Annotated in this window: 55 protein-coding genes (2 of these 55 running past the window's edge); 20 read left to right on the top strand and 35 right to left on the bottom strand. The window is 33.4% G+C overall.

The window, feature by feature from the left end; all coding sequences use genetic code 11:
• Positions 1-81, bottom strand: the 5' end (the start) of a protein-coding gene (truA, locus tag ACFX5E_RS00760) for a tRNA pseudouridine(38-40) synthase TruA (protein ID WP_379853253.1). The gene continues 690 nt to the left of window position 1, outside the view; 81 of the gene's 771 nt are visible here — the first part of the coding sequence; its start codon is at positions 79-81; the stop codon falls past the left edge of the window.
• Between the two features lie 235 nt (positions 82-316).
• Between truA and ACFX5E_RS00755 the strand changes: the two genes are divergently transcribed.
• On the top strand, positions 317-814 hold the full coding sequence (locus ACFX5E_RS00755; protein ID WP_379853252.1) for a metallophosphoesterase family protein: 498 nt from the start codon (positions 317-319) through the stop codon (positions 812-814).
• 6 nt (positions 815-820) lie between these two features.
• Here ACFX5E_RS00755 and ACFX5E_RS00750 read toward each other — a convergent pair whose 3' ends face one another.
• From ACFX5E_RS00750 to ACFX5E_RS00740, 3 genes are all read right to left on the bottom strand, one after another.
• The gene (locus ACFX5E_RS00750; RefSeq protein WP_379853251.1) at positions 821-2,515 is read right to left on the bottom strand and encodes a tetratricopeptide repeat-containing sensor histidine kinase; all 1,695 of its coding nucleotides are present in this window, start codon (positions 2,513-2,515) and stop codon (positions 821-823) included.
• Between the two features lie 60 nt (positions 2,516-2,575).
• Complete coding sequence (locus tag ACFX5E_RS00745) at positions 2,576-3,238, bottom strand: response regulator (protein WP_379853250.1); 663 nt, start codon at positions 3,236-3,238, stop codon at positions 2,576-2,578.
• Between the two features lie 146 nt (positions 3,239-3,384).
• Positions 3,385-3,798, bottom strand: a complete 414-nt coding sequence (locus tag ACFX5E_RS00740; RefSeq protein WP_379853249.1) for a DUF4293 domain-containing protein — start codon at positions 3,796-3,798, stop codon at positions 3,385-3,387.
• A 183-nt stretch (positions 3,799-3,981) separates the two neighbouring features.
• Here ACFX5E_RS00740 and rho point away from each other — a divergent pair, with 183 nt between their 5' ends.
• Positions 3,982-5,787 (top strand): transcription termination factor Rho, encoded by a 1,806-nt coding sequence (rho, locus tag ACFX5E_RS00735; RefSeq protein ID WP_379853248.1) that lies wholly within the window; start codon positions 3,982-3,984, stop codon positions 5,785-5,787.
• 125 nt (positions 5,788-5,912) lie between these two features.
• Here rho and ACFX5E_RS00730 read toward each other — a convergent pair whose 3' ends face one another.
• The 3 genes from ACFX5E_RS00730 to ACFX5E_RS00720 all read right to left on the bottom strand — a co-directional run bounded on the left by ACFX5E_RS00730 (position 5,913) and on the right by ACFX5E_RS00720 (position 10,939).
• Complete coding sequence (locus ACFX5E_RS00730) at positions 5,913-7,187, bottom strand: RsmB/NOP family class I SAM-dependent RNA methyltransferase (RefSeq protein ID WP_379853247.1); 1,275 nt, start codon at positions 7,185-7,187, stop codon at positions 5,913-5,915.
• A gap of 141 nt (positions 7,188-7,328) precedes the next feature.
• Positions 7,329-9,290 carry a KUP/HAK/KT family potassium transporter gene (locus tag ACFX5E_RS00725; RefSeq protein ID WP_379853246.1) on the bottom strand — a complete coding sequence of 654 codons (1,962 nt, stop codon included), beginning with the start codon at positions 9,288-9,290 and terminating at the stop codon, positions 7,329-7,331.
• Between the two features lie 125 nt (positions 9,291-9,415).
• On the bottom strand, positions 9,416-10,939 hold the full coding sequence (locus ACFX5E_RS00720; protein ID WP_379853245.1) for a hypothetical protein: 1,524 nt from the start codon (positions 10,937-10,939) through the stop codon (positions 9,416-9,418).
• Between the two features lie 115 nt (positions 10,940-11,054).
• Between ACFX5E_RS00720 and ACFX5E_RS00715 the strand changes: the two genes are divergently transcribed.
• Positions 11,055-12,119: a sialidase family protein gene (locus ACFX5E_RS00715; protein WP_379853244.1), complete on the top strand. Its 1,065-nt coding sequence runs from the start codon at positions 11,055-11,057 to the stop codon at positions 12,117-12,119.
• Between the two features lie 66 nt (positions 12,120-12,185).
• Here ACFX5E_RS00715 and ACFX5E_RS00710 read toward each other — a convergent pair whose 3' ends face one another.
• Genes ACFX5E_RS00710 through ACFX5E_RS00695 form a run of 4 tightly spaced genes read right to left on the bottom strand, consistent with a single transcriptional unit; the run spans position 12,186 to position 14,975 of the window.
• Positions 12,186-12,647, bottom strand: coding sequence for a sensor of ECF-type sigma factor (locus tag ACFX5E_RS00710; protein WP_379853243.1), 462 nt, complete (start codon positions 12,645-12,647; stop codon positions 12,186-12,188).
• 30 nt (positions 12,648-12,677) lie between these two features.
• Positions 12,678-13,091 carry a hypothetical protein gene (locus ACFX5E_RS00705; protein ID WP_379853242.1) on the bottom strand — a complete coding sequence of 138 codons (414 nt, stop codon included), beginning with the start codon at positions 13,089-13,091 and terminating at the stop codon, positions 12,678-12,680.
• Between the two features lie 30 nt (positions 13,092-13,121).
• Positions 13,122-13,664, bottom strand: a complete 543-nt coding sequence (locus tag ACFX5E_RS00700; protein ID WP_379853241.1) for an RNA polymerase sigma factor — start codon at positions 13,662-13,664, stop codon at positions 13,122-13,124.
• A gap of 60 nt (positions 13,665-13,724) precedes the next feature.
• Complete coding sequence (locus tag ACFX5E_RS00695; RefSeq protein ID WP_379853240.1) at positions 13,725-14,975, bottom strand: SRPBCC family protein; 1,251 nt, start codon at positions 14,973-14,975, stop codon at positions 13,725-13,727.
• A gap of 314 nt (positions 14,976-15,289) precedes the next feature.
• On the opposite strand from ACFX5E_RS00695, the gene ACFX5E_RS00690 reads away from it, so the two are divergent.
• Together ACFX5E_RS00690 and ACFX5E_RS00685 are read left to right on the top strand one after the other, a co-directional pair.
• Entirely contained in the window at positions 15,290-17,326 is a 2,037-nt protein-coding gene (locus tag ACFX5E_RS00690; RefSeq protein ID WP_379853239.1) for a dipeptidyl-peptidase 3 family protein, read from the top strand.
• A 339-nt stretch (positions 17,327-17,665) separates the two neighbouring features.
• Positions 17,666-18,055 (top strand): pyrophosphohydrolase domain-containing protein, encoded by a 390-nt coding sequence (locus ACFX5E_RS00685; RefSeq protein ID WP_379853238.1) that lies wholly within the window; start codon positions 17,666-17,668, stop codon positions 18,053-18,055.
• A 136-nt stretch (positions 18,056-18,191) separates the two neighbouring features.
• Here ACFX5E_RS00685 and ACFX5E_RS00680 read toward each other — a convergent pair whose 3' ends face one another.
• Positions 18,192-19,259: a branched-chain amino acid aminotransferase gene (locus ACFX5E_RS00680; protein ID WP_379853237.1), complete on the bottom strand. Its 1,068-nt coding sequence runs from the start codon at positions 19,257-19,259 to the stop codon at positions 18,192-18,194.
• A gap of 302 nt (positions 19,260-19,561) precedes the next feature.
• On the opposite strand from ACFX5E_RS00680, the gene mnmC2 reads away from it, so the two are divergent.
• Both mnmC2 and ACFX5E_RS00670 read left to right on the top strand, forming a co-directional pair.
• Entirely contained in the window at positions 19,562-20,224 is a 663-nt protein-coding gene (gene mnmC2, locus ACFX5E_RS00675) for a tRNA (5-methylaminomethyl-2-thiouridine)(34)-methyltransferase MnmC2 (protein ID WP_379853236.1), read from the top strand.
• A 98-nt stretch (positions 20,225-20,322) separates the two neighbouring features.
• Entirely contained in the window at positions 20,323-20,520 is a 198-nt protein-coding gene (locus ACFX5E_RS00670; RefSeq protein ID WP_073208151.1) for a hypothetical protein, read from the top strand.
• Between the two features lie 32 nt (positions 20,521-20,552).
• Here the strand turns inward: ACFX5E_RS00670 and ACFX5E_RS00665 are convergent, their stop codons facing one another.
• Entirely contained in the window at positions 20,553-21,494 is a 942-nt protein-coding gene (locus tag ACFX5E_RS00665) for a LysR substrate-binding domain-containing protein (RefSeq protein ID WP_379853235.1), read from the bottom strand.
• Between the two features lie 96 nt (positions 21,495-21,590).
• Here ACFX5E_RS00665 and ACFX5E_RS00660 point away from each other — a divergent pair, with 96 nt between their 5' ends.
• The 4 genes from ACFX5E_RS00660 (at position 21,591) to can (ending at position 24,944) form a co-directional block, all read left to right on the top strand.
• Positions 21,591-22,070: a Dps family protein gene (locus ACFX5E_RS00660; RefSeq protein ID WP_379853234.1), complete on the top strand. Its 480-nt coding sequence runs from the start codon at positions 21,591-21,593 to the stop codon at positions 22,068-22,070.
• A 124-nt stretch (positions 22,071-22,194) separates the two neighbouring features.
• Positions 22,195-22,476 (top strand): hypothetical protein, encoded by a 282-nt coding sequence (locus tag ACFX5E_RS00655; RefSeq protein ID WP_379853233.1) that lies wholly within the window; start codon positions 22,195-22,197, stop codon positions 22,474-22,476.
• A gap of 87 nt (positions 22,477-22,563) precedes the next feature.
• Positions 22,564-24,219, top strand: coding sequence for a SulP family inorganic anion transporter (locus ACFX5E_RS00650; protein WP_379853232.1), 1,656 nt, complete (start codon positions 22,564-22,566; stop codon positions 24,217-24,219).
• Positions 24,220-24,308: 89 nt separating this feature from the next.
• Complete coding sequence (gene can, locus ACFX5E_RS00645) at positions 24,309-24,944, top strand: carbonate dehydratase (protein ID WP_379853231.1); 636 nt, start codon at positions 24,309-24,311, stop codon at positions 24,942-24,944.
• 211 nt (positions 24,945-25,155) lie between these two features.
• Here can and ACFX5E_RS00640 read toward each other — a convergent pair whose 3' ends face one another.
• Both ACFX5E_RS00640 and ACFX5E_RS00635 read right to left on the bottom strand, forming a co-directional pair.
• Positions 25,156-26,358 carry an LETM1-related biofilm-associated protein gene (locus tag ACFX5E_RS00640; RefSeq protein WP_379853230.1) on the bottom strand — a complete coding sequence of 401 codons (1,203 nt, stop codon included), beginning with the start codon at positions 26,356-26,358 and terminating at the stop codon, positions 25,156-25,158.
• Between the two features lie 115 nt (positions 26,359-26,473).
• On the bottom strand, positions 26,474-27,001 hold the full coding sequence (locus ACFX5E_RS00635; RefSeq protein WP_379853229.1) for a superoxide dismutase family protein: 528 nt from the start codon (positions 26,999-27,001) through the stop codon (positions 26,474-26,476).
• 257 nt (positions 27,002-27,258) lie between these two features.
• On the opposite strand from ACFX5E_RS00635, the gene ACFX5E_RS00630 reads away from it, so the two are divergent.
• Positions 27,259-28,173 (top strand): YihY/virulence factor BrkB family protein, encoded by a 915-nt coding sequence (locus ACFX5E_RS00630; RefSeq protein WP_379853228.1) that lies wholly within the window; start codon positions 27,259-27,261, stop codon positions 28,171-28,173.
• Positions 28,174-28,298: 125 nt separating this feature from the next.
• Here ACFX5E_RS00630 and ACFX5E_RS00625 read toward each other — a convergent pair whose 3' ends face one another.
• Positions 28,299-30,029, bottom strand: coding sequence for a M14 family metallopeptidase (locus ACFX5E_RS00625; protein ID WP_379853227.1), 1,731 nt, complete (start codon positions 30,027-30,029; stop codon positions 28,299-28,301).
• A 134-nt stretch (positions 30,030-30,163) separates the two neighbouring features.
• Here ACFX5E_RS00625 and ACFX5E_RS00620 point away from each other — a divergent pair, with 134 nt between their 5' ends.
• Positions 30,164-31,510 carry a DEAD/DEAH box helicase gene (locus ACFX5E_RS00620; RefSeq protein WP_379853417.1) on the top strand — a complete coding sequence of 449 codons (1,347 nt, stop codon included), beginning with the start codon at positions 30,164-30,166 and terminating at the stop codon, positions 31,508-31,510.
• Between the two features lie 190 nt (positions 31,511-31,700).
• Here ACFX5E_RS00620 and ACFX5E_RS00615 read toward each other — a convergent pair whose 3' ends face one another.
• The 4 genes from ACFX5E_RS00615 to ACFX5E_RS00600 form a co-directional block, all read right to left on the bottom strand.
• Complete coding sequence (locus ACFX5E_RS00615; RefSeq protein ID WP_379853226.1) at positions 31,701-32,279, bottom strand: PhnA domain-containing protein; 579 nt, start codon at positions 32,277-32,279, stop codon at positions 31,701-31,703.
• A gap of 147 nt (positions 32,280-32,426) precedes the next feature.
• Positions 32,427-32,882, bottom strand: coding sequence for a pantetheine-phosphate adenylyltransferase (coaD, locus tag ACFX5E_RS00610; protein WP_379853225.1), 456 nt, complete (start codon positions 32,880-32,882; stop codon positions 32,427-32,429).
• 25 nt (positions 32,883-32,907) lie between these two features.
• Positions 32,908-33,600 (bottom strand): DUF421 domain-containing protein, encoded by a 693-nt coding sequence (locus ACFX5E_RS00605; protein WP_379853224.1) that lies wholly within the window; start codon positions 33,598-33,600, stop codon positions 32,908-32,910.
• A 9-nt stretch (positions 33,601-33,609) separates the two neighbouring features.
• Entirely contained in the window at positions 33,610-34,584 is a 975-nt protein-coding gene (locus ACFX5E_RS00600) for a D-alanine--D-alanine ligase (protein WP_379853223.1), read from the bottom strand.
• 368 nt (positions 34,585-34,952) lie between these two features.
• Here ACFX5E_RS00600 and ACFX5E_RS00595 point away from each other — a divergent pair, with 368 nt between their 5' ends.
• From ACFX5E_RS00595 to ACFX5E_RS00585, 3 genes are all read left to right on the top strand, one after another.
• Complete coding sequence (locus tag ACFX5E_RS00595; RefSeq protein ID WP_379853222.1) at positions 34,953-35,576, top strand: PASTA domain-containing protein; 624 nt, start codon at positions 34,953-34,955, stop codon at positions 35,574-35,576.
• Complete coding sequence (locus ACFX5E_RS00590; protein ID WP_379853221.1) at positions 35,566-36,609, top strand: RluA family pseudouridine synthase; 1,044 nt, start codon at positions 35,566-35,568, stop codon at positions 36,607-36,609. Before ACFX5E_RS00595 ends, ACFX5E_RS00590 begins: the two co-directional genes overlap by 11 nt.
• Before the next feature lie 263 nt (positions 36,610-36,872).
• Positions 36,873-37,427, top strand: a complete 555-nt coding sequence (locus ACFX5E_RS00585; RefSeq protein ID WP_379853220.1) for a C40 family peptidase — start codon at positions 36,873-36,875, stop codon at positions 37,425-37,427.
• Positions 37,428-37,614: 187 nt separating this feature from the next.
• Here the strand turns inward: ACFX5E_RS00585 and ACFX5E_RS00580 are convergent, their stop codons facing one another.
• From ACFX5E_RS00580 to ACFX5E_RS00560, 5 genes are all read right to left on the bottom strand, one after another.
• Positions 37,615-38,409 carry a transglutaminase domain-containing protein gene (locus ACFX5E_RS00580; protein ID WP_379853219.1) on the bottom strand — a complete coding sequence of 265 codons (795 nt, stop codon included), beginning with the start codon at positions 38,407-38,409 and terminating at the stop codon, positions 37,615-37,617.
• Positions 38,410-38,635: 226 nt separating this feature from the next.
• Positions 38,636-40,054, bottom strand: coding sequence for an adenosine deaminase (locus ACFX5E_RS00575; RefSeq protein ID WP_379853218.1), 1,419 nt, complete (start codon positions 40,052-40,054; stop codon positions 38,636-38,638).
• 310 nt (positions 40,055-40,364) lie between these two features.
• The gene (locus tag ACFX5E_RS00570; protein ID WP_379853217.1) at positions 40,365-41,603 is read right to left on the bottom strand and encodes an NAD(P)/FAD-dependent oxidoreductase; all 1,239 of its coding nucleotides are present in this window, start codon (positions 41,601-41,603) and stop codon (positions 40,365-40,367) included.
• Between the two features lie 105 nt (positions 41,604-41,708).
• Positions 41,709-42,986, bottom strand: coding sequence for an MFS transporter (locus tag ACFX5E_RS00565; protein ID WP_379853216.1), 1,278 nt, complete (start codon positions 42,984-42,986; stop codon positions 41,709-41,711).
• Positions 42,986-43,516, bottom strand: coding sequence for a GNAT family N-acetyltransferase (locus tag ACFX5E_RS00560; RefSeq protein WP_379853215.1), 531 nt, complete (start codon positions 43,514-43,516; stop codon positions 42,986-42,988). The genes ACFX5E_RS00565 and ACFX5E_RS00560 overlap by 1 nt, the downstream gene beginning before the upstream one ends.
• Before the next feature lie 172 nt (positions 43,517-43,688).
• Between ACFX5E_RS00560 and yaaA the strand changes: the two genes are divergently transcribed.
• On the top strand, positions 43,689-44,447 hold the full coding sequence (gene yaaA / locus ACFX5E_RS00555; protein WP_379853214.1) for a peroxide stress protein YaaA: 759 nt from the start codon (positions 43,689-43,691) through the stop codon (positions 44,445-44,447).
• A 116-nt stretch (positions 44,448-44,563) separates the two neighbouring features.
• Here the strand turns inward: yaaA and ACFX5E_RS00550 are convergent, their stop codons facing one another.
• From ACFX5E_RS00550 to ACFX5E_RS00535, 4 genes are read right to left on the bottom strand one after another with little or no spacing between them, the layout of a single operon-like run.
• Positions 44,564-46,144 carry an MDR family MFS transporter gene (locus ACFX5E_RS00550; RefSeq protein ID WP_379853213.1) on the bottom strand — a complete coding sequence of 527 codons (1,581 nt, stop codon included), beginning with the start codon at positions 46,142-46,144 and terminating at the stop codon, positions 44,564-44,566.
• Position 46,145: 1 nt separating this feature from the next.
• A complete protein-coding gene (locus tag ACFX5E_RS00545; protein ID WP_379853212.1) occupies positions 46,146-47,225 on the bottom strand; it encodes an HlyD family secretion protein in 1,080 nt (359 codons plus the stop codon).
• A 9-nt stretch (positions 47,226-47,234) separates the two neighbouring features.
• A complete protein-coding gene (locus ACFX5E_RS00540; RefSeq protein ID WP_379853211.1) occupies positions 47,235-48,560 on the bottom strand; it encodes a TolC family protein in 1,326 nt (441 codons plus the stop codon).
• Positions 48,550-49,176, bottom strand: a complete 627-nt coding sequence (locus ACFX5E_RS00535) for a TetR/AcrR family transcriptional regulator (protein ID WP_379853210.1) — start codon at positions 49,174-49,176, stop codon at positions 48,550-48,552. Before ACFX5E_RS00535 ends, ACFX5E_RS00540 begins: the two co-directional genes overlap by 11 nt.
• 316 nt (positions 49,177-49,492) lie before the next feature.
• Here ACFX5E_RS00535 and ACFX5E_RS00530 point away from each other — a divergent pair, with 316 nt between their 5' ends.
• From ACFX5E_RS00530 to ACFX5E_RS00520, 3 genes are all read left to right on the top strand, one after another.
• Positions 49,493-50,071 (top strand): TetR/AcrR family transcriptional regulator, encoded by a 579-nt coding sequence (locus tag ACFX5E_RS00530; protein ID WP_379853209.1) that lies wholly within the window; start codon positions 49,493-49,495, stop codon positions 50,069-50,071.
• Between the two features lie 54 nt (positions 50,072-50,125).
• Positions 50,126-50,758: a nitroreductase family protein gene (locus ACFX5E_RS00525; protein ID WP_379853208.1), complete on the top strand. Its 633-nt coding sequence runs from the start codon at positions 50,126-50,128 to the stop codon at positions 50,756-50,758.
• A gap of 198 nt (positions 50,759-50,956) precedes the next feature.
• On the top strand, positions 50,957-51,499 hold the full coding sequence (locus tag ACFX5E_RS00520; protein WP_379853207.1) for a DUF4494 domain-containing protein: 543 nt from the start codon (positions 50,957-50,959) through the stop codon (positions 51,497-51,499).
• Between the two features lie 83 nt (positions 51,500-51,582).
• On the opposite strand, the gene ACFX5E_RS00515 is transcribed toward ACFX5E_RS00520, so the two are convergent.
• The 6 genes from ACFX5E_RS00515 to purL form a co-directional block, all read right to left on the bottom strand.
• Positions 51,583-52,098: a GNAT family N-acetyltransferase gene (locus ACFX5E_RS00515; RefSeq protein ID WP_379853206.1), complete on the bottom strand. Its 516-nt coding sequence runs from the start codon at positions 52,096-52,098 to the stop codon at positions 51,583-51,585.
• Positions 52,099-53,126: 1,028 nt separating this feature from the next.
• Positions 53,127-54,308 carry an NAD(P)-dependent alcohol dehydrogenase gene (locus tag ACFX5E_RS00510; RefSeq protein WP_379853205.1) on the bottom strand — a complete coding sequence of 394 codons (1,182 nt, stop codon included), beginning with the start codon at positions 54,306-54,308 and terminating at the stop codon, positions 53,127-53,129.
• Between the two features lie 495 nt (positions 54,309-54,803).
• Positions 54,804-55,067, bottom strand: a complete 264-nt coding sequence (locus ACFX5E_RS00505) for a transposase (protein ID WP_379853204.1) — start codon at positions 55,065-55,067, stop codon at positions 54,804-54,806.
• Positions 55,068-55,379: 312 nt separating this feature from the next.
• Positions 55,380-56,054, bottom strand: coding sequence for a hypothetical protein (locus ACFX5E_RS00500; RefSeq protein WP_379853203.1), 675 nt, complete (start codon positions 56,052-56,054; stop codon positions 55,380-55,382).
• Between the two features lie 55 nt (positions 56,055-56,109).
• Positions 56,110-56,955, bottom strand: a complete 846-nt coding sequence (locus ACFX5E_RS00495) for a hypothetical protein (RefSeq protein ID WP_379853202.1) — start codon at positions 56,953-56,955, stop codon at positions 56,110-56,112.
• Between the two features lie 235 nt (positions 56,956-57,190).
• A protein-coding gene (gene purL, locus ACFX5E_RS00490) for a phosphoribosylformylglycinamidine synthase (RefSeq protein WP_379853201.1) crosses the window boundary here: on the bottom strand, positions 57,191-57,671 show its final stretch. Its footprint extends 3,173 nt past the window's final position; 481 of the gene's 3,654 nt are visible here — the last part of the coding sequence; its start codon lies off the right edge, out of view — the gene reads right to left on this strand; the stop codon is at positions 57,191-57,193.

Raw genomic sequence — 57,671 nt, 5'->3', positions numbered from 1 at the left:
CTGCACTGACGAAGCATTAGGTTGGTATTGCCAGCCATGATAATGGGTTCCGTTGTACGCTAATTTTATAAAATACCTCAAGTCAGTTTTTTTGAAGATACAAAGATACTTATAAATTTTTTTGCCACGAAGTCGCTAAGGCGCAAAGTTTGTTAAGTTTCAATTTGATTTTTTATTTGGAATTCGAATGTTTAATTTTACCACAAATTCCTAGCCCTGATAGTCCCGAAGTTTCGGGAGAAATCCTTTTCTGTTTTTCCTTTAAAACAGAAAAGATTGCAACGAATAGCAGGAAATGGCTCCAAATAAAACTAGTTTGAAAAAAATTCTCCTGCTTTCCGATACGCACAGTCACATTGACGATACGATTTTAAAATATGTTGCCCAGGCTGACGAAGTTTGGCATGCGGGGGATATTGGCGATTTGGCTGTGACTGATGTGATAAAAAATCTAAAACCGTTGCGATGCGTTTATGGTAATATTGATGATGCCAAAGCGCGATTGGAATTTCCGTTGCACAACCGTTTTATGTGCGAAGGAGTAGACGTATGGATTACGCATATTGGCGGTTATCCGGGGAAATACAATCCGAATATTAAAGCGGAGATGGCTGCAAATCCTCCAAAGTTATTTATTTGTGGACATTCGCATATCCTTAAAGTCATCTTCGATAAAAAACACAATCTCTTGCACATGAATCCCGGAGCGGCTGGAAAAAGCGGTTTTCATCAAGTGCGTACCATGTTGCGTTTTGTTATTGATGGCGATAAAATAAAAGACTTGGAGATTATTGAAATCGAAAAAAAGGCGTAATTCCTTTTAATGGACAACGGGAACCAAAATAGAAACTAATGTGCCGGAATCCAGTTTTGAATTAATGGTGAAAGTTCCTTGTAAATTATTTATCCTAGCTTGAATTTGGTTAAGACCAAAACCCTCAAGTAATTCAAACTTGTCAGTGTCAAAACCTTTTCCATTATCAATGATTTCAATTTGGAGTGATTTATTAGTTTCTTGAACAATCACAGTTCCTTTACTGGCTTGACTGTGTTTCGTTATATTATTCAGGAGTTCCGTAATGATAAAGTAAATTTTCATTTCGAAATCTTCATTATAGCGTGTTTTTATAGTTAATGCGCTTGAATATTTGAAATCAATAGCGGAGTTTGAATTTTTTTCACATAAATCTTCCAGTGCATAAAATAAACCAAATCGCGCTAAAAGTGTCGGCATAAGCTCATGGGATAAATCACGTACTTTATCGTGTGCTTCCTTTAATAGAGACTTCGTCTTTACTATTTCCTGGGGTGGTGATTGGTTCTGTGAAGTAAAAACAGTCAAATGTAATCCTGCAGAAGACAGTAAAGCGCTAATGTTATCATGTAAAAAAGAGGCGATTTTTTTTCGCTCTGTTTCTTGACCGTTAATAGAGGCATTTATAATATTTTCCTGAATTTTACTTTGAATATCTTTGAGTTTGTTGTTTTGTTTCAGTCTTGTGTTTTGAAAGAAAAAGTAAAAAAGAATGATTACCAACAGTAAAGACGCTATTATAATAACACTTATTTGTTTGTTTTTATATTGTCTTTCAATCAATATTTGCTGGTTTGTCTGGTATTTGTTTTCGATAGTATCAATCTCTCTTTTATATTGATCTAATTCGAGATTTATACCGGCCACATTCGCTTTTTTGAGCTTTTCTTCATTATTGAGTTCAGCAGTAATTGCATTGTAATTAGCAAGGTTTTCATATGCTTTTTGGTACTGACCATTTTTTAATAGAAACTTTGAATATTCCAGATGCGAAAAAGATAAATCTGATTTTTCCTGTCCTTTTCTGCCTATTCTAATGGCATTCTCAAAAAAAAGATTCGCTTTTCCAGTATCCATTTTATGCCCATAATACATTCCGTTAAGCATGTTTAAAGCGACTATAGTACTTTCGTCGCCATACTTTTTATGATGCTTGTTAATGAATTGCAAATAGGCGTATCCTTCGTCAAAACGGCCAATATCAAAATAGGCCCATGCGATATTGAGATTTGTAAAAACAATTTGACTGATATCCTTTATTTTTGTACTGTATTCAAGTGATTTTTTATAGCAGAAAATCCCTTTTTCATACTGTTTTTTATCAAAGCAATAGATGTTCCCTAAATTATTATAGAGCCAATTTCGTAATTGATAATTATTGGTTTTATTCGCATATACTAAGCCCTTGTTGTAGTAAAAAAAAGCTTTGTCAAATTCGGACATTTCATCAAAATTCGCTCCGATAGTGTTGTAAATGGTGGCAATTAGATTGTCATCTTTAATTGCAATAGCATAACGCAAAGCAATTCTGGATGTAACCAAAGATTTTTCAAATTTATCCTCTTTCATGTATTTACATGCCGCTTTTGCTAATACTGTAATTTCTTTTTTAGAAGGTATTTTTTCTTTAGCTATAATACCGCTACTGCAAAGATTCAGTAGTATCAAAAACAATAAAATGATTCGGTGTTGTTGTGGCATAAAAAAGTGTAAGGTCTATTTGAAAAAGGGAGTGGTTATGAAAATAGAATTAAAAACAGCTTATGATTTGATTAAATTATTATTAATAGCATACTTAACCAAACTGATGATGTTTTTTAATCTTAGTTTTTTCATGATGTTTTTTCGATGAGTTTCCACCGTATTTACACTGATATATAATTGCTCGCTGATTTCTTTGCCGCTATATTCCAATGAAATTAAAGTGATGATTTCTAATTCCCGTCCTGTCAATAGAGAATTTATAGTTGGGTTTATCCTATTTAATTTCGGATTGTCTTTTGTGACATTGTTAAATATTTTCTCTCTTAAGGTTTCGCTAAAATATTCTTCACCTCTATAGACAGCCTGGATTGCTTCGACGATATTTTCGCCGGCACATTGTTTTGTCAAATAACCACTGGCACCCAATTTCATTATTTCTTTTATTAACTTTAAATCATCATAACTGGAGAGAATTATAACTTTGCAAGGAAACCCTTTGTCTGCAAATTCTTTAATAACCGCTATGCCGTCTTTCTGGGGCATATTTATATCCAAAATTAGGATGTCGGTTTTGTTTTGAGTGACTTCGTCAAAGAGATTATTGCCATTTAACGAAAATCCAACCACTTCAAAATCAGGGACGGTTTGTAACAGTGAACTGATACCGTCAATAAGTATCTGATGATCATCGGCTAGATGGATTCTAATTTTTGGCGTCATATTTTTTTTTCTGATATCAAATTTATAAAAAAATAATTAACATTTAATAAGATTTTTATTATTTTAAAGAGAAAAACTTAAGACACAAAAAAACCCGAACTATTACATTCGGGTTTCCTTCGCACTAATAAACTAAGTTTATAGGTTTACCTCAATCGATCCACAGATTTTACAAGATCTTCATCCTTCTTGATGGCTTTATTAGCTAAAACTAATAATACGATAGCCAAGATAGGTAGAAACATCCCAATACCTTTCTCCGAAACCACTTGTGTTTCTCCAGATAGATTTAGTGAACGATAAACAAACAATCCTAATAAAATCAAATTTAATATGATGTTCAATCTGCCAATAACAAATTGATTTTGTCTTTTTTTATAGGAAACAACACTTAACATAGAAAGCGTAGTGCTTAATCCAAATATAATAACATAAAATTGGTTTTGCATAAAATAATAATCACTGCCATCCTTCATTGTCCATAAAGGAATAAAAAACGGTAAGATTCCGGTAACTACAAAAGCAAGAAATAAATATATGGTCTGAATTCTTTGTATCATGGTTTGAATTTGTTTTACAAAAATATATTTTTTCTTTTTAATAAATACTATTGTATGATTAAATTTTATTCGTATTATTGCATAACAATACCGTAAGCACTTCATACTGCGGTTCATTCAAAATAAAAAAGTTTACTACCTATCTTTAAGATTTTCCAAATTAATTAAACTCATAGAACATTCATGTTTGATATTTCTGCATTAAAAGAAATGAAGCTATCTGAGCTTCAAGAAATAGCTAAATCAGCTAAAACCATAAAGTTTAACGGTGTAAAAAAAGAGACCTTAATTAGTCAAATTTTAGAACATCAAACTGCTAGCGTTGATTCACCATTAGATAAAAATAAGGAAAGCAAGGTTGTCTCAATTGTTAATAAAAAACAAGAAGATACGGTTGAGGATGATAAGCCTAAAAGAGCACGAATCATTCCAGTGAAAAAAGTAGCGATTCAAAAAGCTTCAACAACTTCTACTATACAAATGGAGGAAAATCCAAACGAATTCACTTCTCCAGCTGAAGTAATTATTCCGGAAGCAACCACTGCTCCAGCGGATAGTCCTGAAACTAAAGAAGCTGTTGAAACTGAAAATAAAGCACCTAAAATTGTTAAATTCAGTAAATCAGCTTACGAAAAGAAAATTGCTTTAAAAAAGGATAAAGAAGAAGTAAAGAAAACTCCTAAAGAGAATGAAGTAGTTGCAGATTCAGATACTGATGAAAACGGTGAAGTTCCAGCAGCACCAATAAAAAAGATAAATCCAAATCAATTACATAAGCAAAATCCAAACCCTAATCAAAACGTAAATGGGAACGGGAATCAAAATCCAAACTTTAAAAATAAGAAAAGTAATTTTGCAGCTTCTGATTTTGAATTTGACGGGATCATAGAAAGTGAAGGCGTATTGGAAATGATGCCTGATGGTTACGGTTTCTTGCGTTCTTCTGATTACAATTATTTGGCTTCGCCAGATGATATTTATTTGTCAACATCACAAATTAGATTATTCGGACTTAAAACCGGAGATACCGTAAAAGGGGTGGTTCGTCCACCAAAAGAAGGAGAGAAATTTTTTCCGCTTGTGAGAGTGTTAAAAATAAACGGACACGACCCGCAAGTAGTTCGTGACAGAGTTTCATTCGAACATTTAACTCCCGTTTTTCCATCTGAAAAATTCAAATTGGCTGAAAAGCAAAGTACTATTTCAACCCGAATTATCGATTTATTTTCACCAATTGGAAAAGGTCAGCGTGGTATGATTGTGGCGCAACCTAAAACAGGTAAAACCATGTTGCTTAAAGATATTGCAAATGCAATTGCTGCCAATCACCCGGAAGTTTATTTGATAGTTTTATTGATCGATGAACGTCCGGAAGAGGTTACCGACATGCAACGGAGTGTACGTGGGGAAGTTATTGCTTCCACTTTTGACAGAGAACCGCAAGAACATGTTAAAATCGCTAATATTGTTCTGGAAAAAGCAAAACGTTTGGTAGAATGCGGTCACGATGTAGTGATTCTGTTGGATTCTATTACCCGTTTAGCAAGAGCTTATAATACCGTACAACCAGCGTCAGGAAAAGTATTAAGTGGAGGTGTAGATGCTAATGCATTGCAAAAGCCAAAACGTTTCTTTGGAGCCGCGCGTAACGTTGAAAATGGAGGTTCGTTGAGTATTATTGCAACAGCATTGACCGAGACAGGATCCAAAATGGATGAAGTTATTTTTGAAGAATTTAAAGGTACAGGAAATATGGAATTGCAATTGGACAGAAAAATTGCTAACAAACGTATCTTCCCGGCTATCGATTTAACGTCTTCAAGTACTAGACGAGATGATTTATTATTGGATCAAAAAACATTGCAACGCATGTGGATTATGCGAAAATACCTTTCGGATATGAATCCGGTGGAAGCAATGGATTTCATTAATGATCGTTTCAAGAAAACAAAAAATAATGAAGAGTTTTTAATCTCGATGAATGATTAATAAAAAAAGTTTAAAGTTTTTTTAGTTTAAGGTTTGAAAAAGATTAAGCTGAAAAAATAATGATATAAAAAAAGTCCTCGATTTTTCGAGGACTTTTTTGTGAATGGTATTAATGGTTTGAAACCTTAAGATTCTTCAACTTTCTCAGCTTTTGCAACTTTCTCAGCTTTTGCAGGTTTTTCGACTGCTTCTTTTCGTTCTAACAATGCCATATAGAATCCATCAAAACCAGATTCTGAAGCCAATATTTTTTGGTCTTTAACAAAGTTGAATTGTTGACCGATATCGGTAGTTAAGAAACGAGCAATTTGCTCTTGATTTTCTGATGGTAATATAGAACAAGTGGCATACACTAATTTTCCTCCCGGTTTTACAATTTTAGAATAGCTCTCTAAAACTTCCGATTGTACTTTGCGGATGTTATCAATAAATTCCGGTTTCAATTTCCATTTTGCATCTGGATTTCTTTTCAGAACTCCTAAACCACTGCAAGGTGCGTCAATTAAAACACGGTCTGCTTTTTCGTGTAATTTTTTGATGATTTTTGTCGAATCAATAATGCGGTATTCAATATTGAAAGCACCGTCTCTTTTGGCTCTGATTTTTAATTGCTTCAGTTTGCTTTCATACAAATCCATAGCGATTAATTGCCCTTTATTTTCCATCAAAGAAGCAATATGCAATGTTTTTCCTCCTGCACCTGCACACGTATCAACAACACGCATTCCTGGTTTTACATCAAGGAAAGCGGCTACTAATTGTGAATTGGCATCTTGTACTTCAAAAAAACCTTGTTTGAAAGCATCGGTCAAGAAAACATTGGCTCTTTCTTTTAACACTAAAGCATCCGGTTGATTTTTCAACGTTTCAGTTTCAATGTTTAAATCCATTAAAATAGCACGTAGCGCTTCTCTGGTTGTCTTAAGGGTGTTAACTCTTAGGATAACCTTTGCAGGTTGGTTTTGAGCCGTTATTTCAGTTGCCCAAACTTTTTCGCCTAGTTCTTTAACTCCTAATTCATCCATCCAGTCTGGAATAGATTCTTTTAGAGCTCTCACTTTTGACAATTCATCAAAACGTCCTTTTATTTTTCTTTCAGGAGTTCCTTCCAGCTGACGCCAATCAGGAATCGGGTAGCCTCTTAAAACTGCCCATACCGAAAACATTCTCCATAGATTGTCTCTGTCAAAAGGTTCTTTTACTTCGGCTATTTCTGCGTATAATCTTTTCCAACGTACGATTTCGTAGATGGTTTCGGCAACAAATTTTCTGTCAGAGCTTCCCCAACGTTTGTCTTTTTTTAAGGATCTTGCTACCACTTTATCAGCATATTCGCCTTCATTAAATATGGCGTTCAAAGCATCGATGGTAGTATAAACTAAATTTCTGTGTAATCTCATTTTAAATAATTGAGGTGCAAAGGTACTATTAATTGATTGAATGTTATATTTTTAATAATGAATGTTGTTTTTAAATTTTTTTACACAAAAAAACACTGCTTTCAAAACAGTGTTTTTTATAAATTTCAGGTAAAAAAATGCTTATTTAATTCTTGTTAAACCTATATTTTGAGGTGCATGAAGTACCATTGGGAATTTCTCTACTTTTACAGAGCTACTATCTAGGCCAAATGCTCTTTCTTCGGATAAACTTAGTTTTTTAATGAAGAAATAAGAGTTCATGATTATTTTCTCATGCCATCTCAAGTCACTGTCATTAGAAAGAAACTTTTCAGATAATACAAATTTGAAATCACCTATGATGTTATTTTTGTTTAAAGATTCGTATCTACTGGTAATATCTACTTCTCCTTTTTTTACCATATCCCTGATCACTTCTCTAAACATCAGGTTAATTTTGGTAGGTTCTCTAAAACCAAGATTAAAGTCTACTCGATACAAATCATCTTTGACAATTTCTGTTACTCTGTATTCTGTTTTATAAGGTTCAGTTAAGATGTTTACATGTACAAACCAATAAATATCAGCTCTTTTGGGTCTTTTCTGTAAAATAGAATACATCACTTTTTCTTCTATTTCATCAACTCTGCCTGCATTAGTCATATAAACCAGATGCGTTGCGTATTTAGGAATGGATAAATCATTACTTAACTCAACTAGTACTTTTTTGTAATCTTCAATTTTGACAATTTTAGTGTAACTTTTGTTAATTTTCTTAGCTAAATACCAAATGGTCATTATAGATATTAATAGTATTGCTATAAGAAGTGTGACATAACCACCTTCTGCAAACTTTGTGATATTGGCTATAAGGAAACTAAATTCGATAATTAAATAAATAGTAATTAAGGGTATGATAAAATACAATTTTACTCTTTTCATTATCAAATAATAATTAAGTAAAATAGTGGTCATGATCATACATAAAATAATGGCCAGACCATACGCATGTTCCATATTGCTGGATTCTTCAAAATGTAATACGATACCAACACATCCCAAAAACAACAGCCAATTTATAGAAGGAATGTAAAGTTGTCCTTTTAATTCAGTCGGATATTTAATTTTTACTTTTGGCCAAAAGTTCAAACGCATAGCTTCATTTATCAAAGTAAATGAGCCACTAATTAAGGCTTGAGAGGCAATTACAGCGGCAAGTGTTGCTATGACAATCCCTATTGGTTGGAACCAATCTGGCATAATAAGATAGAAAGGATTTCCATTTTTCCCCCCTAAAGTTTGTAACGATTGTCCTTCATGCTGAATTAAATAAGCTGCTTGACCAAAATAATTAAGAACTAATGCTGTTTTTACAAAAATCCAACTGATCCTAATATTTTTTCGGCCGCAATGACCCATGTCAGAGTATAAGGCTTCTGCACCCGTTGTACATAGAAATACGAAACCTAACACGAAAAACCCTTCAGGATGAATAGTTAATAAATGATAAGCATAATATGGATTTATTGCTTTGAAAACTTCCGTATGCTGTGAAATCTGAATTACACCAAGTACAGCAAGCATTCCAAACCAAATCATCATCATTGGAGCAAAAAACTTACCAACTAATTTGGTTCCAAATTGCTGAATTGTGAAGAGTACAAATAAAATTCCTATAACGATTGGAATCGTATTTATTTGTGGATAAAAGGTTCTGATTCCTTCTACAGCTGAGGACACGGAAATTGGAGGTGTTATTATTCCGTCAGCCAGTAAGGCACTTCCGCCAATGATGGCGGGGACAATCAGCCATTGAATTTTTGTTTTTTTGACTAAGGCATATAAAGCAAAAATACCACCTTCTCCATGATTATCAGCACTTAAAGTAATGAGTACATATTTGATGGTGGTTTGTAAAGTAAGAGTCCAAAATACAGCTGATACGCCTCCTAATACAACATCTGCATTTATTATGTGAGTGCCCAATATGGCTTTCATAACATATAAGGGTGAGGTTCCAATGTCACCGTAAATTATTCCTAAAGAAATTAATAACCCGCCTAATGTCAATTTACTGTGCAAGTCTTTATGCGATGCGCTCATGTATATTTTTTAAAAAACTTGTCAAATTTACTCTTTTAAAATAAATTAGAGCGGTTTATTTAAAAAAAAGCACAAAAAAAACACGGTCTTTTGTACCGTGTTTTTTATAATCTAATTATATTTCTTTATGATCTTCTATTAATATTTCTGTTTTCAGAATTTCCTCTTTGTGATTCCGTTCTTTGTGGAGCAGCTTCTCTAGAAGTATTAATTCTGTTTTCATAATTTCCTCTTTGTGATTCAGCTCTTTGCGGAGCAGCCTGTTCAGAAGAATTTGTTCTGTTTTGAGAATATTCTCTTTGTGGAGCTTGTCTTTGCGGAGCAGCTTCTCCAGAAGAATTACCTCTGTTTTGAGAATATTCTCTTTGTGGAGCTTGTCTTTGCGGAGCAGCTTCTCCAGAAGAATTACCTCTGTTTTGAGAATAGTCTCTTTGTGGTGCTTGTCTTTGCGGAGCAGCTTGTCCAGAAGAATTACCTCTGTTTTGCGAGTAGTCTCTTTGTGGAGCTTGTCTTTGCGGAGCAGCTTGTCCAGAAGCATTACCTCTGTTTTGAGAATAGTCTCTTTGTGATGCTTGTCTTTGCTGAGCAGCTTGTCCAGAGGCATTACCTCTGTTTTGAGAATAGTCTCTTTGAGGTGCTTGTCTTTGCGGAGCAGCTTGTCCAGAAGCATTACCTCTGTTTTGAGAATAGTCTCTTTGTGGTGCTTGTCTTTGCGAAGCAGCTTGTCCAGACGGATTGGATCTGTTTTGAGAATTGCCTCTTTGCGAACCGGCTTCTCTAGAAGGGTTTGTTCTGTTTTGAGAATAATCTCTTTGCTGTCCTTGTCTTTGCGGAGCAGCTTCTCTAGAAGGGCTTGTTCTGTTTCTGGAATTTACAGTTTCATTTCTGGAGCCTACATTTCTGTTACCTCTTCTTTGATCTAATTCATAACGATTTGTTACTTGAGCATTTCTTCTTGAAAAGGCATAATTTGGATGTTGTCTTTCGTAGCCATTAGAACGTCGGGAACTATATAAATTAACTGCTGTATTACTTCTTCTTGAACTAACATAATTATAATTATTATTTATATTCAAACAAATATTAATGTTGTTTCTATATCTGTATACCGGAAATGGATTCCACGCATAATAATAGCTAGGATAATAATTCCAATTCCAAGTAGAGTAATAAGGGCGATAGTTAAAAGACCAAAAAGAAGCATAAAAGAATGGCGTGGTATAATAAACAGGCTCATAAATGTAATTTGGCCCGTACAAGAATTCATCCCCTATGACTTGGACATGAACATTGTTGTATCGGTCTTTTTCAACATCAATAGTTGCAACGTCTTGGTACAAATCTTGATCAATAACGGATTGTATAATAATAACGTGAGTTCTATTTTCAACCGATTCAATAACCCGTAAATAGTCAACTTCATCATCATTGTTCAAATCTAAATTTGAAATTTGAAGTTTAGGATCATTCAATCGTCTTTCAAAATCTGAAAGATCTCGAGAGTCGCCAAAAATTGATGCAATAGCTCTTAGATCTAAGTTATCGCTAATTTCTGAATTCATTGCGTTTACTGAAGTTCTGCCTTGCGCTTGTATTTGTGTTGCGAAAACAGTAGTCAATAGACTCAATAGTAGTAGTTTCGTTTTCATAATTAATGGGATTAAATTTATTGTTTTTGCCTATTCAATTACTGTGCCAATAAATTTGAAGACACTATTGTATTACCATTATATATCGTAGATTAGCCTAAATAATTGTAATAAAATGAAGAATTTTTTTTTAACAGTGTTGTTTTTTGGCTGTTTATGCTCTTGTAAAACAGCTGATTATAGTGGTAAAAAGTCACTGGGAATGAATTATCAATCCGTTCAAATTGATACCCTTTTTCAAGATAAAATTAGCATTCGGGCCATAGTTATTGATGGAAATAAAGTTTGGTATGCCGCTGATAACTCAAAATTTGGTTTTTTTGATTTGGAAAAAAATAAAAAGACTGAAAGTACTACTGGTGATGATAAATCGAAAGCAGAGTTTAGAAGTATTGCTCAAACAGCAAAAAATATTTTTATTTTAAATGTTTCCAATCCTGCTTTGCTTTATAAAATTCCGAAAGACGGTTCCGAAAAAAAATTAGTGTATCAAGAAAATCACGAGAAAGTGTTTTATGACTGTTTGCAATTTTGGAATGATGCCGAAGGAATAGCTATTGGTGATCCGATAACCAATTGTTTTAATATAATAACAACACGCGACGGGGGCAATTCATGGAATAAAATCCCGTATGATAGACTGCCAAAACTTGCCGAGGGTGAAGCTGCATTTGCAGCCAGTAACACTAACATTGTGATTAAAGGAAATAAAACTTGGATTGTTTCAGGAGGCAAAAAAGCGCGAGTTTTTTATTCATCGGATAAAGGAAATTCGTGGGAGGTTTTTGAGACGCCAATAATTCAGGGCAAAACAATGACTGGGATTTTCACGGCCGATTTTTATGATTCCAAAAAAGGATTTATTGCTGGAGGTAATTATGAATTGCTGAACCAAAATTTCGGGAATAAAGCTTCGACAATAGATGGAGGGAAAACTTGGGAATTGCGCGCCGAAAATCAGGGTTATGGATATGCTTCCTGTGTGCAGTATGTTCCCAATAGTAATGGGAAAGCATTAGTTACTGTTGGTGCGTCAGGTTTGTATTATTCCTCAGACAGTGGAAATACCTGGAAGCAATTAGCTACAGATTCCAGTCTTTACACAATACGATTTATAGATAATCATACTGCAATTGCTGCAGGAAAAAATAAAATTATCCGCATTAATTTTAAGAATTAAAAAAAAACCTAATCAAGAGGAAATCTTTTGTTTAGGTTTTTTGTTCATTTTAAATAAAGAAGTGAATTACTCTTTTCTATGACCTTTATCTCTGTATTGCTGCAAAAGTTTTCTATTGAAATCGTCTTCTGATTTTCGAAGTTTAATGATTTTTGCAGCTGGAATAATCCCTTTCAATGTCGCTATGAAATTTTTTCGCAAAACGAATATTTCTTCTTCCGTGGTTTCCATCTGATTTAAGAATGCAATGGCTTCTTTTTCGGACATTTTATCTAAAGTTCCATCATTCATTCTGCTCCTGAATGATTTCATTTTTTGATGCCTTAATTCAAATTGTTTATCATCAAAAGTATTGTAGACTGGCCAAAATTTTTCTGCTTCATTGGAAGTTAATTTTAATTCGGTTGTCAAAAAAGCGACTTTCATAGCTTTGATTTGTTCTTTTTTTTCTCTCATTTTTTCGCCTTGGCCATAAAAGCTGAAGGAGATTAATAATAGTAGGATTGGAAATAATTTTTTAAGTTTCATTGTTATATTTTTCAAGTTTATTTTTAATTTTTATTCAAAAAGTAGCTGTTCTACATCAGAGTTTGTGGTCAGTATATCTTCAATGACTTTATCTTCAGGCGAATAAACAGGTTGCATTTTAGTAATATCCTCAGTTTCTAATTCACTAATTAAATCATATTGATTGAGGTTAGATTGATAGGCCAGATAATTTTCCAAGGTGGTTTCGTCTAATTCTTTTGAGTTTGTTGAAACAGTGGTGTAAATTGGAATCATTAATGCGAGTATTAAAAGGGCTGCAATCATCAGAATTACCGTTTTTCTTCTGTGAAAAATCGAAATCACTTTTGGCTCGTTTTCGGGCAATTGTTCTAAAACTTTAGCCGAAAGATGATCAAAATAATGGTCTGGAGTTTTAAATCCTGACTCAATTCTATATTCGTTTTCTAATTTAAATGCTTTCATACTCATTAGACTTAATTAAATATAAAAGGTTTAATTTGCCGTTACAAAGGCTTCAATTTTTTTTACGGCATGATGATAAGAGGCTTTCAGAGCGCCAACAGAAGTTCCCAAAATTTCTGATATTTCTTCATATTTTAATTCTTCAAAATATTTCATTTTGAAAACTAATTGTTGTTTTTCGGGTAAAATAGCGATGGCTTTTTGTAATTTTAGTTGAATTTCATTTCCGTCAAAAAACACATCAGCTTGTAAATTATCAATAGTTTTGTTTTGTAATTCTTCTGATGAAATCCCGCTAATTTTTGCTTTCTGATTTAAAAAAGTAAGTGCTTCGTTAGTAGCGATGCGATACATCCACGAAAAAAGTTTGCTTTCACCTTTAAAATTTTTTAAATATTGAAACACTTTTACAAAAGTATTTTGCAAAACATCATCAGCATCATCGTGGTTCAAAACAATATTTCGAATGTGATTGTACAAAGGCCTTTGATAATCCAACAAGAGTTCTTTAAACGCTTCATTTTGCGTTTTAGGGTTCAATAACTTTTTAATGAATTCCTGTTCTTCTTGCAAGGTTTTTTATCTGTTTAGAATGGAATTTATCAAATAGGTTTAATCGAATCTGAAAAAAAATTAAAATTCAGAAGGAATCTCTACTTCTTTAACCGGAGGGACGGTCTTTTTTGTTTTTGGGACAACCACATCTTTTTTTGCTTTTGGTGCAACAATGTCTGTTTTCGCTTTTGGTATAGCAACTCCTGGTTGGGATTTTGGTACAACAATGTCTATTTTTGGGGCTAAAACATCGGTTTTATTTGTGATAAGTTGTGTTTTGGTTGGCACAGCATTTATTGGATTAGCCACTAATGCTGGTTTTGTCGGGTAGTAAATTTCTGTTACCCATTTAGAAGGACTTTTTGTTTCACTTTTACCAATAGTATAAACCTCAATATGGGATAAAGAAGGATCAGCGGCAATTTGTTTAGCATTACGATATGCTTTGGTTTTATCCATAGCTTCCATAATATGTGAATAGTCTCCGCTCAAAGTTGTTTTTACGGCTTCATACGCCTCTAATTTTCCGGTTAAGAGGTCGCTTCCTGCACTGGTGTAAATCTGATTTTTGATTGGAACGCAAATAGATATTTTGGCAAGTCCGTTTACAAGATTGTAAGTATGGTATATTACAAAAGGTTTTCCAGCTAATGGAAGATTATTTTTTTCGCAGAAAGTAATGATTTTTGGAGCAACGATTCTGAAATTTTTAATTACTTTTGAAATTTCGCTGGTAAAGGTTTGATGCAAATAAAAGGTTTCTGGTTTTTTTACCAAACCATCTACTTTTACAGTATAAGTATTTATTTCAAAATCAAGGGTTTTGTCTAAATTAGCAAGACTTTTTTCATACATGCTTCCAATAACTTTATCAACGCCACCATTGAAGGCAGTATAAATTTTGAAAAGGAAACTCATTTTTCCCGCAGTTTTCCATGTTACTTTTGTTCCGCCCAGAGTATCTTTAAAACTCCAAAAAACATCGGAAGCCGTTCCTTCGTAATTCATTTTTTGAGCTATACTATCATTTTCTTTCACAAAAATCGTTTTCATGTTTCCATTACCCTCTTTTCCTTCCCATGAATATGAGGCTCCTTTACCAATAGTGTTTTGCGGATAATTTATTTTCATTTCAGGATCTTGTGCGGTCCACGAACCGAAATCTGCCCAATTTTTATAGTCATTTACATAATTAAAAACAGCTGATTTAGGCGAATTAATAACTTTACTTCTTTCTACTGTAAAATCCCCTTTTTGTGTTGCTACAAATATGGATAACGCTACTAAACTGAGTAAAAATAAAAGAAATAAATATTTTAAAATCTTCATGATCTATTGGGTGTTATATGCTGTAAAGTTATAAATTTTATTAATAAAGTAAAGGAACAATAAAATAATAATAAAATTCTTATTTCAATATGACCATAAATCCTATTTAGAAATTTTTTAAAATTGGCAACATTATTGTTATAAGATTAAATTTTAATTTAACGAGTATTTTGAAAAATAGCACATTCTAAATTGACGGGTATTATTTTTTAGTTTTAATTTAACAGAAGATAAATTGTGTTTTTTATGTTTTATTTTAGGAAGATGTATATTTGTTGCATAATAATTTATTAAACCTTTAAATATAATTAATAATGAAATTACTTAAAATTGCTGGATTGTTTACGACTCTTGCAGTTACTGTTATCTGTAATGGACAAATAACAAAAACCGCTGAAGTAAAAATCACAGAAAAAGCCCCTTTTGATTTTGTTGTGGAGCAATTTGCAGATATTAAAGTATTGCGTTATCAAATTCCAGGTTGGGAAAATTTAACGCTGAAAGAACAAAAACTAGTATATTATTTAACGCAAGCCGGAACATCAGGGCGCGATATAATGTGGGACCAACATTATAAATATAATCTTAAAATTAGAAAAGCATTAGAGCATATTTACCAAAATTATTCAGGAAATAAAACTTCAGAAGACTGGAAAAACTTTGAAATATACCTAAAAAGAGTTTGGTTTTCAAATGGAATACACCATCATTATTCCAGTGAAAAAATTAAACCAGGTTTTTCTACGGCGTATCTTAACAGTTTGATGAAAGCTACTAAAACAACTTTATCCCCTTCTGTTACAGCAATTGTTTTTAATGATGTGGATTCTAAAAGAGTTAATCTCGATGAATCTAAAGGTTTGTTAGAAGGTTCTGCAATTAATTTTTACGAAAAAGGAATTACATTAAAAGAAGCAGAAGATTTTTACGCTAAAAAAACAAGTCCAGATCCTAAAAAGCCCTATTCTTATGGTTTAAATTCTAAATTGGTTCGAAATGCAAAAGGACAATTAGTAGAAAAAGTATGGAAAAGTAAAGGAATGTATGGTCCGGCTATCGATAAAATTATTTATTGGTTAGAAAAAGCTAAAGGTGTAGCCGAAAACAAGAAACAAGGGGAAGCACTAGGATTGCTTATTAGCTATTATAAAACGGGAAGTTTAAAAACTTGGGATGATTATAATATTGCTTGGCTTCATGCAACGGAAGGAAATATTGATTATATCAATGGTTTTATCGAAGTTTACAATGATCCGTTAGGTTACAGAGGTTCTTACGAAGGAATCGTTCAGATTAAAGATTTTGACATGTCGGCAAAAATGGAAGTTGTTTCTAAAAATGCCCAGTGGTTTGAAGATAATACACCTTTGATGCCAGAACATAAAAAGAAAAACGTGGTTGGTGTTTCTTATAAAACAGTAATTGTTGCGGGTGAATCTGGAGATTCCTCTCCCGCTACACCTATCGGAGTAAACCTTCCAAATGCGGATTGGATTCGTGCAGAACATGGTTCTAAATCAGTTTCGTTGGGAAATATTATTGATGCTTATGCGAAATCTGGTGGGAAAGGAAAGTTAAAGGAATTTGCAAATGACGAGGAAGAAATAGCATTGGCAGAAAAATATGGTGAACTGGGGGATAAATTACACACCTCTCTGCATGAAGTAGTCGGACATGCCTCAGGGCAAATAAATCCAGGTGTTGGAACTCCAAAAGAAACACTAAAAAGTTATGCTTCCACTCTTGAGGAAGGTAGAGCTGATTTAGTTGGTTTGTACTATTTATACAATCCTAAACTACAAGAATTAGGATTAGTTGACGACTGGAAAAAACTAGGAATGGAGTCTTATGACAGTTACATCAGAAACGGATTAATGACGCAGTTGGTTCGTTTAGAATTAGGTGCCAATATTGAGGAAGCGCACATGAGAAACCGCCAATGGGTGAGTTCATGGGTTTTTGAAAAAGGGAAAAAGGACAATGTAATTGAGAAAATCACTCGTAACGGAAAAACCTACTTCAACATTACTGATTATGAAAAATTACATGATTTATTCGGACAACTATTAAAAGAAGTGCAACGAATTAAATCGGAAGGTGATTTCAATGCTGGAAAAGCATTAGTGGAAAACTACGGTGTCAAAGTAGATCAGAAATTACATGTTGAAGTTCTGGAACGCAATAAACAATTTGCTTCAGCAGCCTATAGCGGTTTTGTTAATCCAGTATTAGTTCCTAAATTAGATAAAAAAGGGAATATTATTTCGATAGAAGTAAAACAACCAAAAACTTTTGCGGAACAAATGCTGAAATATTCTAAAAACTTTGGATTTCTGCCGTCGGAAAACTAAATAGTATAATTTCAAATAAAAATGCCCACTTTTTTAGTGGGCATTTTTTTATTCCAAAAAATAAAGATTCTAACGTTTGAAAAATATTTTTATCATAAACAGAAGTCCGATAAAAATAAAAAACCCGATTAATATCTTGTAATTTCCTTCGTAAAATATTTTGTGCATTTTTAAATCCTTTCGGTAAGCAATTACCATTGCGATAACAAAAGCAACAAAAAAACAGCCTGCAAATATCAATTGTCCTTGACTAAACATAGTTTAAATTATTTACCGCAAAAATAGTTAATTGTTTATAAATAGTTGCTAATTTGCCTTTTCATTTAAAAATTAAAAAAGATGCAAAAACAAATTGATTCAGTGAAGGTATTTCATACTGCATTTAAAATAGGACATAGCGAAATTCCAACAGCTGATTTGGGAGAAAGCAAACATACCCTTCGTTATAATTTAATGAAAGAAGAAAATGAGGAATATCTCGAAGCAGTTCAAAATAATGATTTAATAGAAATTGCGGATGCTCTTGGGGATATGATGTATATTCTATGTGGGACTATAATTGAACATGGTTTACAACATAAAATTGAAGCGGTTTTCGACGAAATTCAACGCAGTAATATGAGTAAGTTAGGCGAAGATGGAAATCCCATTTATCGCGAAGATGGCAAGGTTATGAAAGGCCCCAACTATTTCAAACCTAATTTTTCTAAAATACTGGAGAATATATAGCAGTTTACAGTTTGCAGTAAAAAAATGTGCGTTGACTTATATTTAAACTGGATCACCTAATTCATATAGGATATAAAAAAAGCGATTTTCAGAAAGAAAATCGCCTTTTTTTATAAATGAAATCGGAAATCTAAATCTACACTTTAACCGTCCAACCAAAAGGATCTTCAGCTAGTTTGTTTTGAATATTAGTTAATTTATCTTTTAGTTTTAATGCTATTGAATTTTCATTTTTAGGTAATTCATGATAAACATCTTGATAAGAAAATCCAGAAATAGGGCTAACTACCGCAGCTGTTCCAGCACCAAAAATTTCTTTCAGAGTACCGTTTTTAGAGGCTTCGACAAGTTCAGAAACTAAAACAGGACGCACATCTACATTTATTCCTTCACTTTTGGCTAAATCAATCAGAGTCTTTCTGGTCACACCATCAAGAATTCTTTCACTTACAGGAGCGGTAAATAAAGTATCGTTTATTCTGAAAAACACATTCATTGTCCCTGCTTCTTCCAATTTAGTATGTGTGGCATCATCGGTCCAAATCACTTGTTGGAAACCTTGTTTGTTAGCTAAGCTCGTAGGATAAAACTGTGCAGCATAATTTCCGGCAGCTTTTGCAGCTCCTATTCCTCCATTTGCAGCTCTACTGTAATGCTCCGCGATAAGAACTTTAACTTCACCTGCGTAATATGCGCTTACTGGTGATAAAATGATCATAAATTTATAATTATCAGATGGGTTCGCAATAACACCAGTTCCTGTAGCAATCATAAAGGGTCTGATGTACATGGAATTTCCTTTCCCTCTTTTTATCCATGCTTGATCTAATTTCAATAATTCTTTCAAACCATTCATAAATATGTCTTCTGGCACTTCCTGCATCGCCATTCTAACAGCTGATTTATTGAAACGTTTGTAGTTCTCATCAGGTCTAAATAGCCAGATTGCATCATCCTCATCTTTGTAGGCCTTCATGCCTTCAAAAATAGCCTGACCATAATGAAAAACTCTTGAAGAAGGGTCTAACAAAAAGGGTGCGTAAGGCTTAATGACAGGTTTTTGCCATTTTCCATCTTTAAAATCACATTCAAATAAATGATCTGTAAAAACAGCACCAAAGCTTAAGTTCTCAAAGTCTACTTCATTAATTTTTGAAGTTGGAGCTTTTATTATTTCAATTTTATTAGTTTGAGTTGTACTCATGATAATGTATTGTTTTTTATTTTTTTATAATTGATTAACAGGAATATTGAAATCTTTGATTTTTTCACAAAGAGAACTTTAATATTTGCAAAATTAAATAAAATTCATCGAATTCCTTGTGATAAAACTATTAATTATAGGATTTAATTGTGATTTATTACATTGAAAAAATAGAAATAAAGAGGCTCAATTTATATGAAACACATAAAAAAATGGATTTTTAAGACGATACGTTTTAGTTTTGACTAAATTTGACCTGCTCATAGCGCATAAAAAACTACTAACAACCTCAAATTATAATTTTGAAAAGAGAAATTATCCAAACTCTCGATGGTTCGACAACTATTCATTTGCAAGAATGGGGCGAATGTTATCATTCTAAACACGGAGCAATTCAAGAAGCACAACATGTTTTTATAAAAAATGGTTTGTGCTTATTTGAGAATAAACATGTTTCTATTTTAGAAATTGGTTTTGGAACGGGATTAAATGCCTTAATCACTTTTTTAGAAGCTAAAAAACTAAATGCGACTATTGATTATGTTGGAGTAGAGGCGTATCCCGTTTCTCCTGACGAGGTTCTCTCCATGAATTATGTTGAGGAGTTGAATGCAACAAACGAAAGTGCTATTTTCGAGAAAATGCATGACAGTAATTGGGAGGAAAAAATCATTTTAAACAAAGATTTTTCATTGACAAAACGAAAACAATTTTTTGAGGCAATTGACGATAATGAAAAATTTGATTTAATCTATTTTGATGCTTTTGGTTACAGAGTTCAACCAGAATTATGGAGTACTGAAATTTTCGAAAAAATGTACAAGGCACTTAAGCCAAATAGCATCCTTGTTACTTATGCCGCCAGAGGAGTAGTGAAACGAAGTATGATAGAAGTGGGTTTTACCGTTGAAAAGCTTGCAGGCCCTCCCGGTAAAAGAGAAATGTTTCGTGCTCGTAAAAAATAAAACACAAAAAAGAACGTTAATTACTTATATTCTGTCTTTTTAAAATGTATTTTTACAATAGCTAAAAATTAAGGTCTAACCTATAATATTAATTTAATATGTCAAAAATCATGTTTGATTACACAAAATCAATACTAGAAAGAGTAAGTTTTGATCCAATACTTTTTTGTAAAGAACTAGAAAAAGCCATAAAAACCCTATTGCCGTTTGAAATGGAACAATTGCGAGAATGGTTATTAAATTTCACAATCGAAAAACCAGAGTTGAAACAATGTTTACTTATCGTAAATTCATAAATAAAAAAAAGGAACCTGATCGGTTCCTTTTTTTATTTTTTCTGAATTGGGCTCACAATTTGAACATTTTGAAAAACGATCGCTCCTTTTATAACTCCGGCAATTGTGCTTCTAAGTGCATCAATAATTTGTATTTTTAATTCGCTTTTTGGGAAAATCAAACTGACTTCACGAGCTGGTTTAGGTTCCTTAAAATGACGTAACTTCAGTTTGTCGGACTCTTTCAAATCTAAAGTGTGCAGATAGGGCAGTAATGTGGTTCCTAGCCCTTCATCGGCTAGTTTTATTAATGTTTCAAAACTTCCGCTTTCAATTTGAAAATGATTGAATTCATTTTTACCCTGGCTTTTGCATAAATTCAAAATCCCATCACGAAAACAATGTCCGTCTTGTAATAGCAAGATTTCATCCAGATTTAAGTCGGACACTTCAATCTCTTCTTTTTGAAAATTTTGATGATTCTCAGGAATATAGGCTACAAAGGGTTCAAAATACAAAACAATTTCTTTGATTTTTTCTTCCATCAGTGGGGTTGCTGCAATTGCTGCATCCAAATGACCGTTGTTGAGTTTTGTTATAATCTCTTCCGTGTTTAACTCTTCGATTATGAGTTTTACTTTTGGATATTTTTTTATAAAATTATTCAAAAACATGGGCAATAATGTAGGCATAATAGTTGGGATGATTCCCAATCTGAATTCACCTCCTATAAACCCTTTTTGCTGCTCAACAATATCTTGAATTCTATCTGCTTCGTTGACAATATTTTTGGCTTGATTCACGATTTTTTGTCCAATATCCGTAAGTTGAATTGGTTTTTTGGAACGATCAAATATCTGAATGCTTAATTCTTCTTCTATTTTTTGAATTTGCATGCTCAAAGTTGGTTGAGTTACAAAGCATTTTTCGGCGGCAAGTGTAAAATTTTTGTGTTCAGCTACAGCCAAAACATATTTTAGTTGGGTGATTGTCATATTTATAGTATTTGCTGATGCAAATATAAAAACAATCAATTTAATTTATAGTACAAATTTTATTTTCTTGCATAAATTTGTAATAAATTCAAAATTATGAAAACTAATATTCTAGGATTGCCGGTTAAAGAATCCGAAATAATAATAACGGAATTAAATCTATTACTGTCAAATTTTCAAGTATACTATCAGAATCTAAGAGGAATTCACTGGAATATTCGCGGTAAACGTTTCTTTGACTTGCATGTCAAGTTCGAAGAATTATACAATGATTCCCAATTAAAAATCGATATGATAGCAGAGCGCGTGCTTACTCTTGGTGGTACGCCGTTTCATACTTTTGAGGATTATATCAAAAATAGCCAGCTACCAGTGGGTAAAAACATCTCTATTGATGAAAAAGCGATTCACCTAATCGTAAATTCATTATCTCATTTATTAAAAATTGAAAGAGAAATTCTAAATAAATCTTCAGAAATTAATGATGAAGGGACAAATTCAATGATGAGTGATTTCATTGCAGAACAAGAAAAAACAATCTGGATGATGCAAGCTTGGTTGGGAGAAGGTTTGTAAGACAGATTTATTACAAAAAAAACCAGAGGATATAAGTTGCTCCGGGTTTTTTATAATGTTAATTTTTTTTTAAATTCATTAAAGCTTTTACTTTTGTAATAGACTTTGCTCTATTTTTGCGTCAATGAAAATAACTGCACAAATACTATTGTTCGTTTTTATTAGCTTTCTTTTAACTCCAACAATTGTGAGTTTATTAGAGGAAGATAATGATTCGTCTATTTTTTATAGCTTTTCTGAAGAAGAAAAAGCACATAAAGAAATTAAGGCAGTTTTTATTTCCCATATTTCATTTGAAGTTGTCCGCGAATTGAGTTATGATTCAAGTCTTATTCTTTCCGAGAATTTATCAAAACATGATAAAATAGCCTCGACCATATTTATTCCCCCGCCTGAACAGGTTTAATACAATGTTGATTTTAGTTTTATAAAATCAAATTTTCACATTTTTTCAGTGTGACAAAATCTTTGTGTAAATTTTCAGTAAGGCATTATGACAAAAAAATTCAATATTTTTGCTAACCTTAAATCCGATTTTGCGTCTGGTTTAGTGGTTTTTTTGGTGGCTCTTCCATTGTGTTTAGGTATTGCAATGGCTTCAGGTGCTCCTTTGTTTTCAGGGATTATTTCGGGAATTATTGGCGGAATAGTGGTGGGATATTTAAGTAAATCACATTTGAGTGTTTCTGGCCCGGCAGCAGGTTTAACAGCCATTGTTTTAACAGCGATTACGGATTTAGGTGCTTTTGATATTTTTCTGACGGCCGTTTTTATTGCAGGTTTGATGCAATTAGCATTAGGATTTATCAAAGCGGGAAGTATTTCTAATTATTTTCCAACGAATGTTATTGAAGGAATGTTAGCAGGTATTGGAATTATTATTATTCTGAAACAATTGCCTCATGCTTTTGGTTATGATAATGATTTTGAAGGAGATCAATCTTTTCTGCAGTTGGATGGCAGCGATACCCTATCTTCATTGTTTAGTATTTTTAATTTTATACAATTAGGTTCAATAATTATTACGATACTATCATTAATAATATTGATTGCTTGGGATAAGGTTCCTTTTTTGAAAAAATTAAAATTAATTCCCGGTGCATTGGTAGCGGTAGTAGTTGGTGTGATGTTGAACGAAATTTTCACTGTAACAGGAAGTTCATTAGCTATTGCAAAAGAGCATTTAGTTTCCTTGCCGGTTCCTACTAGCTTCGATGAATTTAAGTCAATTATAGTTACACCGAATTTATCAGGGATAACAAATCCTAAAGTTTGGGTAATCGCTTTAACTATTGCCATTGTTGCTTCGATTGAAACTTTATTGAGTATTGAAGCTGCCGATAGAATGGATGTGCAAAAACGATATACAGATACCAACGTTGAGTTGAAAGCCCAGGGAATTGGGAATATGGTAAGTTCTCTTTTGGGAGGTTTACCTTTAACATCTGTAATTGTACGTACTTCGGCAAATAGTAATTCTGGCGCTAAATCGAAAATGTCAGCTATTATTCATGGTCTTTTATTATTGATAAGTGTAGTTTCTATTCCGTTAGTTTTGAATAAAATTCCATTAGCAACCTTAGCGGCAATTCTTTTATTAGTTGGATATAAATTAGCCAAGCCAGCAACATTCAAACATTTTTGGGAAAAAGGAAAATACCAATTTGTTCCTTTTATGGCAACATTATTAGCTGTTGTATTTACTGATTTGTTGAAAGGGGTGGCTTTGGGAATTGTTATTAGTATTATTTTTGTTTTAAAAGGTAACCTTAAAAGAGCGTATAGTTTTAGAAAAGAAGAATATGCAGATGGTGATGTGATTCATATAGACTTGGCTCAAGAAGTTTCGTTTTTGAATAAAGCGGCAATAAAACTAACCTTGAATGATATTCCGGAAAACTCAAAAGTAGTTATTGATGCAAAAGATACTGTTTACATTGCTCATGATATTTTGGATTTAATCCATGAATTTAAAACAACAAGAGCAATTGATCAAAATATTAAGGTTAAACTTAAGGGGTTTAAAAAAGCATATCAATTAGAAAACAGTTCAGAGACGCAAAATCATGTTACGATAGAACATTATTATGACGTTGCGAAAAGAATGATGGTGAAAAAAGAAATTAAAACAGAAGTATTTCCAGATTAAAAATAATTATGTACAAACGTTGAAAAACTGTTACTTTACATTGTTAAGAGTTGATTTAATTAAATTCCCAAATATTATAAACCAAAATAATGAACGATTTTTATAAAAAAATATTAGATAATAATAAAAAATGGGTCGAAACTTCTTTAGCGAGCGACCCAAATTATTTTCAAGATTTAGCCAAAGGTCAGACTCCGCCTTTATTATGGATTGGTTGTTCAGATAGTAGAGTTCCTGCTAACGAAATTGTGGGTGCTAAACCGGGGGAAGTTTTTGTTCACAGGAATATTGCCAACATGGTGGTACATTCTGATATGAATATGTTGAGCGTTCTGGATTATGCCGTTAATGTTTTGAAGGTAAAACATGTTTTAGTTTGTGGTCATTACGGATGTGGCGGTGTAAAAGCGGCTATGGGAAATGACTCTATTGGAATCATAGACAACTGGATTCGTCATATAAAAGATGTGTATCGTTTGCATAGTATCTACTTAGATTCTATTGAAGATGAAACGGAACGTTTTAACACCTTTGTTGAAATTAGTGTAAAAGAACAAGTATTCAATTTAGCTAAAACGTCTATAGTACAAGCGGCCTGGAAAAATGGTCAGGAATTGACTTTACACGGATGGGCTTATGGTCTAAATTCAGGCTTTGTGACTGACTTAGAAGTCAATATCCGTTCAAATAAAGATTTGGATGAAGTATATCAATTGAAATTTTAAGTAAAAACCGCTCTCAAGCTTTCCGTATGGACACTAAAATCGGATAGGATATTAAACACGAATTTCACAAATTTGTACAAATTAATTCGTGTAAATTCGTGTTTAATTTTTTAATATCAACTTAAAAATCAGTGTAAATCTGCTTAATCAGTATTATCGGTGTTCTATTACAAACTTGTTTCCAGACGGTAGTCCTCTAGCGGCTTTTTCATTATTCAATTTCTTCCAGATTTTCATTAAAAGCGGAGGGTAAAAGTGTGGGAATAAATTTAATTAAAATGGGCAATAATAAACTTCCGCCAGGAAGCAAAAAGATAGTAAGGGAAGGGATCGTTTTACAAATCTCCAATATTTGTTTCTTAACTTTTTTCTTTTCTTTTTCGTTTAAATCTCTTCGGGTCGAATAAGCCAGTAATAGCATTAATTCTTTGCTTTGGACTATTTCCTTAACCAATCTCTTTTTATTTCGACTCATTAGGGTAATAACACTTTGAGTAGTTTGATCGTAAAAGTGTTTAACAGGATTAGAATAATTAAAATAAGGAATATCTTTTTTATGTTTTGTAATAAAGTCATTGGTACTGCTGATGCTGTCATTAACAAAATCTTCTGAAACGGATAAAACATCGGCTAAAGAATGCAGAAAATAAGCTTCATTATTTTCGATTTTACCATCACTCCATAAAGCCATTCCGGCAATATCAATAAGATAATATTTCTCAAGATCATTAGTAAAATAATCCAATTGGATAGTTTCTAAATTTTGAACTGAATTTTTAGAAAATTTACTGTAGCGTATGGATGCTTCAAAAAGCTTAATCAACAAATCATCATATTGTGTTTTATTGGACTTTACTTTCAATGCCAGTGTTACTATATTTACAACTGTTTCCTCAATTTTTTTCAGATATTTTTCAGGGATTGATCCATGTATTAAATATTGACGAAAAGCAAGTGCATCAATAAATAATAGGGCATTTGTTACCAGATGCGAAAAATTTTTACTGATGATTGTGTCATTGGTCTGCACACGTTCATCAATTATTTTTTCTAAAGTTAAGGAAGGGGAGTTTTTAGGCAGTATCTTTTTAAAGATATTAAATCCCTGAGGATTCATCTGATTGTAAAAAGCAAGGGTTTGTTTAATGAAATTTTCAGGGCTAATCTCTTTTTCTGTCAAACAAAAAATAGCGAACAAGGTATTTAATAAAGCAACTTTAGAAATCTCTTCCTTAAACCAGCCTTTGGTTTCGATTGGACTTTTAGTTTTAAAACAAATTATGTGTCCATATATAAAGCCTGTCTCTCGAACTTGATAATAAAAGGTATCAGTAGTAGTAGAAACATTTTCATTTGAAAATTTTTGTTCTAAAAAAAATTTATCTATCCAACCGGATGCCGAAGGGTTAATCATTGCTTTAATTTGAAGTTACAAAGCTATGTTTTTTTACGGTTTTGACATTAAATTTAAATTAAAAAACCGTCCTGTTTTTGTGACAAGACGGTATTTTATTAAAAATTATGAAATCTTACTTAATTATGGCAGAACACGCTACTCTGCCTCCGGCATTTCCTGTTGGTTGTGTAACGAAATCATCGGCACCTTGATGAACAATAAGCCCTTTTTCCAGAATATCTTTGGTTTCATCTCCACAACCAATACACCATTCATCGGTTGTTAAAGTGATGGTTCCGTTTCCTTTTTCATCAGCTGTAAAGTTTCCTATATCTCCTTTGTGATATTCACCAACTCCCCATTTTCCATGTTTTTTGAATGTAGGGTTCCAATGTCCTCCAGCTGAACTTCCATCTGCTGAGGAACAATCTGATTTTTCATGAATATGTATGGCATGAACTCCAGGTTGAAGCCCGGCCAATGTGGCAACGAAAGAAACTTTGCCGTTTTTTTCTGTAAAAGTTGCTGTGCCAGAAACAGTGCTATTACTTTTTGGTTCAAATGTGAGGTCTAATTTTTTAGAATCATTTGAACTACTGCTCGTTTTGCATCCAATCAGAATAGATAAAATTAGAGCAATTGAAATGGCTATTTTTTTCATATTGAGTGTTAATTATAATAAATATATTACGTAAAGTTACTCAATTTTTCTTTAAAATCTTTGAATGAAAGGACTAAAATTTGAATTTGATTTTGTGTGAATTTTGTAATATATATTTTGAATTTCTATTTAATAACTTTGTAATTTTGATAACTATATATATGATCGAATGCAATTAACCACATATTATAGACTGAGAAAGAGAATCTAAATCACGATTTTTTCACTTTAGACAGAAGATAAAATAATTTTTGATCATGAAGCGTAGAGAAGCAGCCAAGTCCGGTTGGGAATTGTTAAAAAGAACATATAAAGAATTTGATGAGGATAATGCTATTAAATTAAGTGCATCTTTATCCTATTATACTATATTTTCATTGCCTCCATTATTGATTATTATTTTGTCAATTTTTAGTTTTTTCTTTGGACGTGAGGCCGTTACGGGAAGGTTTTTCGGTCAAATCAATGGAATGGTTGGTAATGAGGCAGCGCTTCAAATTCAGGCTACAATTAAGAATATAGAGTTGACTGATAGCAATACCTTTGCCGCAATATTTGGAGGGATTATGTTATTAATAGGCGCTTCAGGCGTTTTTGCCGAAATACAAAGTTCGATTAACTTTATTTGGGGATTAAAAGCGAAACCGAATAAAGGAATCATGAAGTTCATTAAGAATCGATTAATGTCTTTTTCAATGATTGCGTCTGTTGGGTTTCTATTATTGGTTAGTTTAATGGTCAACACGGTTATGGATGTTATCAACGAGCGATTATTGCGCTCTTTTCCGGACTTAACCGTCTATTTGTTTTATGTTTTTAATATTCTGATTTTATTTTCCACGACTACCATATTGTTTTCCATTATTTTTAAAACACTTCCCGATGGTTATATTGCTTGGAAGGACGCTATAATTGGCTCTAGTTTTACTTCGTTTTTCTTTATGTTTGGTAAGTTTGCTATTGGGTTTTATTTGGGAAGTTCAACTGTGGCAACGGTTTATGGAGCCGCCGGTTCTGTAATTATCATTTTAATATGGGTGTATTATTCCGCTATTATTCTGTATTTTGGAGCTGAATTTACCAAGGTTTATGCCAACGTTCATGGCGATAAAATTATTCCCAATGCATATTCAGTTGGAATAAAAGTGGAGGTGATTGAAGTTAAAAAATAGATATTTTCTCTATGGTTGGATGAGGTTTGAGGGCGGATTCAAGTCATTAATGCAACTTGACCATTATGAATGTGTTTTTTGAATATTTTATTTGAAGAAGAAAAACTCGCGATATAGAAACTCTTTTATTTCAAAATTCGATAAACTGGATATTGCAGATGGGCACTTTCATAATAAGCAGAATGCTTGTAAATCCAGTCTAATTGTGCTTCTGGATTATTGATTAGCGTACTGTCAGTCTGTTTTTGTTGTTCAAATTCGGCTTTTAGTTTTGGATTTTCTTTTAGAATTTTCGTTGCCGTATCTTCAAAAACATAGTCTGAATATCCTTCTTTTTGCTGTAGCATAGTATCGAAAAAATTCCAGTTGAAAAAAGAATCAATTCCTTCCGGCTCTAAAGTTTCTAACAAGTATTTGATACCCTTTTGTTTTGTTGGAATAATATAATCCCCTTTGGCGAAAGCCAATTTTTCTATCTTAGAACTTACTTTTGTATTTCGATGTAAATAGTGACCTTCATAAGCCGACGTTACCGTTTTAAAATCTGCAATTTTATAACTTTCAACTTCTATTATGGTGTCATTTTTAAGTTGGCTATACGTAATGGTATTGCTCTTTAATAAGTCGATTACGGGCCAAAATCCTTTCGGAATAATGTACCCTGTTGGGATAATTATCTCTTTTACAGATTTGAATTCCTTGATGTATGGAATGTCTTTTTTGTATGGTTTTGTTTGGTCATAAAATAAACGGTTTCCGGATGTAACATCGCTTTTTTTATAGATGGCTTCGTATCCCAAAAATGAAAAAGGAGTCGTTTTGGTACTGTCTAATTCCCATTTTATAGTGTACGATTTTTTAGGTTGGTATTGTTCTTCATTTTTCAAACGCAAGTCTTTGATTTTTTGAAAATTAGCATCGGTATAATCAATCGCAGATCTCATATATTCATAAGTTACTTTCACGCGCTCCGCATATTTTTTCAACATGTGTGTTTCTACCACAAATCCAATGGTATTGAAAAGGGAAGTGTAACCTGTTGCAAATCGTGGGCTTTCAAAAAACTGACCAAAACCTTTGTCTGGCGTGTCAGCAAATGAATTGACATAAGGCGTCATTTCTATTTTCTTTTTTTGCAAATCTTTGACTAAAGCAGGCATCATTTCAGTGTTTAAGAAATCACCCAAAACAGTACCTAATTTATTCTGTTGTGTCATGATATACGTCAGTTTGTATTGGTAATCGGAACCATTGCTGACATGGTTATCAATAAAAACAGCTGCATTTATTCTATGAAAAATTTCTACAAAACTTTTTGTGTTTCGTGTATCTGATTTGATGAAATCCCGATTTAAATCGAAATTTCTGGCGTTGCCACGAAAGCCATATTCTTCAGGACCTTCCTGATTGGCTCTTGAAGTAGAATTTCTGTTTAAAGCACCACCAATGTTATAAACCGGAATACAGACAATGACCGTGTTTTTTGGTGCTTTTATTTTACCTAAAGCCAAATCCCGAAACAACTGCATGCTTGCATCGATTCCGTCCGGTTCGCCGGCATGAATTCCGTTATTAATGAGAAGTACTATTTTATTTTTTTGAATTTCTTCAAAATCAAATTGTTTTTCAGGGTTGAAAGTCACTATATTCAACCGTTGTCCGCTGTCTGTCAAGCCCATTTCCTGCATGTTTATTGTAGGAAAATCATTGGCTAAAAGTTTGTAATACGCGATGGTTTCTTGATAGGTAGCCGATTGATTTCCATTTCCTTTTTCGAAAAAGGTGTCGTATTTATTGGTCTTTTGTGCAAACAAGGAAAGGGTAAGAAGCAAAAACGGAATAGTGAAAAATCTCATAACTAAGTTTTAAAACGGAATCCAAATATACTATTTTTTTAATGCCAATGTAAATGACAATTTCAATAAAAATAATAGTATAAATGAAAATTCATAACTCAAAATTAAAAATTACCTTTGCCCAAATAGAAAAAATGAATAAGAAACACCATTCCAACAATATACTTTTAAATTTAGGCATCGAAAGCCTGAACGAAATGCAGGAAGTAGCCCAAGACGCTATTTTGAATGATAATAATGTTTTATTGCTTTCGCCAACAGGTTCTGGTAAAACCTTGGCTTTTTTATTGCCAATTTTAGAAATGTTACAGCCTGAATTCCAATCGGTTCAATGTTTAATTCTGGTTCCGTCACGTGAATTAGGATTGCAGATTGAGCAAGTTTGGAAAAAAATGGGAACGGATTATAAAGTAAATGTATGCTACGGTGGACATTCCATTGAAACCGAAATCAAGAATTTGAGTAATCCACCGGCTGTTTTGATAGGAACGCCAGGGAGAATTGCCGATCATATTGACAGAGGGACTTTTCGTACCGATAAAATTCAAACCTTGATTCTGGATGAATTTGACAAATCATTGCAATTGGGTTTCCATGAGCAAATGTCCTTTATCATCGGGAAATTGACGAAATTGAATAAACGTGTTTTGGTTTCAGCAACTTCCGATATTGAGATTCCAAGATACACGCGAGTGGTAAATCCAACGATTTTGGACTTTATTCCTGAAAATGTAGCAGAAACGAATCTTTCCATGAAAATGGTGGTTTCGAAAGAAAAGGACAAAATAGGAAGCTTGTTCAACTTGATTTGTTCGTTGAAATCACAATCGGCTATCGTTTTTTGCAACCATCGTGATGCTGCGGAACGTATCAGCGATACCTTGAACGAAAAAGGAATCTATGCTACGTATTATCATGGTGGAATGGATCAGGACGAAAGAGAGCGCGCTTTAATCCAGTTTAGAAATGGGAGTGTGAGCTATTTAATCACAACAGATCTAGCTGCTCGTGGACTTGATATTCCCGAAATGAATCACGTAATTCATTATCATTTGCCATCTAAAGAAGACGAATTTACCCATCGAAACGGTAGAACGGCACGTATGCTTGCTTCTGGAACCGCTTACATCATTGCTCACGAAAGCGAGAAAAAGATGGATTATATTGATTATACTATGGAAGCTTTGAAAGTGGAAAATTCTACATCATTGCCAAAACCCCCAGAATTTCAAACGATATACATCAGTGGCGGAAAGAAAAATAAATTGAATAAAATTGATATCGTAGGTTTCTTTTCTCAAAAAGGAAAATTGGAAAAAGGCGATTTAGGATTGATCGAAGTAAAAGATTTTATCTCATTTGCCGCAGTAAAATTCAATAAAGTGAAAGATTTATTGCACGCCATTAAAGACGAAAAAATGAAAGGCAAGAAGTTCAAAATTGAAGTGGCCCGAAAAGTGATTAAGAAAGAAGAGGAGTAATTAGTGTTCAGTTTTGAAAAGTGTTCAGTGTTCAGTCCCGACGCTTCGGGATTAATGAGCAGTAAAATAGTCTAACAATAAAAAAATCGTTAACAGTAAAATATTTTACTGTTAACGATTTTTAGATATAAAGAAGTCACTAATAACTCTTTTTTCTGATCACTGATCACTGATCACTGCAAACTTGTGACTATATCTTTTTTACGTATTGTGTAATGATTACAATAGTCTGGCCATCTACTTTTCCTTCTATATATTCAGCATTTTCGTGATCTAATCGAATGTTTCGCACTGCGGTTCCTTGTTTAGCAACCATGCTTGATCCTTTTACTTTTAAATCTTTGATTAAAACTACCGAATCTCCAGTTTCCAAAATTACCCCATTGCTATCACGGTGTATAATTTTATTTTCATCTTCTTCACCTTCACCAGTTGCTTGAGCCCAGGCTAAAGTGTCCTCGTCTAAATACATTTGGTCCAATAATTCTTGAGGCCATCCTGATGCACGTAAACGACTCAACATTCTCCAAGCTAACACTTGAACAGCTGTATGCTCGCTCCACATGCTGTCGTTTAGACATCTCCAATGGTTCAAATCTACATTGTCCGGGTTTTCTATTTGGTCTATACAAGTACTGCAAGCCAATATACTTTCATCGATTCCACCTTTTTTTGTTGGAAGCACTTCATATACTTTTAGGTTTTCAGTTGCTCCACAAAGTTCACATTTCGATCCACTGCGTTTATTTAATTCTCTTTCTATACTCATGTCTAATGGCTTTTATTTTTGGTAAAAATACGGCTAAATAGCGCTTTTCACAAATTTATATTGTTACTGTTTATTTGTCAAGTCGAGCGCAGTCGAGACCTATAATTTAGTCTCGACTGCGCTCGATTTGACAAAATCTCTTTAGAATTATTTCACTCTTACTGCATCGGGGACTAACATTTCGTATTGTCCGCCATTGCGAATTACATCTCTTACAATACTGGAACTGATATAGGAAGTTCTGGCTGCAGTCAATAAAAATACGGTTTCTATTTTTGACAAGCGGCGATTGGTGTGTGCAATGGCTTTTTCAAATTCGAAATCGGCTGGATTACGCAAACCACGAAGAATAAAATCTGCGTTTATTTTATGGCACAAGTCAATCGTCAAACCTTCGTAGGTAATCACTGAAACTTTTGGTTCGTTTTTGAAGGTTTCTTCAATAAAGCGTTTTCTTTCTTCAAGTGAAAACATGTATTTTTTTTCGGCATTGATTCCAATGGCAATTACGATTTCATCAAATAGCGAAATGCTTCTTTTGATGATGTCTTCATGTCCTAAAGTAATGGGATCAAATGATCCGGGAAATATGGCTTTTCTCATTTTGTAAGATATAATTACATCAAATTTATGTTTTTCTATGTGTTTTTATGGCTTCTACCCATTCGGATTTTTCACAAACTCTGCATTCCGCATTTCCTGGTTTGTGGCTTTCCGTATTTCCGCAAAAGGTGCAGGAATAAATACCTTCTGTAGGGATCGTTTTACTTTTTAGTTTAAATAGAAAAGGCAGAATTGGCAAACCTGGTTGGACTTCATGGTCTTCATAATAGAAAACACTGATTTCGCCACTGGTTTCCATAAACGCATTTTTCACCTGTCCTAAATGCTCTATTGATTTCATACGCAGTTCCGAAAAAAATTCATCTTGCGCTAGACTTTCCTTTTTAAAAGTAGCAATTGAAAATTTCCCTTCGCTGATAATACATTCCGTTTTGCCTTCTATAAACTCTTCAAATTTTTTGCTTTTTCCGGTGAGCCAAGTTACTAATCGGTATAAAAGTATAATGACCAGAAATACCGTTATCGGTGGAATTATTCCAACTTCCTCATAAAACATAGGATCTCCTGCTGCTGAACCTAAAGCGATAATAATCACTGTTTCAAAAACAGATAACTGCTTGACACCACGTTTACCCGCCACTTTTAATGTCAAAAGTAGAACGGTAAACATTATGGTGGATCGGAAAACAACTTCTAAAAGGAAGGATTCGGGTAAATCATTGTATAATAATCGGTTCCACTCAAAGATTTCTTTCATAAGAGGAAATTAGTTAGTTAGCGCCAATTCTATCGCATTTGTAAACAAATCTTCCAATGAAATTCCTGCAGCTTTTGCTTGTTGCGGAATCAAACTTTCGGTGGTAAGCCCTGGAATCGTATTCATCTCGAGCATGTGCGGTTCCCCGTTTACGATGATAAACTCACTTCTGGAGAAGCCTTTCATTTTTAGCAATTCGTAAGCGCGTTTGGCTATTTCGCTCACTTTTTGTGTCATTTCATCCGAGATTCTCGCTGGCGTAATTTCCTGTGATTTACCCAAATATTTGGCTTCATAATCGAAGAAATCATTGTCAGAAACTATTTCGGTTATGGGTAAAACGGTTACGGTTCCTTTGTAATTGATTACTCCAACGGAAACTTCAGTACCGTCAAGGAAACTTTCAATGATGATTTCGTTGTCTTCTTTGTACGCCATTTCGATTGCGATAGGCAATTCGGCGGCAGTTTTAACTTTTGAAATCCCGAAGCTGGAACCTGCTTTATTTGGCTTTACAAAACATGGCAAACCAACCTTGGCTACAATTTCTTCGGTATTGATGGTATCACCTTTATTTAAATAATAGGAAATGGCTGTTTTGATTCCGTACGGTTTTAATACAGACAATAAATCACGTTTGTTGAAGGTTAATGCGGCTTGGTAATAATTGCAAGCCGTTTGTGAAATATTCAGCAATTGGAAGTAAGCCTGCATCAATCCATCCTCGCCAGGAGTACCATGAATGGCATTAAAAACACAGTCGAAAGTGATTTTAGCTCCGTCTACTATTACTGAAAAATCATTTTTATCAATAGGGAATTCAACATTATTAACATCGACATAAACCCATTTGTTTTTGAAAATATGGATTTGGAATCCGTTGAATTTATTTCTGTCCAGAAATTGATACACGACGTTTCCGCTAATTAGTGAGATTTTGTACTCGCTGGAATAGCCGCCCATGATAATAGCAATGTTTTTCATTTTTTTTGTTTGATTATTGTATTATTCTAAATATTAAAAAACTACCCCGTCTTTCAGGCACCCCTCCAGCGGAGAGGAAGCTTTATGTATTCCCCTCTAATGGAGGGGTGCCCAACGGGCGGGGTGGCTTTTCAGGTGTTTTGATATGCAATTTTTCTTTTGAATACGTATGCCTTAGCCCCGATAGCAGTGGAAATCCTTTTTATACGCCTTTTCGGCGGATAAAAAGATTGCAACGAATAGCGGGAAATAGCTCCTTACTTAGACAGCACTCAGGATTACAAATGAATTGCAAATACTATTAAACAAAATTATCATTTTTTTTGGAACGAAATAGGTTTATCTTTGCCGCATATAAAAATAAATTTATGAGTTTACGTAAGTATCTTACTAGCCGTGTCTTTTTAGGGCAAGTATTAATTGCAATTGCTATTATTGCAGTTTTGGGCTATTTGTTTATGCATTGGTTAACTTTTACGACTGATCATGGTCATGAAATAACGGTGCCGGATTTGAGAAAATTAACTGTAGAACAAGTGGAGGAGAAGCTGGACGAGCTGGATTTAGATTATGTGCTTTTGGATAGCGTAGATTTTAGAAGTGGATTTCCTAAGTTTAGTGTGGTAGAGCAAGATCCTATACCTGGAGATAAAGTAAAAGTGGGTAGAAAAGTATATATAAAAATCAATGCGTCAGGGTTTTCATCAGTAAAAATTCCGGATTTAATTGAAAAAACATACCGTGAAGCGGTTCCGACTTTGAAAGCTTTGGGACTTGAAGAAGGGACAATTACTTATATTCCGAATCTTGGAAAAGATATGGTTCTGGAAATGCGTTACAAAGGAAGAAACCTAAAAGTAGGGGACCGAGTATTGAAATCGTCTAAAATTGATTTAGTATTAGGAGACGGAAAAGCGAGTTATGTGGATGAAAGTGTAGTAGATAGTGTAGCAACACCAGTAGAAGAACAAGTACCAGCAAATGAACAATAATATAGAAACAATAGATTTAGAAGAGGAGTTATTTGAACATTTTAGATTTGAAGTTCCTAAGGGCCAAGCGTCTTTGCGAATTGATAAATACTTGATGAGTTTAATACAAAATGCGACTCGCAATAAAATACAAACAGCTGCCACCGAAGGGAATATTTTTGTAAATGACGTTATTGTCAGGTCAAATTATAAAGTGAAAGCCAGTGATGTGGTGCGCGTCATGTTATCGCATCCACCGTTTGAAAATCATATCATCCCGGAGAATATTCCGCTTAATATTGTGTTTGAGGATGATGCGTTGTTATTGATAAACAAAGAGCCAGGAATGGTGGTTCATCCCGGTCATGGGAATTATACCGGGACTTTAGTGCATGCTTTGGCGTATCATTTTGATAATTTGCCAATGAACAGCAGCGAACGTCCAGGACTCGTTCATAGAATTGATAAAGACACTTCGGGTTTATTGGTTATTGCCAAAACCGAAGCGGCGATGACACATCTGGCCAAACAATTTGAAGCTAAAACTTCTGAAAGGGAATATATCGCTTTAGTTTGGGGAAATGTAATTGCTGATCAAGGTACGATTGAAGGGAATGTGGCGCGCCACGTAAAAGACCGTATGCAAATGGCGGTTTTTGCTGATCCGGAAATAGGGAAACCTGCTGTGACACATTATAAAGTGCTAGAGCGTTTTGGTTATGTGACTTTGATTTCGTGCCAACTGGAAACCGGTAGAACGCATCAAATCCGTGTTCACTTAAAGCATATTGGTCACACTTTGTTTAATGACGAGCGTTATGGAGGTCATTTGATTTTAAAAGGAACTACATTTACCAAATACAAACAGTTTATAGATAATTGTTTCAAAGCGTTACCAAGACAGGCATTACACGCCAAAACTTTGGGTTTTTTGCATCCTACGACTGGAGAAATGATGCGTTTTGATACGGAACTTCCACAGGATTTTCAAGATTGTATCGAGAAATGGCGAGGATATTCGAAATCGCATAGTACGGAAGAAGAAGAAAAGTAAAAATATAAAAGCCCCGATTGGGGCTTTTTTTATGGGGTATAATTTGTATAAATGGGCACAAAGGTTTTACGCTATCGGTTTATTGGTGTGTTTATTGTATGTCTTTGATTTTCTGGGCTTCTTTGCTCTATTTTACTTTAAATAATATAAATTAGTTAGATTTGTAAAAGTAAGTTAGATAGTATCTTACTTATTCAATTATGGAATACCGAAATAGTAATAGCCAATTTATAACTAAAAAATACTAATTTAATTCTTCTATTATGACAACTAAAAAGATAAATATCTTAAAATTTGCAACAATCATAGGTTCATTGCTACTTATTTTGGGTAGCGCCGCGTATGGTTCATCGAGAGGCGGTTCGTTTTTACCACAAAGAAATGGATCTATTGTTAAAGACACAGTGATTCATCCAATTGAAAATAATGTTTCCTTGGGGGATAAGATTGTAAGCTTTGGAATGACTTTATTAGGGACACCTTATGTTGAAGCGGGCTCTGGCAAGAATGGGTTTGACTGTTCAGGATTTGTCTACTTTGTCTATAACCATTTTAAAATTCAGGTTCCTCGCAGCTCTTCAGAATTTAAGAATTTTGGGAAAGAAATCCCAATTGCTAATGTGAAAAAAGGAGATATTTTGTTGTTTTTGAGTCCTACCAGAAAGGTTATTGGCCATATAGGGATAGTGACAAATCCAAAAGGAATGGAAAGTGATTTTATACACTCCTCCTCAGGGCGCGAAATGAAAGTGATTGTTACAAGTCTAAAAAAGCCGGGCTATACTCGCAGATTCGTAAAAGCAATACGTGTTTTATAATATGCAAGAAAATATTTTTAAAATTATGAGTTATTTTTGTTTAATGCCTATGGTTGTGGGCTCAAAGTCAGAGACATTTGTGAAGTTTATAAAGGAATACTTTGTGGAGAAAGGGTAAAATAAAAAAAATAGAGTTTGGATTTTTATAAGATTAATATATTGAATTGATAACGCAGTATTTGCTTGTTTAGGATTGATACATTGGAAACTCATAAGCGTAACTATTTCCGGTAAGATATACTAAACCATGAATAATTGACTCCGGAAGAAATCCCAGTTTATCTAAATAATAGTCATAGGTTTTGTTGCAATAGTTGGTGATTACAAAAGGGGAAGATTTAGAAATAAGATAAAGATCATTTATGTTTTGATTGTCTATCGTAAAGTTTTTGTTGAATTTGGAATAATAGATTTCTTTATTTTCTTTTTTTAAGTTGATCAGTTCAAAAACGGATAAGGGTAATTTTGGACTGATTTGATAAAAGATTATTGATTTAGATACATCAATAATAATCCACTTTTGGAATTCTTTGCAATAGACTTCGTTAAAGGAATGTCCACCTAAAAGGCTTGGTTTTCCGGTATTAATTTTGAGTCCCCATTCTTTTACTTTCAAATCATTAATGACACAAAAATTATTAAAAACTTGTGCAAAATCACTGCAAACTCCTCCTTCACCTTTAATCATTTTTCGTAAAACATTTTCGGAAGATTTACCCAGACCAGGTCCGCCTTTAATGTTATTTCTAAGCCATTTTGCGATTTTCTTAACTTTCTCAATATCGCTTAATTGTGTTTTTTTTTCAGATAAAATCATATTGTTCAGTTGGAAATAAATAGCAGGAATATCCTTTTTCTTATTTAAGCCATTATAACAAAAACTATCCGCTCGATCGCTGGTGACGTTCTTAGATATTAATCTAAATCTGATTTTAAACAATAAAGGATGTCTTCTTAAATACCAAAGTAAAGTTCTACTCATCTTCAATAATTTATCTTGTTAGTAAACAATTCAAATTTCGAAATTCTAAATAATTGGGATTTATTATGAAATGTAACTATCAAGTAGTTAAGTAGGTATATCAAATATAATAAAATAAAGGTTTCGAAAAACGAAAAATTTATTTTTATTTTAAGAATAAGCAAAATAAAAAAAGCCCTGAGTTGGGACTTATTTTTGCATTTGTAAAATAATTATGGGGAACTAATTATTTTTTTGGAAAATGAGATTCGAAAGTTTTAAATCTGGAATCTAAATTTTTTAGTAATTCTTTCTTTACCGAATTTTCTTGAATGAAACTGTAAGTGATGCTATTGTAAACAAATTTTTTGATATCTGCATAAGTGATGTTTTTGTATCTTTTTGCCAATAAAACATACTGTTCAGTCATGTTGGTTCTTAGTATTCCGGCATCATCGGTACTGATCACTATTGGAACTCCAAATTCTTTATATAGTGTCAATGGATGGCGGTTTTCTTTGACCTTTAAAATGAACTCATTGCTCACTAAATTTATTTCAATTGGGATATCTTTCTTAGCCATGTACTGCAACAAATCATACGAATTCTGTTCATAAGCCATATCAACACCATGACCGATGCGATTAGCTCCGGCAATATGTACCGCTGCATTAATGTGCCAAGTCAGGTCTTCGGGTTGCACTACTCCCAAAGTAAGTTCACCGGCGTGTAGCGTGTATTTAACATTTGGAAAACGAGAATGACAATATTTAAACATAACCATATGCAGCCAGTAATCTTTCATGGAAGTTTCACCATCTTCAGGAGAAACGATGTTTACGCCAGCCATAAGCGGGCTGGTGTCTGCCGAGATAAAAGCAATCACTAGATTTTTAAATAAATCAACGGGTTCCATAAAACGCAACACAAAATTTTGATAGCGCATCGTGAAACGGGAATCATCAATCTTAAGCTCGTTATGAAGTTTGGCTACAAAATTAGTATTGAAATCGGTAGCGTATGATTTGGCATTCTTTTGCTGAAAAGCATTGTAAACGGAATCCAAAGACTGCATAATCCCATTTTCGTCTTTTACCTTTGCCAATTGTCGCAATCGCGCATTGAATTTTGTCAAATCATCCGTATTCATAGAACAAGGAATCGTAGATAATTGGGTTTCAATGTAACTTACATTTTCAGTAATGGCTCTGTTTTTCAGTTCCAAAAGCCCTTGTCCAAAATTGCCTTTTATTGCTGGCTCAAACTTCATAAAAGATTCAAAAAACAACTTGTCTGATGGATAGTCAACATGATTATAGTCTTTAACGGACCATTTTTGCATGATTTTTTGTTTGTAAGCGTCTAACGTTCCATTACTTTTTAAGGTTGAAAATTGTTCCCAGTTTCCAGTTGATGGTTTTTCCTTTAAAACATCCATCGTTTCGGTGTTGAGATAAAAATTATCTGCAATGGCATGCGCCAATAAAGGTTCAGCGTAAATTGATCCGGAATAGTGGTGGTGTAAATCGCCTCCTTTTGGCATTTGAGAAAAGAAAGCAGTTAAAGCCGCTTCATTGTCTCTAATCTTTTCAAAATAGGTATTGGTGGATTGTGAATAACCAACATTTAATAAGAAGGAAAGAAAAAAGGTGAGAAATAATTTCATAGAATAGATTTTATAGAAGGAATTGTTCGTGATGACCAAAATAGGTTTGCTCTTTATTTTCTTAATTTGAAAAAATTAAAATTGCGCAAAGATCAATATTTTTGATGGAATTTAAAAATTTAAAGCAAAAACTCTTATATTTTTATACATCAGCATTAAATTTTTGCCAAATTAAGGAGTGATTAAAAAAAATATTTCTCCGGTCCGTACGAAAAAGAAAGTATTCTACTTTCTCGAATATTTTTTTTAGAATTAGAATCCAAACTAAATATCCAACGGGAGTTCTTTCAAGTCTAAAAAATTACACGAATTATAATTTCATAACTTCTGCTGCTAATCGCCCAGTTTTTAAAGCCGCATTTATAGAACCATTAAGCAAATTATCACCACAAATAAATAGCGCATCAGATATTTTTATCTCCGCAGCATCGAGTTCATTCCGCACACTTTCCTGTGTCGGCAAAGCATATTCAATGCGATACGCCTTCAGCATTAGCCACGAATTTACTTTTTGACCGTACCATTGTTTCAATTCTTCTTTCATGTTTTCGGCCAAAGTAGCATCATCAACAGTTGGGATTCCATTATAGGAAACGGAAATGAGTATTTTCCCTTTTGGAGCATAAGCTTTAGAAACATTAGACATCACAGTCAAATTATTCACCCATTTCTTTGTGGTTGAAGCATTCAAGATGACAACTGCTTTTTTAGTGGGAGCTTCGTTTGTTTCGAAATAGATATTGGTTACTTGATGCGAAGTCATTTTTTGTTTCGGGAAGAATTTCTGGGTAAGGTTATTTGCGGTCGTAGCCAAAAGAATTTGGTTGGCTTCTAAAACGTTTCCATCTTCAGTAATTACTTTATTTCCGTCGATAGAAGCCACTTTTGTATTGCATTGAATACTGCCTTCGGGAAGCATGGCGACTAACTGTTTTGGTATTTCTTCCATTCCTAAAGCAGGAATTGCCACATCACCATCGGAAAACATTTTCATTACAAAATCGAACATTCTTCGAGAAGTACTCAAGTCATTTTCCAGAAAAATACCCGAAAGAAATGGAGCATAAAAACGCTGAATCATTTTTGGACTAAAACCATAATCAGCCAGTTGCTTGCGGGTAGTTTGCTCTGGTTGTTCGAAAATTTCCTTAATGGTCAATTTTTGTAATTTATTTTTTAACCAAAGCGTATTCAGTTTATCTGCCAACGTACCAACGGGAGCAAAAAGAGTGGCTAATGCAGCAGAAGGTCTTCGGAATGGATCAGCAATTTCAAAACGGCCTCCGTCATAGAGAACCGTTGCTCCGGGTAGCATTTTTTTTAGTTTTAAATCTCTATAATTGAGTAATGCTTGAGTTTCAGGATACGCGGTCAAAAGAACCTGAAAGCCTCTGTCAAGAAGAAAACCTTCATAGGAATCCGTTTTTATTCTTCCTCCGGCACGTTCACTAGCTTCTAAAACTAATACCTTTCTACCTTGACGATGCAAATAAATTGCAGCTGATAATCCGGCGAGTCCCGCTCCAACAATAATTACATCCTGTTTCATATTTTTTGAAATGTTTTATACAAAAATAAGGCAAATAGACTTTAAAAAGAAAGTGCTTTTCGCTATTTATTACGAAGTAAAGAGTACTGTTATTATTTAAAAAAATTAAAGGAAAGCCTGTGATTCCTGTTCTGAATAATTCAAATCAGTATGAAAGGTTTCTTTTAATTTCCAAAGTGCCAAAATTGAAATTACGGATAATATTGATCCCACAATCATAGCCGATTGCAGAATATTTCCATCAAAAATAGTATCTCTGAAAAAACCATAAATGAGAATAATCAGCGGTAATGAACCCCGAACAAAATTAGGAACTGTAGTGGTCACCGTTGCGCGAATGTTGGTTCCAAATTGTTCTGCAGCAATGGTTACAAATAACACCCAATAGCCTACTGAGAATCCCATAATAAAACAAAGCGTGTAGAAAGAAGAAGCTGAAATTCCAAAAGCATTTAGATAAACAAATACCATAACCAAATTAAGGATCAGAAATAAGTACATGACTTTTTTTCTGCTTTTCAGCCACTGACTTAATAATCCGCTTGCAATATCGCCAAAAACTAATCCACCGTAACACCAGGCGATGGCCTTTCCTGCGGCAATAGTTTCAAAACCCTGAACACCTAATGCTTTAGCAAATTCAGGTGAAAAAGTAATCAATACACCAACCAAAAACCACAATGGAATCCCGATAAGAATGCATTGAATGTATTTTGAAAAACGTTGTTTATTGGTAAATAAAGACAAAAAATCCCCTTTCTTCTCCTCACTTTCTTGTACTTTTTTAAACATACCTGATTCGGAAATACTTATTCTTAGAAATAGTAACAGCAGTCCCAAAACTCCGCCGGCATAATAACACAAACGCCAATCCTGAAAAATCTGATATACTAAATAAGCGACTACCGCTCCTGAAACGCCAACCGATGCTACAATCATAGTTCCATATCCTCGTTTTTCTTTGGGCAAAATTTCCGTTACCAAAGTAATTCCTGCGCCTAATTCGCCCGCAAGTCCAATTCCTGCGATTAACCGCCAAAAAGCGTATCCATCAACAGTAGTTACCATTCCGTTAGCAATATTAGCCACGGAATAAATTAAAATGGAACCAAATAAAACAGAAATCCGTCCTTTTTTATCGCCCAAAATTCCCCAAAGGATACCGCCAAAAAGCATCCCAAACATTTGCATGCTAATCAAATATTCTCCTTGATTCCGAATGGCATCTCCCGTGATTCCTAAGTCTTTCAAACTATCGGTACGAACGATTCCAAAAAGTAGTAAATCATAAATATCAACAAAATAGCCAAGAGCCGCCACAATTACGGCTGCATTAAGAATTGAAACAGGTTTTTTTATATCGGTGAAATTATTGTTTTTCATTATGATTTTTTGTTTACATCCAATTTCATTAATAAATCTGTTTGTTCTTCGTCGCCAAGAATAAAAACATGTTTGTCAAATGTTATAAAACCATTTTTAGTATAAAATCGCAACGCTCTGTGATTTTCTTCCCAAACGCCAAGCCAAATATAATCTGAAGTGGTTTGTTGTGCAATCTGGATTGCTTTATCCACCAATAATTGACCTACTTTTTTCCCATGAAAAGCTTGCGAAACATAGATTCTATGAATTTCTAAAGCATTATCATTTAAAATTTCGGTTTGTGCGTTACCAAAATTTAGTTTTAAATAACCAATCGGTTCTGAATCAGAATATGCTATAAAAAACTGGGAGTTTGGATTGGTTATTTCAGAAGTTAATTGTTCCAAATTAAAACTTTCCCGATTGTAATTTTCAATATTTTCGGGTGTGTTTACTTCGGCAAAAGTTTCAGAAAAGGTTTGGATGCTTATAATTTGTAATACTTCAAGGTCATATAAGGAAGCTTTTTTAATTTCAATTTCAGACATAATAAAATATAGTGGTTTTGTTTTGGTTCAATCAAAAATAGTAAAAATATATTTGCAATGATTTATATTATCTATCCTATTATTAGACAAATCAATTCGTACGGACTCATTTCTTATTTTCAATTTGTACTTTTGAATCGGATACTAAAATGAACTGAAACAGAATCTGAATATGAAAATTGTTATATCGCCAGCCAAATCATTAAATTTCGAAAAAGAGTTACCTACTTCACAGCATACCGAACCTTTATTTCTAAAAGAAGCGAGACAGGTTCATAAAGTTTTAAAAGAAAAAAAGCCCGCTGAATTATCTGATTTAATGAGTATTTCAGATAAACTGGCTGATTTGAATTGGAAACGCAATCAAGAATGGAAAACGCCTTTCACTCTAGAAAATGCGCGTCCGGCAATTTTTACTTTTGATGGAGATGTGTATACCGGATTGGATGCGTATTCGATTCCAATAGAAAAATTAGAATCCTTGCAAGATATTTTGAGGATTTTGTCCGGTTTATATGGATTGCTAAAACCATTAGATTTGATGCAAGCCTATAGATTAGAAATGGGTACAAAACTACCTATCGGCGAGAGCAAAAATTTATATGAATTTTGGAAAACTACTGTTACAAAAGAATTGAATAAAGAACTTAAAAAAGGAGAATTATTCATCAATCTTGCCAGTACGGAGTATTTTTCGGTAATTGATGTAAAAGCTTTAAAAGTTCCCGTGATTACCCCTGAATTTAAAGATTATAAAAATGGTAAACTTAAAATAATCAGTTTTTTTGCCAAGAAGGCCAGGGGAATGATGGTGCGTTATATTATTGATACGGATGCTAAAACAATCGATGATTTGAAAGGTTTCAATTATGAAGGCTATCAGTTTGACACTAACTTATCACAGGGAAACCATTTGGTTTTTACTCGATAAAATGATTTCAGATTGCAGATTAACGATTTTTGATTGCAGAAGTTTTAAACCTCTTAAAGTAGATATCTCGTATTTATCAACACGAAATCTAAAATCGTTAATCTGCAATCAAAAATCTAATGCATTGCATCTGCAGGATTGATTTTGTTTTTTCCTTTTTTGATTAAAAATACAATAGGAATACAACATAAAAACATAATTCCAAGATAAAGAAAGATATCCATGTATGACAAAACGGTACTTTGCTTCATGATTGAATAATCTATGGCCTGATATGCTTTTTTCAAGGCTTCGTTGCTGCTGAATCCTTTAGACATAAATCCTTTTTGCAGCATTGCGATACGTTGTTGTACTTCAAATTTGCTGGCATCTAAATGGGAAACTAAATCTACTCGATGTTTCTGACTAAATCGTGTGATAAGAGTGGTAATAATAGCAATACCAAAAGAACCTCCTAATTGTCTCATCATTCCTGTAAATGCCGCTCCTTCTCCAATATGTTTCCCTTTTAGCGTAGAAAGTGATAAGGTTGTTATGGGAACGAAAAGTAATCCTAATCCAACTCCTCGCAATATTAAAGGCCAAAATAGATGCTCGGTACCTGTATTTGGGGTCATTCTATTATGCATCATAAGAGTGAAGAAAAAGAAAATCACAAACCCCAGACCCACCATATAACCTTGGGGAACTCCTCTTTGAATTAATTTTCCAATAATTGGCATCATAAAAGCGGTCGTAATCGAACCCGGAATAAGTAATAGTCCGGCATCAGTAGCGGTCCAGCCTAAAATAGATTGCGTATAAATTGGAATAATTAAAGTAGAACCATAAAGTCCAAATCCCAAGATAAAACACATTAGAACTCCAATTCTAAGATTTCCATCTTTCAAAACACTTAAGTTTACAATTGGATGCTTATAGGTTAGCTCTCGCCAGATAAATAATATTAGTCCAAATAAAGAGATGGTGCTTAAGATTACAATTGTTTTGTTGTTGAACCAATCATCTTGTTGCCCATGTTCCAAAACATATTGTAAGGAACCTATAAAAGCAGTCAAGAGGAAAATACCCCACCAATCGACTTGGCTGGTTTTTAATTTTTCACCGTATTGTGGACTTCTTACGAAAGTGAATGCTAATATAGCGGCTATGATTCCAAGAGGGATATTGATATAAAAAATATAAGGCCAAGAAAAATGATCGACTAAATAACCTCCTAATGGCGGACCTAAAGTAGGGCCCACAATCACGCCCATTCCATAAATTGCCTGAGCCATACCTCGTTTTGCAATAGGATAACTCTCGGTTATAATAGTTTGTGCGGTAACTAATAAAGCACCACCACCAAGTCCTTGAATAAATCGGAAAATGATGAGTTCCCAAATATTATCGGAGTTCCCACACATGAAGGAGGCAGTGGTAAAAATAATAATAGATACCACGAAGTAATTACGTCTTCCAAATTGTTGCGAAAGCCAACTCGTCATCGGAATGACAATTACGTTTGCAATAGCATAAGCCGTAATTACCCACGCCACATCATTCAATGTAGCACCCAGACTTCCTCTCATATTGGTTAAAGCCACATTGACAATAGTGGTATCAACGATTTCCAGCAAAGCACAAAGTACTGCTGTTATCGTAATAATAACCCGTCTATAGCCATATTCTACTAAATCCTCTTCTATTACTGCCATTTTATTTTAAATGTACGTCAACATCAACATTCATCCCCGGGCGTAATAATTTAATTTTTTCGACATCGTTAGATTTGTTCAAACTTATTTTTACCGGTAAGCGTTGAATGGTTTTTACAAAGTTTCCTGTTGCGTTATCTGGAGGCAAAATAGAGAAACGAGATCCCGTTGCCGGTGAAAAAGAGGTTATATTACCTTCAAAATCATAGTCTGGATAAGCATCAACCTTTACAGTCACTTTTTGTCCGATAACCATTTTGTTCAATTGTGTTTCCTTGAAATTAGCAATTACCCAAGCATTAGAATTATTGATAATATAAAACAAAGACTGCCCTGGTTGTACCAATTGTCCTGGCTGGATATCAATTTTAGAAACCTGACCGTCAATAGCAGCTGTAACTACAGTGTAGGTTAAATTTAATTCTGCAGCATCAAGCATTGCTTTTGCTCTTTTGATATTTGCAGCAGCAACATCAGTCTGTTTATTGGAAACTTTAGATTTAGCTACAATTACTGATTTTTGAAAAGCACTGGCTCTTTCTTGCTGTTGCAAAATACGGACTTGATTTTCAGCTTCTAGTTTTGCTGCCAAGGCTTGCTCGTATTGTTGTTTGGTAATCGAATGATTTTTATACAAATTATTGTATCGAATGTAATCGCTGTTAATTCGGTCCAATCTAATTTTTGCCGATTCAATATTTCCTCCTGCAGATAATACATTGGCGTCAGATACAGAAATGCTAGCCAAAGCACTACCGATATCTGCTTTTGAAACTTCAAAATTACCTTCAGCAGCAAGAAATGCAGCATTCGCCTCGTCAATTTTCAGCTGATAATCTCTCTTGTCTATCGTAAATAAGGTATCGCCTTTTTTTACAAAATCATTATCTTTTATGTATACTTTATCCACATATCCAGAAACTTTAGGGATAATGGGATTCATGTTTTTTTCTATTTGCGCATCGTCTGTTTCTTCATGAGCCAATGAATGCATGTATTTATAGATTCCATAAGTTCCGACTAACACTACCAAAACCACTAGGATAATAATAAATTTTGTATTTGTTTTTTTCTTTTCCATGTGTTTTGATTATATTTTTGATAGATTGAATGATTGAGATAATTGTCCGGTAACAGAAAGCAATTCATAATATTTTTGAATTATATTAGCTTTTGCCAATGCTTTATTGATTTTTGAACCTAATTGTTCTACATCAGCTTCAAGCAAATCATTGGTGTCCGAAAGACCGTTGTCGTATTTGTCTTTGATGATTCTATAATTTTCTGATGATTGTTCTACGGCTTGTGCATAAACCTCATTTTGTTTCAGTGCCAAGTTATAATCTTCTATTGCATTTTGAACTTCTAGTTTGATATAATCAGTAAGTATAGCTTGAGAATTTTGTACTTCAAGTACTTTGCTTTCAGCTATTCTTACCATAGTTCCATTTTTTAGAATAGCACTCAAATCATAAGAAACACCCAGACCAATATTCATTGCATTTTGAACAGTTATCACATTTTTTAAGTCTAATGCAGTATAACCACCAATGATTGCAATGGAAGGATAATAGGCACTTCTTGCTATTTTAATATTAGCCTGACTTGCTTTTTCTTGAAAACGGACTGCTTCCAAATCTTTACGATTTTGTAGGGCCGGTTCATCATTGGTAGGAACGTTATCCATTTGAAAATTGGCAAAATCACTTTCGTTAATTATTAGTTTTGTTCCGGCAGGCAATTTTAGCAGCGTAACCAGATAAAAATTCACAATATTTAAATTTTTAGCTGCTTCATCTATTGACAACTGAATTTTAGAAACTTGTAACTGTGATTTTAATAAATCATTTCTGGGGATAATTCCGTTTTTTTCTAAATCACTAAAATCAGTTGCTCGTTGTTGCGCTCTTTTCTGATTTTCTTTTAAAAGTTCCAAAGTTTTTTGAGCTTTATACAAATCAGCATAATGATTAATTACTTTCATGGCCACTTCTTCCTTAGTTTGAGAAGCTGTTGCTGTTTCTGCCTGATACAAATTTTCGTAAGCTTTGATGCTGTTTTGGATTTTAAATCCTGCAAAAACCGGTACGCTGGCATTAACTTGTCCGATCATCAATTGATCCACAACAGGAAGTGGTTCAGAATTTGAACTTTTATTGATTTTTAAATCAATGGAAGCTTTTGCTAATCTTTGGTATTGTCCCGAAACTTTCAAGTCAGGATATTGACTGTTTTTTGTGGATTGTAATTCGTATCTTTTAGTATTTACTTTAGTATTGGCTAAACTAACCTCATTACTGTTTTTCCAAGCCAAATGTATGGCTTCATCGAGCGTTAAACTTGTTTTTTCTTGTGCTTCGACAGCCGAAATTCCGATGAAGAAAATCCCGAAGAGCATTAATTGACTAACTTTCATAAATCAGAAGGGCTTTTATAGTTTGTTGGATGTGTTTTGTCAAATTAGTTTTTATGTAATTATTGTACAAGTCTTCCGTTTTCAAATTCAATAAATTTTGAAAGAAAGCTTTATTCATATGGAAATGAAAGAAAGTACCCAAAATAGTGGGCGTTATAAGAGGAATAATTACGTCTTTTCTAAAAATACCTTTGGTTTGACCTTCTACGATTATAGATTCCAGAGACTTAAGGTTTCCTTTTTTTAATTCCGAGAAAGCCTGAAGATTTGAATCTCTTTTTTTTGAGGTGAATTCGAAGTGTAAAATTCTGTAAATACCTTTGTTACAATTTATTCGATTGATGTAAAGCTCAATAAGCTTGTTTATTTTTTCGATAGGTTCAAGATCTTCGTGGATTAAATTATCCAATTGCAATTTTAAGTCGGAAGTTCTGTAAAGTATTAAAGATTCCAACAAACGTTCTTTTGAACCAAAATAATAGGAAACCATTGCAATGTTTATTTTGGCCTCTTTAGCAATATTCCGAATCGAAGTACCGTCAAATCCTTTTTCTGCAAATAGCGTTTCGGCTACTTCAAGTATTGTAATTTGTTTCTCGTTAAAATTGGTTTTCAATTCTTCTTTTTTTAATTCCAAGTAAAATTAAACATCTGTTTAAATTTAAACGGTTGTTTAATTTAGTTTTAACGAAATTTTAACATAAATAAATCTAGTGTTTTATGTTAAAAATAAGCTCAAATGTAAAGCCATTTGTTACTAACTCTGATAATAGTAGTGGTTATTTCCATGAACTGTTTCTTTTTTAAAGCCCAATTTCTTCTTTTATTTTTATGTCCAGAGATCCAGAATTGTATTAAATAAATCTTAATTATTTTTAAATAAATGAACGTTCATTCTTTTTTTTTTATCTTTGCATTTTATAACATTAATTATGGCGCAACTTCAGAAAAGCATAGATAAACGTACCGCACTATTAAAAGCGACTTTAAGTTTAGTAAACAATGGAGGGATTCAAAGTGCTTCGATGGCTAAAGTAGCCAAAATAGCCAATGTTTCTCCTGCTACCATCTATCTGTTTTTTGAAAGCAAACAAGATTTGGTTAATCAATTGTATTTGGATGTTAAAGGTTCTTTTGCGCAAGCGGCGTTTAGCCAATACGAATCGGATGATGAAGTGAAAAAAAGTTTTGAAAAAGTCTGGATTGCTATGGCTGCTTTTAAATTGGAAAACAAAGAAGAAGCCTCTTTTTTATCACAATGTGACAACACGCCTATGATTGATGAGGAAACCCGCCAAGAAGGATTGAAATATTTGACATCTCTTTTTGATTTATGGTCAAAAGGGATCAAGGAAGGAATTATCAAAGATATTTCACCGTATTTACTGTACGCTTTCTCCATTTATCCGATGGCTTTTTTGATGAATCTGGACAACAGATCGCTTTGCCCATTAGGTGAGAACGTAATAAATGAGGCTTTCCAAGTGGCGTGGGACAGCATACGAGTTTAGGCTCTTTTTTAGAAAATATAATTTAAATAAGTAAAATAAATAAATACAATTAAGATGGAATTATTAGATAAATTGAAATGGCGTTATGCTGCAAAAGCAATGAATGGTAAAAAAGTTTCTGGAGATAAAATTGACATTATTATTGAAGCAGCTTCATTGGCACCAACATCTAGCGGTTTGCAGCCCTTTGAAATAATGGTGGTTACAAACCAAGAAATAAAAGAAAAAATCAGAGCGATTGGTTGGAATCAATCGGTGATTACAGACTGTTCTCACTTGCTTGTTTTTGCCGCTTGGGACACATATACAGCTGAACGAATCAATAAAATGTTTGACCTTACGAACGAAATTCGTGGTTTTAAAAATGAAGGATGGGAAAATTACCGTCAAATGTTATTAAACAGCTATCCTCAAAAAGATGCCGAAGTGAATTTTCAGCATGCAGCTAGACAAGCGTATATCGCCTTTTCTCAAGCTATTGCAGCAGCCGCTTTTGAAGGCGTTGACAGCACGCCAATTGAAGGTTTTGACCCCGATGCTTTGGACGAAATTTTAAACCTTAGAGAAAAAGGTCTTAGAAGTTGTGTAATCCTTCCTTTAGGATACAGAGATGCTGATAAGGACTGGTTAGTGAATTTAACGAAAGTTAGAAAAAGCAGAGAAGATTTGGTTACCCTTATTGACTAAAACCCAATTCTGAAAAAATATATTTTAAAAACAGCCTCTCCTAATTTTGGAGAGGCTGTTTTTTTTATGAATTTATAGGAAAAAAAAACGCAACAAAATTTAATACTGACCTCCTTTCAAAATTGTGAATATCTATTTTATTAATTGTGATTTTTTTTTCCTTTAAAATCTATCTTTGACCTCCTTAAAAAAAAATATATGAGCACAATTTGGTACGAATGCAAAGTAAAATATAGAAAAACAGACGAAACTGGTGCACAAAAGATTGCGAATGAACCATACTTGGTAGACGCGTTATCCTATACGGAAGCTGAAAGCAGAATTAATGAAGAAATGTCGGCCTATATAAGTGAAGAATTTAAAATCACGAATATAAAAGTGGCCAATTATGCGGAGATTCATCCTTTTGAAAATGCGGATCGTTGGTTCAGATCAAAAGTTTCATTATTGGCGTATGACGAAGAAAGTGGTAAAGAACGCAAGACCAATATGTATTTATTAATGCAGGCCAATGATGTAAAGGAAGCGTATGATAACACGGTGGGTGTGATGAAAGGCACTATGGGCGACTATACAATACCTGCTATTTCAGAATCTCCAATTATGGATGTTTTTCCTTATTTCAGTGGAGAAGAAGGGGAAACAGAACAATTAGAAAGGTTCAATGCACTTAAAGCTTCTAAACCGGAAGCAGCAGAGATAGTGGATCATATGGAATTTGAAACGGAGATGGCAGAGTAAGCTTATAAAATTAATGACAGAATAAAAAGAGGATTGGAAAGTCCTCTTTTTTTTGTTTCGTAAATCACCTTAACTTGTCGTATTTAGAAAGGTTTTACCAATTCTTTCTCAAATGCTTTTCTTGGGCTTCCTCTGAAAAAAACCTCGCCACAATAGGTGTAACCCAAATTTTCAAAAATTTTCATCATAGGTATGTTGTCAAAATTGGTGTCCGCTTTTACGCTGTATATGCTATTGCTTAGTGCAAAATCTTCTATATATTTGATAATCATTTTTGCTAAACCTTTACCCAAATACTTCTCCGAAATCGCCACGCGGTGAATGACAACAAAATCATCATTCGTTAGCCAGTTTCCTTCAATTTTTTCATAGGCAGGTTCGTCATTTATTAGTACCGCACTATATCCAATGATTGTTTCTCCTGCAACCAAAACAAATCCGTCCCCTTTTTCAATATCTTTTTGTACGACTTCTGGATTTGGATAACCGTCCTGCCATTGATCACTGCCATCTTCTTTTCTTCGCAGTATAGCTTGTTGTAAAATTTCCCATATTGGAGACATTTCAGATAATTTCGCTTTTCTAAAGTGATAATTCATTATTGTAATTTAAGTTTTTCGGTCAATGAGTATGCTTTAAAAGTACAAAACAAACTTTAAATTTTAGCCAATCCGCATTATAGGATATATTTATTTTTTAGAAGAATAACTCGCAGAGCAGAAGTGTATATTGTCTAATGCTGTGATTGCTATCGCGAGCTCCAAGAGCGAGATGCTCGCAAGAACGGTTCAGTGTCAAATTTCTTTCTCTTTTTCCAACACTTTAATTTCAATTATTTCCTTTTTAATGCTCTGTCGAATAAGCGCAAATGTACTCATGTACGTGTTGGCTATCCATATTAATGAGAAGCCTGCTATTATATATCCTCTCCAGTCAGTCAGCAAAAGTTTATAGTCAGTTAAAATAAGAAATAGGACTGTTATGTAATGACTAAAACAGTATTCGCAGGTAAAAAGGAAAAAAAACTTTCTTTTTAATAAAGTGCTGTCATGAAGGCTTCTATTAACACAGTATTCCCTTGGCTCCCGAAACAATTCTTCATGGGTAACTGTCCATGAAACACAAGCAACAGGTATAGCCAGTATAAAGAGCCAAATGATCTGAGTAAATATAGTCATAGGTTTTTGTCTAATAGAATTAAATAAAACAGATTATTAAAAATACGGATTAAAGTTTAAAATACAACATTTTAAGGGAAGAATCGATAGCTTTTTAAACAATAAATTAAATATAATGCTAAATAGTATAATGCTGACCTTTTGCACATTTGCCAAACGGATTAACAGTACCTATTTTTTGTCCGAAAAGTAAATCTCGTCAATTATCCTTTTGCGTTCATTATGATGATGGGAGAAATGGCTGCTCTGGACTTACTGTTTGTAGCTTTGACCTTGATTCAAAACAAAGTGATTACTGGTTTTACTTTCGTGATTTTAGACAAATAATCCCCTAAAGATTTATTTGAATAGCTTAATAGGATGGTAAAACACCAAAGCAGTTACCAGAATATATGCCCTTTTGTTTGTGACTAATCTTTTGATGATTTAGTAACCCACTTTTTTATTCATTAAAAAGTTGCTGCATCAATTACATAACGGTAACGGGCTTCTTTGTTGACCACCTTTTTCCAGGCTTCATTTATTTCATCTGCTTTAATGATCTGTATTTGCGGATATATCTTATTTTCTGCACAATAATTCATTACTTCTTGTGTTTCGGGAATCCCACCAATCAACGAACCGTTGAAATTTACCCGATTAAAAATCATATTGGTATTGTTAATCATCAGTTCTCCATTAATAGGTTGCCCTACTTGTGTGAAATACCCATATGGTTTTACACAAGAAATATAATTTGACATCTCATACGCATAAGGTACGGTTGAGATCATAAAATCCATTTTTCCAAACCAAGGTTTTAAATCTTCTCCTGAATTCACCACAATTACTTCTTTGGCACCAAAACCTTTGATGTCATTTGCTTTTGAAGGAGAAGTGGTGAAAGCATGTACTTCCGCACCTTTTGAAACAGCTAATTTAATTGCCATGTGTCCTAAGCCTCCAATGCCTACTACACCAATCTTATCGCCTTTTTTGAATTTCGCTTTCATTAATGGCGAATAGGTCGTAATGCCAGCACAAAGCAATGGTGCTGCAAATTGCAAATCAATATTCTCAGGAATTTTGATAGCAAAATGTTCTGTTACTACAATATTGTTTGAGTAACCTCCTTGTGTAATACCTGTTGGTGATGATTTTTCGGGAGTGCCGTAAGTACCTACCATTCCCGTGGTTTCGCAATGTTGCTCTTCGCCATTTTTACAACTCTCGCATTTCATACAACTATTTACCATGCAACCCACGCCAGCTTTGTCTCCAACTTTAAACTTAGTTACATTTTTTCCTACAGCTGAAACTATTCCTGCAATTTCATGCCCCGGCACTTGTGGATATTGCTGCTTTCCCCAATGCCCTTTTATGGTATGAATGTCGGAGTGGCAAATTCCACTGAACTTGATGTCAATTAAAATATCGCTGTCGCCAAAAAGTCTGCGTTCAAAGGACCACTTACTTAAATTTTCGGTTTCGTTTCTTCCGGCATATCCTTTTGATTGAATATTTTCTTTCATGATGTTTGAATTTTGATTTGCAAATAATTGAATTGAATTGGTCAGCATTATCCCTACACTTGTTATAGCAGTTTGCTGAATGAATTTTCTTCGGGATGATTGATTCTTCTTGTCTTGCATATTGATTGATTTTATTGATTTTTTATTTAATCAGCAAGTTCAATTTTTACCCTGTTTCAAAAGTTACTTCACTAACTAACCAAGTCTATAGTAAAGTGATTTTGGGATTGTTTTACTTAAACACAAAGTTGAATAGATATTAGGAAAAACGTATTACACAATTAAATATTTAATTTATATTATTCACATTACTAATGGTATAACGCAAAAGTATCTCAGTCGGCAGTTTTATATTTGGTCTTTCTTTTTGGAATCTAAAAAAAACACACTTTCATTTTATTGTTGGCTTGCTTTTACAAAAAAATAAAGTGTTTTTGTTTGTTTGGGTGGGGATGGAGGTATTTTTTTTACAAAATTATTTGTACTGTTGGCTGCAGAATTTAAGGAGTTGTCTACAAAAAAGTAGAGTCAAAGGTTGGCAATTTCTTATAGGCAAGGACAGGCGTAGCTTTCTCTTGCAACAAGTGGTGCTTTCTGGTACGGCTTGGATTTTATCTAAAATATTTTTTGCAGTAATTTTTTGAAATCTCGAATTAGATTTGATAATTCGCTACGATCAGATTGAACAATTAAATGGACATGATTGCTCATAATGAAATAGCCATATAAAGCCATTCCTTTGTTTTTAATACAAAAATATAAACATTCTATTACACAATCTCGATATAATTGTCTAGAAAATACATCTACCCAATCTACAACGGTTGCAGTTATAAAATGAGGTAATGTTTGATCTCTGATAACGTAAACTTCTTTCATTAGAAGAATTTCAATAAAATTAAATCAAAAATATATTGTTTTTGATATTTAAAAAGAACGTTTTTTTATAAAAGTCAGGAGACTTTTATTACGATTTCTTTTGTAATAACATATTAAAATTGCGCAAAGTCGGAGACATTTGCGCAGCAGCTACACTTTGCGCCGCTGGGTTGAGGATTAAGCCCTATTTTTGGATTTGCCTCCCGAGCGATATCGAATAGGCGAAGCAAAACATCCCAAATATAAAACCAATTTTCCATTAAGCCTATTACCCAAATCCGCTTTAGTAACTATTGTGCGCTAGCTTTTTATTTATTTACGTAACATTAATTTTGTTAAATCAATCTTTCCGCAAAGAATTTCTTTATCGTTAATTCTATAAAATAGGTTTTGCCCTTTTAAGCTAAATCCTGTTCGCAAAGTTCCGCCTACTCCACGATCAGATAGGGTCACAACATAAAACGCACTTGAACCTTTTGGATTAATAGTTCTTTTCAACGAAGACGATTTATCACGATTGTTATCTAAAAAAGATTTTATTGTCAGACCATAATCATTCACGGGTTCTTTATCAATTGTCATTGTGTCGGAAGGAAACAGTAATTTCATATAGTTGCCCGATGAAGATGGAATCTCAAATGAATCTAATGGAAAATCAATTGTCAATTCAAGAGGATTAATTGTATTATTGGTTATTCGAGTCCAAAATACAGCATAAATATATTTCTTACCATTGGGATCAGTGTAGCTTATTCCACTTTTTGGAAAGCTGTTTTGTATTATTAGGCGTGCGCCGTTTGACTCAGTATATTCATATTTAGAGTAAAAATTATTTTTATTACGCTTAGCCGATGGCTTTTTAGTTTGGACATTTTTTGTCGAATCCAAAGTTTCTATATCAACAGTGTTTGGCGTTGATTTGCTGCCTTGTTTACAGGAAAAAAGTACTGTAAGTACCAAAAGTAATATGAATATTATTTTCTTCATTTTTTTGATATGTGTTTTTAATCTTGAGCACAACTATATAGGTGGTTGGTAGAAGTTATTTTTCTTCATTGTAATATTTTACAATTAAATATATATTCTCCAAAGTATATTCATCATCATTAATTTTTGAAATTAAGTGATTCATGTCTGAAAATAAATCACTTAATTTATTTTTATATCCTATATTTCTCAATAGTATGAGTTCATTATCTTTAAGAATGTAATAATAATAATCTACTTGGTTTATTTGTACATTATTTTGACCTGTTTGTACAAAATGATATTCGTATTCAAAAAGTTTTACTTTTCCATTTAATAATAGTTTTAAGTATGCTTTTCTACTATCAAAAACATTAATGTTTTCCTTTTCAAAATATTGATATACATTGTTTAAATATCTGTACTCTTTAATAGTATCTTTTTCAATTTTAATTTTTACATTATTTTTATTAATTAGATAATTTTTGCCAAATGTTGGATTTTTTATTATACCATATATTGTGTCATTATTAATTGTTACTACATAATCAATAAGTCGTGATTTTATATTGAAAAAGTTAGTGTTTAATGTTTTGATGACATTTAAAGTGTCATAATAAATATTTTCTTTTGGGTTTTCGTAAATCCCATCATCACTGAGCTTTTTGTAGATATAAATATCATCATTAAATCGTATATCTTTAACTCTCTTTAGTTTACGACTATAATATTTTACGCTGCCCCTTTTAAATTTAGGATTTTTCTCAAATAAAACTTTACCACCAATTATATCATTTCTTAATGTTCCAAATATCGTATCATTTTTTTCTGTAGTTATATAATCTAGATATTTCTTTTGAGAATGACTATTTATGCTATATGATAGGAATATTATAAAAATTATTTTATTTATTTTTTTCATTAATTATGAAATATTTGATTTATCACGAATTTTATAATTTCTGCCAAATTGTTTATAGGCGAAACAACTTTCGTGTATTCACCCAAATATGGGTAGATTTCCTAAGGTTTGTTTCGCTAAAACTCTTTCCAAATATATAATAAATTTATTACAAATTTTTCAAACGATAAATTAATTGTCCCCATAAAAAAAGCGCTCCCTTTCAGGAACGCTTTCAATATAGTAAATCAAAAGATTATTTTTTATCTATCCATTTTTTTGCATTGACAAAAGCTTCGTGCCAAGGAGAAACTTCATCGTTTCTGCCAGCCGGATAATTTGCCCAGTTCCATTGGAAATTAGAACGCTCAATATGCGGCATCATCACCAGGTGACGACCTGTGCTGTCGCATAACATAGCTGTATTGTAGTCAGATCCGTTTGGATTTGCCGGATAACCTTCATAACCGTATTTCCCTACGATGTTGTAGTTTTCTTCGGCAAGTGGCAAGTTGAATTTTCCTTCACCATGCGAAACCCAAACTCCTAATGTAGCTCCGGAAAGTGTGGACAACATCACCGATTTGTTTTCCTGTACCGTTACTGAGGTAAAGATGCTTTCGTGTTTGTGGCTGTCATTGTGGAGCATTTTTCCGTGCACTTCATGCTCCGGATTAATAAGTTCCAATTCCATGAACAACTGGCAACCATTACAAATTCCCACTGATAAAGTATCT

The organism is Flavobacterium xylosi (assembly GCF_042787345.1).
Taxonomy (GTDB): domain Bacteria; phylum Bacteroidota; class Bacteroidia; order Flavobacteriales; family Flavobacteriaceae; genus Flavobacterium; species Flavobacterium xylosi.
The sequence above is the reverse complement of the archived record's forward strand: the minus strand, read 5'-3'. Positions and strand labels throughout refer to the sequence as shown.

What these genes read in the sequence shown, in the direction of transcription:
- ACFX5E_RS00750 (WP_379853251.1), bottom strand. Translation starts at nt 2,515, where the DNA reads ATGCCACAACAACACCGAATCATTTTATTGTTTTTGATACTACTGAAT.
- ACFX5E_RS00605 (WP_379853224.1), bottom strand. Translation starts at nt 33,600, where the DNA reads ATGAAAGAAATCTTTGAGTGGAACCGATTATTATACAATGATTTACCC.
- rho (WP_379853248.1), top strand. Translation starts at nt 3,982, where the DNA reads ATGTTTGATATTTCTGCATTAAAAGAAATGAAGCTATCTGAGCTTCAA.
- ACFX5E_RS00690 (WP_379853239.1), top strand. Translation starts at nt 15,290, where the DNA reads ATGAAATTACTTAAAATTGCTGGATTGTTTACGACTCTTGCAGTTACT.
- ACFX5E_RS00685 (WP_379853238.1), top strand. Translation starts at nt 17,666, where the DNA reads ATGCAAAAACAAATTGATTCAGTGAAGGTATTTCATACTGCATTTAAA.
- ACFX5E_RS00705 (WP_379853242.1), bottom strand. Translation starts at nt 13,091, where the DNA reads ATGAAAGCATTTAAATTAGAAAACGAATATAGAATTGAGTCAGGATTT.
- ACFX5E_RS00710 (WP_379853243.1), bottom strand. Translation starts at nt 12,647, where the DNA reads ATGAAACTTAAAAAATTATTTCCAATCCTACTATTATTAATCTCCTTC.
- ACFX5E_RS00665 (WP_379853235.1), bottom strand. Translation starts at nt 21,494, where the DNA reads ATGACAATCACCCAACTAAAATATGTTTTGGCTGTAGCTGAACACAAA.
- ACFX5E_RS00570 (WP_379853217.1), bottom strand. Translation starts at nt 41,603, where the DNA reads ATGAAACAGGATGTAATTATTGTTGGAGCGGGACTCGCCGGATTATCA.
- ACFX5E_RS00595 (WP_379853222.1), top strand. Translation starts at nt 34,953, where the DNA reads ATGAGTTTACGTAAGTATCTTACTAGCCGTGTCTTTTTAGGGCAAGTA.
- ACFX5E_RS00725 (WP_379853246.1), bottom strand. Translation starts at nt 9,290, where the DNA reads ATGAGCGCATCGCATAAAGACTTGCACAGTAAATTGACATTAGGCGGG.
- ACFX5E_RS00695 (WP_379853240.1), bottom strand. Translation starts at nt 14,975, where the DNA reads ATGAAGATTTTAAAATATTTATTTCTTTTATTTTTACTCAGTTTAGTA.
- ACFX5E_RS00580 (WP_379853219.1), bottom strand. Translation starts at nt 38,409, where the DNA reads ATGAGTAGAACTTTACTTTGGTATTTAAGAAGACATCCTTTATTGTTT.
- ACFX5E_RS00660 (WP_379853234.1), top strand. Translation starts at nt 21,591, where the DNA reads ATGAAAACTAATATTCTAGGATTGCCGGTTAAAGAATCCGAAATAATA.
- ACFX5E_RS00670 (WP_073208151.1), top strand. Translation starts at nt 20,323, where the DNA reads ATGTCAAAAATCATGTTTGATTACACAAAATCAATACTAGAAAGAGTA.
- ACFX5E_RS00510 (WP_379853205.1), bottom strand. Translation starts at nt 54,308, where the DNA reads ATGCAAGACAAGAAGAATCAATCATCCCGAAGAAAATTCATTCAGCAA.
- ACFX5E_RS00530 (WP_379853209.1), top strand. Translation starts at nt 49,493, where the DNA reads ATGGCGCAACTTCAGAAAAGCATAGATAAACGTACCGCACTATTAAAA.
- ACFX5E_RS00620 (WP_379853417.1), top strand. Translation starts at nt 30,164, where the DNA reads ATGAATAAGAAACACCATTCCAACAATATACTTTTAAATTTAGGCATC.
- ACFX5E_RS00640 (WP_379853230.1), bottom strand. Translation starts at nt 26,358, where the DNA reads ATGATTAACCCTTCGGCATCCGGTTGGATAGATAAATTTTTTTTAGAA.
- ACFX5E_RS00560 (WP_379853215.1), bottom strand. Translation starts at nt 43,516, where the DNA reads ATGTCTGAAATTGAAATTAAAAAAGCTTCCTTATATGACCTTGAAGTA.
- ACFX5E_RS00505 (WP_379853204.1), bottom strand. Translation starts at nt 55,067, where the DNA reads ATGAAAGAAGTTTACGTTATCAGAGATCAAACATTACCTCATTTTATA.
- ACFX5E_RS00515 (WP_379853206.1), bottom strand. Translation starts at nt 52,098, where the DNA reads ATGAATTATCACTTTAGAAAAGCGAAATTATCTGAAATGTCTCCAATA.
- ACFX5E_RS00540 (WP_379853211.1), bottom strand. Translation starts at nt 48,560, where the DNA reads ATGAAAGTTAGTCAATTAATGCTCTTCGGGATTTTCTTCATCGGAATT.
- ACFX5E_RS00590 (WP_379853221.1), top strand. Translation starts at nt 35,566, where the DNA reads ATGAACAATAATATAGAAACAATAGATTTAGAAGAGGAGTTATTTGAA.
- coaD (WP_379853225.1), bottom strand. Translation starts at nt 32,882, where the DNA reads ATGAGAAAAGCCATATTTCCCGGATCATTTGATCCCATTACTTTAGGA.
- ACFX5E_RS00495 (WP_379853202.1), bottom strand. Translation starts at nt 56,955, where the DNA reads ATGAAAAAAATAAATAAAATAATTTTTATAATATTCCTATCATATAGC.
- ACFX5E_RS00500 (WP_379853203.1), bottom strand. Translation starts at nt 56,054, where the DNA reads ATGAAGAAAATAATATTCATATTACTTTTGGTACTTACAGTACTTTTT.
- ACFX5E_RS00585 (WP_379853220.1), top strand. Translation starts at nt 36,873, where the DNA reads ATGACAACTAAAAAGATAAATATCTTAAAATTTGCAACAATCATAGGT.
- ACFX5E_RS00565 (WP_379853216.1), bottom strand. Translation starts at nt 42,986, where the DNA reads ATGAAAAACAATAATTTCACCGATATAAAAAAACCTGTTTCAATTCTT.
- ACFX5E_RS00655 (WP_379853233.1), top strand. Translation starts at nt 22,195, where the DNA reads ATGAAAATAACTGCACAAATACTATTGTTCGTTTTTATTAGCTTTCTT.
- ACFX5E_RS00715 (WP_379853244.1), top strand. Translation starts at nt 11,055, where the DNA reads ATGAAGAATTTTTTTTTAACAGTGTTGTTTTTTGGCTGTTTATGCTCT.
- ACFX5E_RS00600 (WP_379853223.1), bottom strand. Translation starts at nt 34,584, where the DNA reads ATGAAAAACATTGCTATTATCATGGGCGGCTATTCCAGCGAGTACAAA.
- ACFX5E_RS00680 (WP_379853237.1), bottom strand. Translation starts at nt 19,259, where the DNA reads ATGAGTACAACTCAAACTAATAAAATTGAAATAATAAAAGCTCCAACT.
- ACFX5E_RS00635 (WP_379853229.1), bottom strand. Translation starts at nt 27,001, where the DNA reads ATGAAAAAAATAGCCATTTCAATTGCTCTAATTTTATCTATTCTGATT.
- ACFX5E_RS00650 (WP_379853232.1), top strand. Translation starts at nt 22,564, where the DNA reads ATGACAAAAAAATTCAATATTTTTGCTAACCTTAAATCCGATTTTGCG.
- ACFX5E_RS00730 (WP_379853247.1), bottom strand. Translation starts at nt 7,187, where the DNA reads ATGAGATTACACAGAAATTTAGTTTATACTACCATCGATGCTTTGAAC.
- ACFX5E_RS00550 (WP_379853213.1), bottom strand. Translation starts at nt 46,144, where the DNA reads ATGGCAGTAATAGAAGAGGATTTAGTAGAATATGGCTATAGACGGGTT.
- ACFX5E_RS00625 (WP_379853227.1), bottom strand. Translation starts at nt 30,029, where the DNA reads ATGAGATTTTTCACTATTCCGTTTTTGCTTCTTACCCTTTCCTTGTTT.
- ACFX5E_RS00630 (WP_379853228.1), top strand. Translation starts at nt 27,259, where the DNA reads ATGAAGCGTAGAGAAGCAGCCAAGTCCGGTTGGGAATTGTTAAAAAGA.
- ACFX5E_RS00720 (WP_379853245.1), bottom strand. Translation starts at nt 10,939, where the DNA reads ATGAAAACGAAACTACTACTATTGAGTCTATTGACTACTGTTTTCGCA.
- ACFX5E_RS00545 (WP_379853212.1), bottom strand. Translation starts at nt 47,225, where the DNA reads ATGGAAAAGAAAAAAACAAATACAAAATTTATTATTATCCTAGTGGTT.
- ACFX5E_RS00575 (WP_379853218.1), bottom strand. Translation starts at nt 40,054, where the DNA reads ATGAAATTATTTCTCACCTTTTTTCTTTCCTTCTTATTAAATGTTGGT.
- ACFX5E_RS00615 (WP_379853226.1), bottom strand. Translation starts at nt 32,279, where the DNA reads ATGAGTATAGAAAGAGAATTAAATAAACGCAGTGGATCGAAATGTGAA.
- ACFX5E_RS00525 (WP_379853208.1), top strand. Translation starts at nt 50,126, where the DNA reads ATGGAATTATTAGATAAATTGAAATGGCGTTATGCTGCAAAAGCAATG.
- yaaA (WP_379853214.1), top strand. Translation starts at nt 43,689, where the DNA reads ATGAAAATTGTTATATCGCCAGCCAAATCATTAAATTTCGAAAAAGAG.
- ACFX5E_RS00520 (WP_379853207.1), top strand. Translation starts at nt 50,957, where the DNA reads ATGAGCACAATTTGGTACGAATGCAAAGTAAAATATAGAAAAACAGAC.
- ACFX5E_RS00740 (WP_379853249.1), bottom strand. Translation starts at nt 3,798, where the DNA reads ATGATACAAAGAATTCAGACCATATATTTATTTCTTGCTTTTGTAGTT.
- ACFX5E_RS00745 (WP_379853250.1), bottom strand. Translation starts at nt 3,238, where the DNA reads ATGACGCCAAAAATTAGAATCCATCTAGCCGATGATCATCAGATACTT.
- can (WP_379853231.1), top strand. Translation starts at nt 24,309, where the DNA reads ATGAACGATTTTTATAAAAAAATATTAGATAATAATAAAAAATGGGTC.